61 protein-coding genes (1 of these 61 running past the window's edge) are annotated in these 57,671 nt (G+C 47.3%); 3 read left to right on the forward strand and 58 right to left on the reverse strand.

Annotated elements, in window-relative coordinates:
• Window positions 1-122 precede the first annotated feature (122 nt).
• The 49 genes from OCV62_RS18665 to OCV62_RS08935 form a co-directional block, all read right to left on the reverse strand.
• Window positions 123-683, reverse strand: a complete 561-nt coding sequence (locus tag OCV62_RS18665) for an accessory gene regulator B family protein (RefSeq protein ID WP_021915586.1) — start codon at window positions 681-683, stop codon at window positions 123-125.
• Window positions 684-686: 3 nt separating this feature from the next.
• A complete protein-coding gene (locus tag OCV62_RS08700; protein WP_262586077.1) occupies window positions 687-824 on the reverse strand; it encodes a hypothetical protein in 138 nt (45 codons plus the stop codon).
• Between the two features lie 100 nt (window positions 825-924).
• Entirely contained in the window at window positions 925-2,217 is a 1,293-nt protein-coding gene (locus OCV62_RS08705) for a sensor histidine kinase (RefSeq protein ID WP_262586079.1), read from the reverse strand.
• Window positions 2,201-2,965, reverse strand: coding sequence for a LytR/AlgR family response regulator transcription factor (locus OCV62_RS08710; RefSeq protein ID WP_262586081.1), 765 nt, complete (start codon window positions 2,963-2,965; stop codon window positions 2,201-2,203). The genes OCV62_RS08705 and OCV62_RS08710 overlap by 17 nt, the downstream gene beginning before the upstream one ends.
• 13 nt (window positions 2,966-2,978) lie before the next feature.
• On the reverse strand, window positions 2,979-3,227 hold the full coding sequence (locus tag OCV62_RS08715; RefSeq protein ID WP_330667330.1) for a helix-turn-helix domain-containing protein: 249 nt from the start codon (window positions 3,225-3,227) through the stop codon (window positions 2,979-2,981).
• A 210-nt stretch (window positions 3,228-3,437) separates the two neighbouring features.
• Window positions 3,438-3,908: a phage holin family protein gene (locus OCV62_RS08720; RefSeq protein ID WP_021914494.1), complete on the reverse strand. Its 471-nt coding sequence runs from the start codon at window positions 3,906-3,908 to the stop codon at window positions 3,438-3,440.
• A gap of 13 nt (window positions 3,909-3,921) precedes the next feature.
• Complete coding sequence (locus tag OCV62_RS08725; protein ID WP_021914493.1) at window positions 3,922-4,464, reverse strand: sigma-70 family RNA polymerase sigma factor; 543 nt, start codon at window positions 4,462-4,464, stop codon at window positions 3,922-3,924.
• A gap of 329 nt (window positions 4,465-4,793) precedes the next feature.
• Entirely contained in the window at window positions 4,794-5,189 is a 396-nt protein-coding gene (locus tag OCV62_RS08730) for an SH3 domain-containing protein (protein WP_262586083.1), read from the reverse strand.
• Between the two features lie 44 nt (window positions 5,190-5,233).
• Complete coding sequence (locus tag OCV62_RS08735) at window positions 5,234-6,301, reverse strand: hypothetical protein (protein WP_262586085.1); 1,068 nt, start codon at window positions 6,299-6,301, stop codon at window positions 5,234-5,236.
• A 262-nt stretch (window positions 6,302-6,563) separates the two neighbouring features.
• The gene (locus OCV62_RS08740) at window positions 6,564-6,818 is read right to left on the reverse strand and encodes a helix-turn-helix domain-containing protein (protein ID WP_262586087.1); all 255 of its coding nucleotides are present in this window, start codon (window positions 6,816-6,818) and stop codon (window positions 6,564-6,566) included.
• A 12-nt stretch (window positions 6,819-6,830) separates the two neighbouring features.
• Window positions 6,831-8,603, reverse strand: coding sequence for a type IV secretory system conjugative DNA transfer family protein (locus tag OCV62_RS08745; RefSeq protein ID WP_262586089.1), 1,773 nt, complete (start codon window positions 8,601-8,603; stop codon window positions 6,831-6,833).
• A gap of 8 nt (window positions 8,604-8,611) precedes the next feature.
• Window positions 8,612-9,541: a DUF3991 and toprim domain-containing protein gene (locus OCV62_RS08750; RefSeq protein WP_262586091.1), complete on the reverse strand. Its 930-nt coding sequence runs from the start codon at window positions 9,539-9,541 to the stop codon at window positions 8,612-8,614.
• Window positions 9,542-9,552: 11 nt separating this feature from the next.
• The gene (gene mobP3 / locus OCV62_RS08755) at window positions 9,553-11,964 is read right to left on the reverse strand and encodes a MobP3 family relaxase (RefSeq protein ID WP_262586093.1); all 2,412 of its coding nucleotides are present in this window, start codon (window positions 11,962-11,964) and stop codon (window positions 9,553-9,555) included.
• A 6-nt stretch (window positions 11,965-11,970) separates the two neighbouring features.
• Window positions 11,971-12,378, reverse strand: coding sequence for a ribbon-helix-helix domain-containing protein (locus tag OCV62_RS08760; protein ID WP_178713003.1), 408 nt, complete (start codon window positions 12,376-12,378; stop codon window positions 11,971-11,973).
• A gap of 346 nt (window positions 12,379-12,724) precedes the next feature.
• On the reverse strand, window positions 12,725-12,967 hold the full coding sequence (locus tag OCV62_RS08765) for a DUF6103 family protein (protein ID WP_021915703.1): 243 nt from the start codon (window positions 12,965-12,967) through the stop codon (window positions 12,725-12,727).
• 29 nt (window positions 12,968-12,996) lie between these two features.
• Window positions 12,997-13,797, reverse strand: a complete 801-nt coding sequence (locus OCV62_RS08770; protein ID WP_262586096.1) for a C40 family peptidase — start codon at window positions 13,795-13,797, stop codon at window positions 12,997-12,999.
• 242 nt (window positions 13,798-14,039) lie between these two features.
• On the reverse strand, window positions 14,040-14,543 hold the full coding sequence (locus OCV62_RS08775; protein ID WP_021915701.1) for a gamma-glutamylcyclotransferase family protein: 504 nt from the start codon (window positions 14,541-14,543) through the stop codon (window positions 14,040-14,042).
• A 13-nt stretch (window positions 14,544-14,556) separates the two neighbouring features.
• Window positions 14,557-15,564 carry an amidoligase family protein gene (locus OCV62_RS08780; RefSeq protein WP_021915700.1) on the reverse strand — a complete coding sequence of 336 codons (1,008 nt, stop codon included), beginning with the start codon at window positions 15,562-15,564 and terminating at the stop codon, window positions 14,557-14,559.
• A 9-nt stretch (window positions 15,565-15,573) separates the two neighbouring features.
• Window positions 15,574-17,448, reverse strand: a complete 1,875-nt coding sequence (locus OCV62_RS08785; RefSeq protein WP_416822289.1) for a VirB4 family type IV secretion system protein — start codon at window positions 17,446-17,448, stop codon at window positions 15,574-15,576.
• Between the two features lie 41 nt (window positions 17,449-17,489).
• Entirely contained in the window at window positions 17,490-18,089 is a 600-nt protein-coding gene (locus OCV62_RS08790) for a hypothetical protein (protein WP_330667332.1), read from the reverse strand.
• Window positions 18,086-18,352, reverse strand: a complete 267-nt coding sequence (locus OCV62_RS08795) for a hypothetical protein (protein ID WP_021915697.1) — start codon at window positions 18,350-18,352, stop codon at window positions 18,086-18,088. Before OCV62_RS08795 ends, OCV62_RS08790 begins: the two co-directional genes overlap by 4 nt.
• A gap of 12 nt (window positions 18,353-18,364) precedes the next feature.
• On the reverse strand, window positions 18,365-19,579 hold the full coding sequence (locus tag OCV62_RS08800; RefSeq protein ID WP_465245353.1) for a DNA cytosine methyltransferase: 1,215 nt from the start codon (window positions 19,577-19,579) through the stop codon (window positions 18,365-18,367).
• A gap of 20 nt (window positions 19,580-19,599) precedes the next feature.
• Entirely contained in the window at window positions 19,600-20,139 is a 540-nt protein-coding gene (locus tag OCV62_RS08805) for a DUF4259 domain-containing protein (protein ID WP_021915694.1), read from the reverse strand.
• Between the two features lie 23 nt (window positions 20,140-20,162).
• Window positions 20,163-21,068, reverse strand: a complete 906-nt coding sequence (locus tag OCV62_RS08810; RefSeq protein WP_021915693.1) for a conjugal transfer protein TrbL family protein — start codon at window positions 21,066-21,068, stop codon at window positions 20,163-20,165.
• A gap of 24 nt (window positions 21,069-21,092) precedes the next feature.
• Window positions 21,093-21,431, reverse strand: a complete 339-nt coding sequence (locus tag OCV62_RS08815; protein ID WP_021915692.1) for a DUF3852 domain-containing protein — start codon at window positions 21,429-21,431, stop codon at window positions 21,093-21,095.
• Window positions 21,432-21,450: 19 nt separating this feature from the next.
• Complete coding sequence (locus tag OCV62_RS08820; RefSeq protein ID WP_330667333.1) at window positions 21,451-23,157, reverse strand: DUF8193 domain-containing protein; 1,707 nt, start codon at window positions 23,155-23,157, stop codon at window positions 21,451-21,453.
• A gap of 59 nt (window positions 23,158-23,216) precedes the next feature.
• Window positions 23,217-23,795: a DUF6550 family protein gene (locus OCV62_RS08825; protein WP_021915690.1), complete on the reverse strand. Its 579-nt coding sequence runs from the start codon at window positions 23,793-23,795 to the stop codon at window positions 23,217-23,219.
• A gap of 75 nt (window positions 23,796-23,870) precedes the next feature.
• On the reverse strand, window positions 23,871-24,425 hold the full coding sequence (locus OCV62_RS08830) for a hypothetical protein (protein ID WP_412271412.1): 555 nt from the start codon (window positions 24,423-24,425) through the stop codon (window positions 23,871-23,873).
• A gap of 32 nt (window positions 24,426-24,457) precedes the next feature.
• Window positions 24,458-24,865 carry a DUF4320 family protein gene (locus OCV62_RS08835; protein ID WP_021915688.1) on the reverse strand — a complete coding sequence of 136 codons (408 nt, stop codon included), beginning with the start codon at window positions 24,863-24,865 and terminating at the stop codon, window positions 24,458-24,460.
• A 16-nt stretch (window positions 24,866-24,881) separates the two neighbouring features.
• Window positions 24,882-25,754: a secretion protein F gene (locus tag OCV62_RS08840; RefSeq protein ID WP_262586105.1), complete on the reverse strand. Its 873-nt coding sequence runs from the start codon at window positions 25,752-25,754 to the stop codon at window positions 24,882-24,884.
• Window positions 25,755-25,759: 5 nt separating this feature from the next.
• A complete protein-coding gene (locus tag OCV62_RS08845) occupies window positions 25,760-26,689 on the reverse strand; it encodes a type II secretion system F family protein (RefSeq protein WP_021915686.1) in 930 nt (309 codons plus the stop codon).
• Window positions 26,686-28,212 carry a CpaF/VirB11 family protein gene (locus OCV62_RS08850; protein ID WP_262586107.1) on the reverse strand — a complete coding sequence of 509 codons (1,527 nt, stop codon included), beginning with the start codon at window positions 28,210-28,212 and terminating at the stop codon, window positions 26,686-26,688. The genes OCV62_RS08845 and OCV62_RS08850 overlap by 4 nt, the downstream gene beginning before the upstream one ends.
• Window positions 28,206-29,015, reverse strand: coding sequence for a P-loop domain-containing protein (locus OCV62_RS08855; RefSeq protein WP_021915684.1), 810 nt, complete (start codon window positions 29,013-29,015; stop codon window positions 28,206-28,208). The genes OCV62_RS08850 and OCV62_RS08855 overlap by 7 nt, the downstream gene beginning before the upstream one ends.
• The gene (cpaB, locus tag OCV62_RS08860) at window positions 29,012-29,911 is read right to left on the reverse strand and encodes a Flp pilus assembly protein CpaB (protein WP_021915683.1); all 900 of its coding nucleotides are present in this window, start codon (window positions 29,909-29,911) and stop codon (window positions 29,012-29,014) included. The genes OCV62_RS08855 and cpaB overlap by 4 nt, the downstream gene beginning before the upstream one ends.
• 56 nt (window positions 29,912-29,967) lie before the next feature.
• Window positions 29,968-30,057 (reverse strand): LPXTG cell wall anchor domain-containing protein, encoded by a 90-nt coding sequence (locus OCV62_RS08865; protein WP_021915682.1) that lies wholly within the window; start codon window positions 30,055-30,057, stop codon window positions 29,968-29,970.
• Complete coding sequence (locus OCV62_RS08870; protein WP_262586110.1) at window positions 30,054-30,533, reverse strand: prepilin peptidase; 480 nt, start codon at window positions 30,531-30,533, stop codon at window positions 30,054-30,056. Before OCV62_RS08870 ends, OCV62_RS08865 begins: the two co-directional genes overlap by 4 nt.
• Window positions 30,523-30,714 carry a DUF6133 family protein gene (locus OCV62_RS08875; protein ID WP_262586241.1) on the reverse strand — a complete coding sequence of 64 codons (192 nt, stop codon included), beginning with the start codon at window positions 30,712-30,714 and terminating at the stop codon, window positions 30,523-30,525. The genes OCV62_RS08870 and OCV62_RS08875 overlap by 11 nt, the downstream gene beginning before the upstream one ends.
• A 68-nt stretch (window positions 30,715-30,782) precedes the next feature.
• Entirely contained in the window at window positions 30,783-31,130 is a 348-nt protein-coding gene (locus OCV62_RS08880) for a SpoVG family protein (protein ID WP_262586112.1), read from the reverse strand.
• Window positions 31,131-31,185: 55 nt separating this feature from the next.
• On the reverse strand, window positions 31,186-31,743 hold the full coding sequence (locus OCV62_RS08885) for a YodL domain-containing protein (RefSeq protein ID WP_262586114.1): 558 nt from the start codon (window positions 31,741-31,743) through the stop codon (window positions 31,186-31,188).
• A gap of 20 nt (window positions 31,744-31,763) precedes the next feature.
• A complete protein-coding gene (locus OCV62_RS08890) occupies window positions 31,764-32,261 on the reverse strand; it encodes a hypothetical protein (RefSeq protein ID WP_021915678.1) in 498 nt (165 codons plus the stop codon).
• A gap of 11 nt (window positions 32,262-32,272) precedes the next feature.
• Window positions 32,273-34,999 (reverse strand): coiled-coil domain-containing protein, encoded by a 2,727-nt coding sequence (locus tag OCV62_RS08895; RefSeq protein WP_262586116.1) that lies wholly within the window; start codon window positions 34,997-34,999, stop codon window positions 32,273-32,275.
• A gap of 75 nt (window positions 35,000-35,074) precedes the next feature.
• Window positions 35,075-35,356, reverse strand: coding sequence for an AbrB/MazE/SpoVT family DNA-binding domain-containing protein (locus OCV62_RS08900; RefSeq protein ID WP_021915675.1), 282 nt, complete (start codon window positions 35,354-35,356; stop codon window positions 35,075-35,077).
• Window positions 35,337-35,723, reverse strand: coding sequence for a hypothetical protein (locus OCV62_RS08905; protein ID WP_262586119.1), 387 nt, complete (start codon window positions 35,721-35,723; stop codon window positions 35,337-35,339). Before OCV62_RS08905 ends, OCV62_RS08900 begins: the two co-directional genes overlap by 20 nt.
• On the reverse strand, window positions 35,720-36,652 hold the full coding sequence (locus tag OCV62_RS08910; protein WP_262586243.1) for a DNA adenine methylase: 933 nt from the start codon (window positions 36,650-36,652) through the stop codon (window positions 35,720-35,722). Before OCV62_RS08910 ends, OCV62_RS08905 begins: the two co-directional genes overlap by 4 nt.
• Before the next feature lie 52 nt (window positions 36,653-36,704).
• Window positions 36,705-37,046, reverse strand: coding sequence for an LPD28 domain-containing protein (locus tag OCV62_RS08915; RefSeq protein ID WP_021915672.1), 342 nt, complete (start codon window positions 37,044-37,046; stop codon window positions 36,705-36,707).
• Window positions 37,047-37,102: 56 nt separating this feature from the next.
• Window positions 37,103-38,506 carry a DUF6329 domain-containing protein gene (locus OCV62_RS08920; RefSeq protein WP_262586121.1) on the reverse strand — a complete coding sequence of 468 codons (1,404 nt, stop codon included), beginning with the start codon at window positions 38,504-38,506 and terminating at the stop codon, window positions 37,103-37,105.
• A gap of 460 nt (window positions 38,507-38,966) precedes the next feature.
• The gene (gene rlmD / locus OCV62_RS08925) at window positions 38,967-40,376 is read right to left on the reverse strand and encodes a 23S rRNA (uracil(1939)-C(5))-methyltransferase RlmD (RefSeq protein WP_334308291.1); all 1,410 of its coding nucleotides are present in this window, start codon (window positions 40,374-40,376) and stop codon (window positions 38,967-38,969) included.
• 144 nt (window positions 40,377-40,520) lie between these two features.
• Window positions 40,521-41,465 carry a 3'-5' exoribonuclease YhaM family protein gene (locus tag OCV62_RS08930; RefSeq protein WP_021915669.1) on the reverse strand — a complete coding sequence of 315 codons (945 nt, stop codon included), beginning with the start codon at window positions 41,463-41,465 and terminating at the stop codon, window positions 40,521-40,523.
• Between the two features lie 101 nt (window positions 41,466-41,566).
• Complete coding sequence (locus OCV62_RS08935) at window positions 41,567-42,865, reverse strand: S1C family serine protease (protein ID WP_021915668.1); 1,299 nt, start codon at window positions 42,863-42,865, stop codon at window positions 41,567-41,569.
• A gap of 257 nt (window positions 42,866-43,122) precedes the next feature.
• Here OCV62_RS08935 and OCV62_RS08940 point away from each other — a divergent pair, with 257 nt between their 5' ends.
• From OCV62_RS08940 to OCV62_RS08950, 3 genes are read left to right on the forward strand one after another with little or no spacing between them, the layout of a single operon-like run.
• Window positions 43,123-45,501: an endonuclease MutS2 gene (locus OCV62_RS08940; protein ID WP_021915667.1), complete on the forward strand. Its 2,379-nt coding sequence runs from the start codon at window positions 43,123-43,125 to the stop codon at window positions 45,499-45,501.
• A gap of 55 nt (window positions 45,502-45,556) precedes the next feature.
• On the forward strand, window positions 45,557-46,255 hold the full coding sequence (locus tag OCV62_RS08945; RefSeq protein WP_021915666.1) for a response regulator transcription factor: 699 nt from the start codon (window positions 45,557-45,559) through the stop codon (window positions 46,253-46,255).
• A 1-nt stretch (window position 46,256) separates the two neighbouring features.
• A complete protein-coding gene (locus OCV62_RS08950; protein ID WP_021915665.1) occupies window positions 46,257-47,675 on the forward strand; it encodes a HAMP domain-containing sensor histidine kinase in 1,419 nt (472 codons plus the stop codon).
• An 11-nt stretch (window positions 47,676-47,686) separates the two neighbouring features.
• On the opposite strand, the gene OCV62_RS08955 is transcribed toward OCV62_RS08950, so the two are convergent.
• The 9 genes from OCV62_RS08955 to galT form a co-directional block, all read right to left on the reverse strand.
• On the reverse strand, window positions 47,687-48,208 hold the full coding sequence (locus tag OCV62_RS08955) for a tRNA (cytidine(34)-2'-O)-methyltransferase (protein ID WP_021915664.1): 522 nt from the start codon (window positions 48,206-48,208) through the stop codon (window positions 47,687-47,689).
• Entirely contained in the window at window positions 48,202-49,386 is a 1,185-nt protein-coding gene (locus OCV62_RS08960) for an aminotransferase class I/II-fold pyridoxal phosphate-dependent enzyme (RefSeq protein ID WP_262586130.1), read from the reverse strand. The genes OCV62_RS08955 and OCV62_RS08960 overlap by 7 nt, the downstream gene beginning before the upstream one ends.
• Entirely contained in the window at window positions 49,383-49,865 is a 483-nt protein-coding gene (locus tag OCV62_RS08965; protein ID WP_021915662.1) for an Lrp/AsnC family transcriptional regulator, read from the reverse strand. The genes OCV62_RS08960 and OCV62_RS08965 overlap by 4 nt, the downstream gene beginning before the upstream one ends.
• Window positions 49,866-49,906: 41 nt before the next feature.
• The gene (locus tag OCV62_RS08970; protein WP_021915661.1) at window positions 49,907-50,926 is read right to left on the reverse strand and encodes an AIR synthase-related protein; all 1,020 of its coding nucleotides are present in this window, start codon (window positions 50,924-50,926) and stop codon (window positions 49,907-49,909) included.
• Window positions 50,927-51,022: 96 nt separating this feature from the next.
• Window positions 51,023-52,576: a VanW family protein gene (locus OCV62_RS08975; protein ID WP_262586134.1), complete on the reverse strand. Its 1,554-nt coding sequence runs from the start codon at window positions 52,574-52,576 to the stop codon at window positions 51,023-51,025.
• A 226-nt stretch (window positions 52,577-52,802) separates the two neighbouring features.
• The gene (locus tag OCV62_RS08980; protein ID WP_262586136.1) at window positions 52,803-53,516 is read right to left on the reverse strand and encodes a 3'-5' exonuclease; all 714 of its coding nucleotides are present in this window, start codon (window positions 53,514-53,516) and stop codon (window positions 52,803-52,805) included.
• Window positions 53,513-54,169, reverse strand: a complete 657-nt coding sequence (nth, locus tag OCV62_RS08985) for an endonuclease III (RefSeq protein ID WP_262586138.1) — start codon at window positions 54,167-54,169, stop codon at window positions 53,513-53,515. Before nth ends, OCV62_RS08980 begins: the two co-directional genes overlap by 4 nt.
• Window positions 54,166-56,097, reverse strand: a complete 1,932-nt coding sequence (locus OCV62_RS08990; RefSeq protein WP_262586140.1) for a B12-binding domain-containing radical SAM protein — start codon at window positions 56,095-56,097, stop codon at window positions 54,166-54,168. The genes nth and OCV62_RS08990 overlap by 4 nt, the downstream gene beginning before the upstream one ends.
• 444 nt (window positions 56,098-56,541) lie before the next feature.
• Window positions 56,542-57,671 carry the 3' portion of a UDP-glucose--hexose-1-phosphate uridylyltransferase gene (gene galT / locus OCV62_RS08995; protein ID WP_262586142.1) on the reverse strand. It continues 391 nt past the right edge of the window, so only the last 1,130 of its 1,521 coding nucleotides appear in the window; the start codon falls outside the window, past its right edge; its stop codon occupies window positions 56,542-56,544.

Here is a 57,671-nt window from a genome sequence, read left to right on the forward strand (position 1 = left end):
AACAAAATGAGGTGGCTCCGTTAGTCCGGACAGGTGGCTCTCGCCACACCGGACTGGCGGCTCTGCCGCACCGTAATATTCATTTCTCTCTAAAATAATAAAAAATCATTTCTGTCCAGTTCTTAGTCTTTCAAAAATGATTTTCTATTTTGTAGTACTGACGAAATCACTATCAACAAAAGTGTCTCCATATAAACATTTAACACTTGTTGTTCGCAAAATTCAAATAGCACTACCCCAATTCCAATATTAAGCATTAAATATAATCTCAATCTCTTTTTACAGTATATTTCCAAATCACTATTCTCATTTTCCTTAATATTTCCAATAAAAATCAAACCAAGCAAAAAAAAAGAATTACATAATTGTAGCCCTCTCGGCATAATAATAATCCTTGACAAATATATAATTATCAGAAAAGTCGTACAGGAAAATGGTAAACATACACTAAATTTTCTGAAATGGAATCCTCCAGCATAGGAACGTATGGGGAAAAATATTATAAAAAAAATACACAGTTCTATCAACGAACATGTCAATGCTGCTATAATAGTACAGCATAATACCCATAAAAATATTTCAATAAGAATCTGAAATCCATATTCATATATGGGCCTGTCCTCTTCTTGAACAAGCCCTTTTTTGATTAGATAGTCTGTTAAAAAAGCAAATACTCTTTTCATATTTTAGAATTTTCTAAATTTTTTTGCTTTTTCTGGAGCATCAATTTCGTGATAAACAGCAACGCACTTCCTATTTATCCCAATCTTCACACCCTTTTCTGCAACCGTCTTTAAAGTTTTTGCAAAAAGATTCTTTTTCATTTTTGTACCTCCTAATAAATTCAAGATACCTATAAAATAGCATTTTTTATCCAAATATTTCTCCATCTGTCAAAAAAACCCCATTTACTGTCAAAAATGCCTACACATAGTCTATACAAGTCATAAATGCAACTGCCCTAAATATATTTCCTCTAATTTCCACCACCAATTCTCCATCATATTTTTCAACTGTTTTTCGTATAGATTTCAAACCATATCCATGATGTTCTTTATTTTCCTTTATTGAAATAATATTTCCATGTATATTTTTCTTGATAATACCATCAAAAGAATTTTCCACAACTATAACCAAGCCATTTTTTCTTAATCCAATAGAAACATTTATCCATCTATCCGTAACTTTTTCACTAGCTTCTATTGCATTATCTAACATATTTCCTAATACAACACACAAATCTTCATCTAAAATAGGTAGTTTCTGCATTGCAAATCCATCTATTTTAACCACTATATTTTTCTGAATTGCTTTCGCATACTTAAACCGAAGGATTGTATCGATAATATCATTACCTATCTTTTCTAGTTCTGCTTTATCTACCATATTCCCATGTTCTAATATCCCATCAATCATACGAATTGCATCTTGTACATTTTGCTTTTCCATACTACTTCTAATACCTAATAACTTATTTTTTAAATCATGCTGTTCTCTTTGAAATAAAGCCGTTGAATTCATTTGATCTTGTGTACAGTTTCTCAATAATTTTAATTGCTGCTCATATATCATATTTTCCTTTTCTAATTTCAAGCTATAAATTGATTTCTTATATATTTCAAAAATTGACACATTCATCAACAATAATAATGTATAAAAACTAATAATCCAGATTTGATTCTTGCCATTATATAATTCATAAAATATAAAAGCCATACAAATACTTTCTATTGATATTAGAAATAAAATTACCCATAATTTTCTATCTATCCCTTCCGCCTCTTTATGTAATTTTTTTAAAATCACATAAAATAGTAAAACCAACAATAATACCTTTGATAATATCGTACCAATCAGCATTTCTCTATCTTCTTCAAAATTATATATATTTAAAATAAAATATACAAAAAACTCCGACAATATCCAGATTGATATAAACAAGGAAGTAAATAATAATTTCCTTTGAAACGTCCCCTTATATCCTATAATAATAATTCCCAAAATAACAAAAAAACTTATTATTCCTTTTTGAATAGAAACATTTCCCTTTTCTGTCTCCATAACTATTTGTATTAAAATAAAGAGTCCCCAGATTATTCTCGTAAAAATCTTTTTTGACTCTTTCTTTTCAAATGAATTATTTACAAATTTATTTACTATCCAAACGGAACAAAGTGGCATAAGTAAATTAGAAATACTATCAATTATCCCGTTCACTTATATCCTCCCCTAAACATTTAACATATTGCTTTCTAACATTATCTTTTCTATCATCACTAATTGGTAATACTAATTCATTAATCAATCTAGCCTTTTTCCCACTAATTGCTCTAATGTATGATAAATTTACCAAATATGACTTATGTATCCTCAAAAACAAAGAGGGACTATTGCTTAGTTTAATTTCCATATTATCCAATTTTCCATTAAATATTTCCATTTTGTTATCTTTCAAATGTATATTGATTTTTCTTCCACTGCTTTCAAAATATACAATATCCTTAATCGGAATTCTTATCCAATAATTTTTATATTTACAATCAAAAAAATACTGTTTTCGATCAAGTCTATTTAATGCTCGTTTTAAAGTCAACATAAATTTCTCATTACTAATTGGCTTTCTAATAAATTCAAATGCCTCAACTTCAAAAACAGATTCAATATATTCAATATACTCTGATATATACACAATAATCGAATCCAACTCCATTTTACGTATATATTTTCCTACAGCTAAACCATCTAATCCTCCCATTTGAATATCTAGATAGATAATATCATACATTTTTCCTTGAGAAATTGCTTCCGCAAGCTTTTCTCCACTATAATATACATCTATCTCCATTTCTACGCCATGTTTTTCATACGTACTTTCTATCAATTCTTCTATTTGAAATGTTGCGCCTTCATCATTATCACAAATTGCCACTAAAATCAATGTTCTATCCCCTTTTTCATATGTCAAAATTCATTACATACTAATCTGCGTCTTTCTGATCCGGAGGGATATATTCTAACAGATCATTAATTTCACAGTTTAAAGCATAACATAACCTTGCCAGCACATCAATGTCTAATCGACTAATTGTGTTATTGCAGTATCCATTTATTTGTGTCCTCTGCATTTCAGCTCTGTGACATAACTTATTTTTGCTTAACCCTGACTTTTCTAATAAATCAGCTAAATGAATCTCAATTCTTCCATATTGTGCCATATTCATTACCATGCCCCTTTATATAGTATTAGGTTTTCATGGTTAGTTTATAATCTCTTTCTCATTTATATCAGATGTGATATATCTACTCAGACTTCTTGCACCCCGTTATTTTGTAAATTGCACAATACAAATTATTCTTTCCCTCAATATGGATTAAGATATCTAATCAAGTTTACCTCAAAAATCTTGTCACTCCCCCAAGACTTTTTTTCAAGCGCTTTAGCTCTTTTTACCGTCTATATCTTTTTGTAATTCAGATATTATTTTTCTAAAAAATCTAGGCACTTTTACCCCCATTCTGCTTGCATTTTCTAATATAGAAATCGCTTCTCCTAATATAAACCATACCGTTATCAACAAACAAAAGCTACCTTTTATAGTAGATTTAATGCCAATATATTCCATCATTGTATCCATTAAAATATCCACCATTGTTGCCACCACTATTGTCAATATGTATCCTGCTTTTTTAAATATTCCTAATACCATACGTTTACTAGATATGCCATACTTCTTTTCTCCTGGATGTTCTAAGGCTTCTCTTTTTGCTGCCAATATTCCTGATACTTGATCTATGACCATCATTAACAGTAAAATAGATATACTCTGTGGAATTTCTCCCATTTTTCCCATAAACAGTGCCCATATTCCTAAAATTACTATTCTTAATTTTGAGATTTTTAATTCCATAAATTCCCTTCTATTATTCAAACAATTTTTCTTTAAGTTTCTTTTTATATTTTCTGCGTATACAATTTATATATTGTCTCGATATCTTATATATATCCGCAATTTCCACATCTGTCATTTCTTCTATAAACATTTTATGTACTATATCATACTCTTTTTTAGAATTTAAATTTAATATTTGATGCACACTCTCCACACAAATAATGTATGAATATTGATTTTCAGATGACTCAAGAAAATCCCAAAATAATTCTCCTACATTTTTCACTTCATTATCTCTATGTATCTTTTGTTTCCTATATAATTCATGAAATTTATTCTTTATTGATGTATGCAAATACTTTAAACATTCCCCATCGCTATTTACGTATTGGATTTTATTAACAGCTTCCCATAAAGCCAATATATATTCTTCCCTAATATCTTCTTTATCACCATCATAAATTGCACGTACATATTTCGTAATAATCGGATTTAGTTTATCTATAATTTTTTCAAATTCCTCCTTTTCTCCTTCTTTAATGCTCTTGATAGTTTTAGCTAACTCATCTTTCATATTGCATTCCTCCTTTCTTATCAAAAAGAGAAATGCATCTTTTTTGTAAACCTTATATTAAATAATTATAGCTTTATCAAATACTTATTCTAATATCAAATACTCTTTTAAAATTGCACATTTAAACACTATTTATATTTATAAAAACCAACAAAAACTTTTTTTGAAAATTTCTAGATTATTTTATTATTTTAGAATTTCTACGAATTGTTCTTCATTAGCATCAATATTTGAATATATTATAATAGGAGGTTACCAACTCAATGATAACCCCCCCCTAAAATCAAATCTGAAAAAAGAATGCAAATTTTTAAACTTTATATTATTAATTATCCAACATCTGCTGAAAAACTATTTATCTGATTATTTTTAGGTTCCACACCTGTTAAATAATCATCTACAACCCATCCCCAAATCTCCACTCCATTTATATCAGGAGCAGTTACGTGTGTCCATGAATATCCATCTGCCTCTTTTCCGAAAACACTCCATCCACTAATACGAGTTCCATTTTTGAGTTTTCCAACTATTTTTGCAGATAGAGAAGCATCCTCTCGAACGTTTAAATTTCCGCCATCCGTTTTAACCCATAAAGTCATATATTCTCTTTTATGTATGATAGAGTTTGAACTTGAAGCAGCAAACACAGGAATACTACTTGAAATACCTAATACAAAAACTCCCATAGCAAACAAGTATGCAAATTTCTTTTTTATAATATTCATAGAGACCTCCTTCTTAGGCATCCTTTTTTCAGATAGTTTTTATATTACAAATTACTTACTAATTTGGCTATTCCGTTTTCTGTATCAATAGAATAAATTTTTTGCATTGTATTATCATAATACAAAATTTTATTATCTAAAACACTAATACACAAACGTGCTGGAAATACAACATTCTCAAAATTGTAGATATGTTTAGATGTACCATCCGAATTTATGCAAACAAGCTCTTCTACATTATTTTGCTTTGTAAGAAGCACATAATAACAATTATCTGAATAATTTACTAGCACAAAATCAGCTTCTATTTTACTAATTTTTTCAATATCCCCACTTAATCCATCTAATAAATATAGATACTTATTATGACTAAACACAATCCCTTCTTCAGTCAGCAATTCAATATTATCAACTCTATTAATATATTGATACGAACATTCAAAAGGATTAAATCGGTAAACTTCATGATAATCATTATTATCAACATAATATATTTGTTTATAATCAGCTGAAATTCGATATTCTCCTTCTGTAAACTCATTGCTTATCATACTTTCAAATATCGTATATTCCTGAGACACTCTATTATTTTCATCTATTTCAAATACAATTCCATTTGAAAGATCATTTCCAGAATAAACTATTAACAAATTTGAATATATAGCAATATTATCAAAAGATAATATACTACTCGTACATAGCACCTCTTTTTTCAATGACTCAACATCAATCCGTTCCATTAATATTTTATTATTTTCAAAATCAGCTGACAAAAAATATAAATAATTATCAAAAATTGGTCCTAAAATACAAGTTCCCTCACAACACAATTTCCAAATATCCGCATTATTGTCTTTATAATAGATTCCTAATTTATCATCTATTGGTCCACATAAGAAAAAACCGTCTGTAGTTTCTCTTACCAAAAAATTATTTTTATTGTTAAAAATTTGAGTTTTTGTCATATCATCATCCATACATTCTGTATAAGCTGGATTATATATTTCGCTTTCTATGTGGGAAATATCATCTACTTCAACATCAGGAAAAAATGTACATCCTGATATTAGTGAAATAATAATTGAATTAAGTAGTAAAACATTTACTTTCATTTTTTCCTCCTATCAAAATCTAGTATTACTAACCTTCTCCTATTTTTGTTTAAAATTTCGTTGTTTCCTTCCCTAAGACTATTATGTATTTTACTCTTTAATTGACCAGTTTCTTCTTTCCTGTCAAAACTATTGCATTTCGTGACATTTTTCCCTTCTGCCCCTATTACTTTCTTCCCCTGTTTCCTTCCTGTCGGTTCATCCTGCCCCTATCCCCGGTTCACTGTCAGGGCACACTTCTCCCCAGGTGTGCCCTTTTAAATTACAAAATGGTATAGCGGTTTGAAGTAAACCCCCCATTTTCCCTGTGACGGATTTCCCTCTTCAAATATCCCTTTTCCTCCAGATCCTTCAACGCCCTCTTTACCGTGCTGCGCGACAGTCCTAAGTCGCGTGCAATAGTTCCGATGGCGGGCCAACAGGTTCCTTTCCTGCCTGTCCGGTCTTTCAGATACATATATACCGTCACACACCGGTGCGGTATCTCCGCCTGATATATTTCTTGAAAATATCCCACTGCATTCTCCTTTCAGTCTGTCCGTAACGGGGATTTTCGCCTCTCTTCCCAAAACGAATCTTCCTCACACTCTTCATCTACATCTTCTTCCTCCTCATCTTCCCAAAAACCATTCCGAAGCATTATTTCCTCTTCCAGCTCAAACCTGTCTGCATAAAACACTGGACGGGCTGCTTTTTCCGGCATCTCATATGGCTCTTCAAAGTGAATCCCCCACTTTAAAAATAACGGTAGCTGCGTCCTCATCGGGCAGCATCCCGTTTTTGCCAAAATGAAGTTCCCTTTGGGCAGCGTCTTTAATTCATCCGGGGACATCAGGGGACGTCCCATCATCTGAAGGCTCTGACTCGGGTCATGCTTCCCTCTCGAAACAGACCCGCCCAGGACTGTCCTGTTCCCCAGCGCTTTGGAGAGGATTTCCGCGCTTTCCGAATTAGGGGCAAAGCCACCGAACAGAATATCCTGACAGTTGTCTATGATAATGCTGGAGCCTTCTTTTCCATAATTTTTTTCCAGCTGGGCGAAGCTCTGGATGATCGGTACCATACTGATCCGACGGGAACGTCCTGCGGAAAACATCATTTCCATCGATTCGACTTTCGGGATCGTTCCAATCTCGTCCGCAAACAGCATGACCCTGTTCGGGAGTTTTCCCCCGTGCTCATCCGCTATCATCAGCATTTCTCTGTAAAGCTGCTGTAAAAACAGGGATACCATAAAATATTTCGTATTATCCTCTTCCGGCAGCACAAGGAAAATCGCAGACTTTTTGGTGCAGAAGCTTTCCGTATCCATCGTACTGTCAAAACAGAGTATCTGCTCCATCTCACTGTCCAGGAATGCATTCAGACGGCTCATTGCCGTAGAAAGGACAGACGCCATCGCCTGATCGCCGCTATTTAGGGCTGCTCCCGCAAACCATTTCGCTTTGTGGTTCTCCGGCAGCTTGTCCATCAATATCTGGAACAGGCTGCGGTTTTTTACCGGTGACGGAGCCATCATATCCTGAATCAGCTTAAACACAGAAACGATATGTCTTTTCGGCGGTGGACAATATTCCGCAACAAGCAGGATTACAGAAGTCAAAAGCCCTTCTGCAGCATCATAGAAATATGCATTCTGGCCATAGTTTCCTGCAGATGAGCCATCTGAACAGATAATCGTTCTCGCAGTGATCTTGGCATATTTTTCCGCTTTTGCTTTCGCCTGCAGATTCTCCGGTTCCTCCAGATAAATATCCATATATTTATTAACCAGCGTCAGGATATTATTTCCTTCAGAGCGGGTCGGATTTCTCAAATCCAGTATCGAAGTCTGATATCCATAATACTTCTCTGCAATCCCCGCATAGTTCCGGAACAGATCGCCTTTTGTATCAGTTGTCAAAAAGCTCATGCCGGATGCACAGGCATACTCGATATTGGGATACAGAAAATGGGCCGTCTTTCCGACGCCCGCAGCCCCGATCATCAGGCAATGGATATCCCCGCTGTCTATCAATGCGTCAATTTTCCCTCCGGTCCTCCGCCACCCTACAACCAATCCCTGAGCTTTTGGCAGATTTTCCCCCCGCCTCCACTTTTCCGGTTCATAAGCCACTCTCACATACGTTTCCCGAATTTCCTTTTCTGTTGCAAAACGGGCTGTCCCATACTGTCCGTCGCCCACCGTCTTTGATTTAATCCCATTCAGGCTATATTGATTTGATAAAAACATCAAACCTCCAAGAAGCGCCATCATCCCTATCCCTGCGACAATAAAAAGAATAATCTGATAATTTCCCATACTTTTCCCTACTGCATCTGCAGGTTTTCTCTCCTCCCTTTAGCCATCAGCTCCTGCAAGTCTTCATTCCAGTCTTTTCCTGACGGAAAAAGCGGGAACACCTCCCGGTATCCCCGCCCTTCCAGATTTTTTTGTATTCTTTCTTCTGCCTGAAGCCCCGCTCTGTCCCTGTCCAGGCATAATGCAACCTGTCTGATGTACGGCACATCTTCCAACATCTGGAACAGTCCCTGTTCCGACAATCCGCAAAGTGCCACATAGCTGTGCTGCTCCCATTCTTTTTGATATAGGGTCAGAAAGGAGAGCAAGTCTATCGGTGCCTCAAACACATAAAGCCTGCCGCTCTTACCTGTCCAGTGAAAACTGTATTTCGGATCGCTGCTCTCTTCATTGCCCTTAAATGCCTTCCCCCCCGTAAATGTCCCATGCTTGTGGGCATGACGTGCCACACCGCTCTTATCATATCCAACAAACACTGCATTATGATATTTCCGGTCCTCATAGATCATCCTGCGTTTTATAAATTCAGCCAGGACCGTCCTGCTGATTCCTCTGGTTGTTGTAAGGTAGGCAAACGCCCTCCGCATTTCTGTATTTTTCTCCGGCAGGGCAAATGGCTTTCCTTCTTCCCTGCTTTTTCCCTTTTCACAGATATCCGAATAACAGACTTCTCCCTGCTCTCCATCCAAAAGCATTGTCACCGCATCCGGAAAATCTTTCCCATAAAACATTTTTACAAAATCGATAGCTCCTCCGCCCTTCTCGATCGCATGGTCATACCACTGGTTTCCCCTCACCGTGATGCTATGGTCGCTGGCAAGACGTTTTTCCCTGCCTGATTTTAAAAGCCGCTCCCCCTGCCGTAAAAGGAAACTTTCCAGATTTACCTCATTGGCACGCCGCTTCTGTTCTTCTGTAAAATAAATAAAACCTGCCATTTCCCAGCCCCCTATCCTTCTATCTGCTGTTCCGGTTCATGGTCATCTGTCCGATGCCCCTGCGCACGCCGTCTCTCAGTCAGCTTTTTTCTCCGTTTCCTGTCAATATGATATCTTCCCGTCCTGTTTTCTTTTCGGAACTCTTCCTGAAATATTTTTTGCAGACCAGCCATCAGCCTTACTGTAGCAAAAAATACAGAAGGTTCCCTGACCGGTTCAAGATACTCCAATAAAAACAGGGCATACTTATTTCCCTGTTCTGCCGAAAGCTTCAGGTACTCTACAGCCCTTTCTTTATCCTCCGGGACACCTTTCCCCTGCAGATAAACTTTTCCCAATGCATATTGCGCGGCATCATTCCCTGATTCGGCAAGCTCTTCCAACCAGCCGAGCGCTTTCTCTGTGTCCCCCGTTCCATTTTCCAGCCACATCATTGCCAGAGAATAACGGGCACGGATATTTCCCGTTTTCTCAGCTTTAACCCAATAAGACTCTGCCATCCCGTCATCTCTTTCAATTCCCGTCCCGGTATGGAACATCCATCCCAGCCGGTACTGTAGATTATCTTCATGGCTCTCTCTTTCTAACGCTGAAAATCCATAAAATGCACTTTTAAAGCATTTCTGTGCGCGTTCTTCATCCGCTTCTGTCCCTATCCCATCCCGGTACATTTTTCCCGCTTCATATCCAGCATATGGATTCCCCTGCTTTTTTGCACATTCATACAGCTGCAACGCTTTTCTTTCATCCTTCTCCACCCCCTGTCCGTTCAGATATTGCCCCGCCAATGCATACTGAGCAAAGTTATGCTTCTTTTCCACTGCCCTTTCAAACCAGGCTGCCGCCTCCTCATAATTCTTTTCAGTTCCCTGTCCGGCGGCATACATCTTTCCGATCCGATACCACATATATGGCAGCCACTTTTCCTTTGCAGTTTCTGATACCTTTAAAAAACCATTCAATGCTTTCCCGTACCATTCCTGTGCGACAGCTTCCTCTTTTTCACACCCCATTCCCTTTTCATACATCCATGCCAGCTCATACATTGCCAATGCGTTCCCCGAGCCAGCCTCCTTGAAAAAAATCCCCATCGCTTTTGAAAAGTCCTGCCGGATTTCATCTGAACCATAGAGGTACTGCTTTGCCAGTTTATATTTTTTTGTCCACCGTACAAATACTTTCCCCACGTTTGGAAGCTTATCTTTCCGGTACAGCTCTGCTTCTTCCTGACCATTCTCCGGCTGCATCCCTTCTTCCGGAAAATCCTGTTCTACAGCCTCCCCCTGAATCCACTCAGGACTCCGCACATCATGACTTATTTGCATTGCCTCACTGATAATCAGGTTTTTAAGGCTTTTAAATGCAGCGCACTGCGACAGCGGCACCTGTTTTTCCGGGCTGTTTTCATAAAATTTCCGGATTTCTCCCTGCCATTTATTCCATTCCTTGTATAACGCATCCACACGCTCATCTTCCGCAATCTCATCTATGATCCGGTCCACCAGATTTTTTACGTCCCGCTTCAAATATCCATAAACTTTTTTCCCTTTTGTATGGCTCAGTTTCCCCGATAAAGCAAGAAGCATTTTTTCCAGCTCCATGTTTTTTACCATCCCGCTTTTCATCTCTTCCATCAGCTGTTTTATGACATCCGCACTTTCCTCCTTCATTTCCGTTCGTGCCTGATTTTGCTTATCATAGATGTTTGCAAAATCCTGCCGGAAAATGTCATGTGCCAGTTCCGACCGCATCGCCTCAATCGACATTTTGGTCAGATAGCCATCATTGTCCCTTGCAGAATACACCATTAGATGTACATGGGGGTGATGTCCCTCATTATGAAAGGCTGCATACCACCTTAAGTCTGCGCTGTCGATTTTCATATGTTTACAGAGCATCGCCCGCTTTGACCTTAATAGCGCCATCCACTGTTCTGCCCGGTCATATCCCAGCCGCGCGGCATCCTCCCTCTTCAAAGAAATGACATGCGTCCATATCACGCCCTTATGTTCCGCTGCCTCTTTCTGCACCTGCCGCAGCATGACAGGCTTCCCTGCGTCAGTAAACAGACCATGCTCCCCGACCCGCTCCACTCTCGGACGGTTTGCTATATAATCCACATAATTTTCCATACTCCCTGAAAAATCCACATAACGCTCCAACGCACAGGATATCAGCTCCGATGCATTCCCCATTGTCGGATGCTCTGAAAAATCCATGTATTCCAACAGCTCCCTTGCCTCCGGGATTTTCCGGACCATCTCCTCGATATATTGTTTCTGGTTTTTGGTCGCCGGAAGGTTATCCCGTCCCCCTGCCATTTTTTCAACGCCTTCCCGTGTTCCTATATAACGGACATAATGTTCTATCCGCGGCGCAGGGACATCCCGCAGATAGCGGGATGTAAAAATCAGCTTTGCCATATACTTTTATTCCCGTCCCCTCTGATACCGGTATGCATCCTCAAACAGGACTGTTCCGTTGATACGGCTGACTTCCTCCACACATTTTGCATGGAGCTTCTGCAAATCCCCTTCATCCACCTCATGACTGTATGCAATCACATGGCAGAGCTTTGCCAGCTCCACTGCCATTTTAAAATCCATCCGCGCCAGACGGTTTTCGCTGTCCTTCACAGTCCCTCCCAGCATAGACGAGAGGGACTGCAAAAGATAATCCTCCGATTTTTCAGCAGAAAGGAATCCCAGATAAAACCGTAAAGCGTCCTCTATCATCTCTGTGCGGCTCAACGCCATCCCCTCCTGCACATAAGCATCTGCTGTCCTGACAAGCTCTTCATCCATCCGGATTGAAAATTTTATTTTTTCCGTGTCCATCCCCCTTTCTCCTTTTATCCCTTTCCCTTTTTGCAGAGCCACCCAAAAAACTGCTTCCTTTCCCGGTTTTCGCCGTTTCTGCCACCTGAACCCTGCAAAAAATGTTTCATGGGTGGCATCCTGTTTTCCCGCACGGCTTTGCCGGGCGGTGTATTACGGGCGAGGAGGCTTTTTTAAGCCACCCGCCCTTTAACCCGCACACATTTCGACCTTGTCCCATCCTCTTTTTCTCCGGAATCCTGCCCTTTCCCAAACTTCGCCAAACGCGCGCTTGACTGGCACTCATGCACATTTCCCCGCCCCTGCTCCCAAAAGCCCACACAGCGGCTCACAGACGCTTACAGGGCTATTCCTCTTCCCCTCTGGCTGCCGCCCTGCTCTGCCTTCTGCCAGTATTTCTTGCCTCTTCCACCCGGCTTACCCTGTCGTCGATGTATTCCCGGGTCGCCAGCGGCACATATTTTTCATAAAGCTTCTGGATGATGTCGTTTAATTCTTCCTGAAGGTTTGCATCCTTTTTCCCCATATGGAAGAAAAGCGCATCCAGTTTCTCCGTATTAAATGTGATTGTTAATGTCGTATTTTTCATTTGTTCCCTTTCTCTGCTTTCATCCGCAGCTAAAACAACCGTCCATACCCATACAGATGCCTCCGCCAATAAGCAGCGTTTAAGTCCGCATACCCGATCGGGTCACCTGCATGGAGCATCCTTCCCCCACCTACATAAATCCCCACATGGCTTACAGCGCTTCCTGAAGCATATGTCCCTGTAAAAAACACCAAATCTCCGGGCTGTGCCTCCCCCTGTGATACGGAGGCACACTGGTCATAAATCCCCTGCGCTGTTGTCCGGGGCAGATAACATACCCCCGACTGTGTATAGACCCAGCAAATATAACCGCTGCAATCAAATCCGGTCGCCGGGGAGCTTCCTCCCCACACATAATCCATCCCGATATATTTCCGTGCTTCCTCCATCAATGCGGCAAAACTTCCATCTCCCATCGCCTCCCCCGCTTCTCCGTTCATTCCTCCTCCGATACCTCCTCCTTGTTTTACAAGACTGTAAATTCTGCGGGCATTGGTTTTATCCTCCACACGGATCTCTTTTCCAAGCAACTGCGACAGGCTTTGGCATATCTGGTTCTGGTCAGAAACAGGAACCGTTACCGTAACGATATTTCCTTTCTCATCCTCTATTTCTTCAAAAGAAACAAAGCATTCCGCAAATTTCCTGTAATCGGCTCTCCTCATATGTTCCTGTTCTGTCCCGAAAAACAGTGTATAGAAATATGACTTGACCAGATCTGCATCAACTGCCCCGTCCCTGACATCCTTATTTATTTTACCAATCTCCCTGTCCAGATCTTGAAAGCTTTCCTGCATATCCCGGATATAACTTCTATACTCCTCCGGCATTTTTAAAGATATCCCACTGCCATAAAAAGACAAAAATACAGCCTGCCTGTTATGATCAGCAGTACCTGATAAGGAACATAACATTACTGAAATGATAAGAAAAAACGGGATACAAATGGCTGCTGTCACGGACAAAACTGCCGTCCTGACACGTTCATCAGTCATTGCTGTAAGCGCTCCTTTTACGGCAAACACTGCCCCTGATACCGACATAAGCCCTCCCCCTTCCATGTTGATATCTGTTAATATCCCATCCGGACACCGCCTGTGCCCTGCTGGTTTTCCTGCAGACTTTTTTCTGCCAGTCCATATGCCCTCTGGATGGCCTCCTCCAAAATCTCTGCATCAAAACCTGCTGACTGGTATCCCTCCCGGATGATTTCTGCGTAATGTTCCGATGGAATCCCAAATTCCCGTCCGGGAGTCATGACATATGCCATGACCCGCTGGCATTTCCCATCCACTTCCACCTCCATCATCTGCTTCCTATACAATCTCGGATACCCTTCATAACAGTCTAACGCCACCTCATCCCGGGCACCGATCTCCCAAAGCACCACCGGAACACTGCTTCCTTCCCGCGGCTCTACCGTCGCAACCGCTCCGTGCCTTGCGCCCCTGAACAGCAGCTCATAATTTTTCAATATCCCCTTCCCTACTACTTCTGCGGTCCGGCACCGGTCAGCCATCTGCTCCAGATTCATGTTGCTCCCGTATGCCATATACAATCTTGTCCTTCTGCCCATTTTTCTTCTCTCCTCATCCTCTTATCATCATCGTTCCTGTTTCCGTTTCCTCATCAGCTGCCTGCTCCTGCAGCCTGCAGCTTTCTGCCCGTTTTCGCCGCAGCCGCTCCTGCTGTGCGATTGCCTGAGCCGGGTCTCTCCACGCGATACACCCCGGCAGATTTTTCAGCAGATGATACCGTGCTGTTTCAAATTCTTTTCCATTTAATCCCAACCGCAAAAGCCACGTCCGGAAGGTATACTTCTCATTCGTTGTCTCCGTCCTGATTCTGCTCGCACAGGTCTGATTTAATGCCTGCGCCGTAACTGCAAGACAAAATTGGATATACGCCTTGATCTTCCCTGCATGGAGCGTCCCGTTGAACAGCCGGAATTCAACCGTCCCTTTCTGGAAAACCGAATGGAGGTTCAGACAATGATACCTGCTCTGGTCATAATGTTGTCCCCTCCTGCTCCTGCCGTTGTACCAGATTTCCTCTACCGCCTCCATACTGGTCGGACGCCGTCTGTTTAATTCTTCCAGAAAACGTTCCTCCACAGGCCTGCACCATCGATGCTGTCTCTCCACTGACACCCCAAGCGCCTTATAGATCAGGTCCTCCTTTGCCGCCATGATATTTGTAAGGTTTCTCAGTTTCCCTGCGTCAAAGGGAGAAGCATCGATATGCACATGGATGCCGCAGCTCTCATTTACGATCGCACCTTTCTTTTTCAACTCACGGATTAATTCCTGAATTTTTTCAATATCTTCATATCTGCAGATTGGGCTGACCATTTCTGTCCGATATACTGCACCCGCCGCTCTTTTCTCCCCGTTAACCTTCTTTTCCGCCCGGATGCTGCCGTCACTCATGAATTTCCACTGTCGTCCCTCCTGATCCACGGCTGCATATGTCTGGTAATAGGTGCCCACATATTCCGACCTTGTCCCAAAATATGTGGCGGCTACCTTGGCCGCCCCTGCCCTTGTGATCCCTGTCATTTCGATCTCTATCCCAAACCTCTGCTCCCTAAGTTCCATTCTCCCCCTCTATCTCCCGCCGGCATCCCCAAACAACTTTGCCTTGTGCTCCGGCGCATGCACCATCAGGTTATACCGTTCATTCCCGCATTTATAAAGGCATACGCCCCTCTGGGGATACCGGATCAGCTGATATTCACACTCCTCCAGCTGCAGGGTATCCGTATAGAATTTTGCATCGATGCTCCCGGCATTGAACAAAAACTGATGGGTCGGGATTGAAAACAACGGCTTTGTATATTCCCGTATGCCGTCCAAATTAAAATCTTCCAGATTCTGGCTCGCAATGATCACGGCAGAATCCTTTTTCCTTACCCTCTTTGAAAAATTACGCACATATTCCACGGCGGTCAGGTTCGACAGAAACAGATAAAATTCATCCAGACTTGCCGCCGCATTTCCCTGTGTCAGCAGTTCATTGCTCATAAAGGAAAGCACATTAAAAAGCAGCGCATCCTTTAAGCTCCTGCTTGCCTGCAAAAGTCCCTTTACCCCAAAGGTAATAAACCCGGAGTCTGTGATATTGGTATGCCCGTTAAAAAACTTACTTTCTGCCCCTATGCATATGGAATGCAGCCCCAACAGGATTCCCTGCAGCATTGCTGCCGTATAAATCTGTTTACCATTTTCATCAAACCTTTTATATTCCTCTTCCATAAAACCATACAGGTCTGATAAAACAGGATAATCATAAGAGTTCATGCGGTCAAAATGGCTTCTGTCACTGATTCCCCACTTGGCATAAAGCTTCTGTACCATGATCTCTATCACATCGAGCTCCCTGTCCGTAAAATCCTTATAGCTCCTAAAAAAATCCTTCAGGAAGCTGATATGCTGTGACAGGCGCGACCGGATGCGGAACGTCTGAGGTGCATCCGCATCCTCTAGCCCGCTGCTGTCATCCCATATTTTAGGCTCCAGCGGATTGATCAAAAACTCGCCGCCCATCAGGTCGATAAAACATCCACCCAGATTTTTCGTAAGCTCTTCATATTCCATTTCAGGGTCAAGGGCGCATATCCGCATGCCCGCCTCCCGTAAATTTGTTAAGATGAGCTTCAGCAGATAACTTTTCCCTTGTCCGCTGTTTCCCAAAATCAGGATGTTTGCATTGGTCTTATCATCCGTGCGTCTGTTAAAATCCACGATCACATTGCTTCCAAACTTATCCTTCCCGACATAAAATCCATTCGGGTCCGTTTTTCCGGAATAATGGAACGGATAAAGGTTTGCCACACTGCTGGCGGGCAATACACGTTCAAACTGATCCCCGAATAGATTCCTCCCTGTCGGCATCACACACCGAAATCCCTGTTGCTGCCGCAAAAGCAGACGGTCCACATTTAACTTCGCACGTATCAGTTCTGTCAGTACCTCTGTCTGTAAAAGCCTAAAACGCTCCAGGTCATGGGCACACAGCTCCAGATAGACCGCCGTATGCAAAAGCGGCTCCCTGTTTCTGTGCATCTGCGCCACAATCGCCGTTACGTCCTGAAGGTTACTTTCTGCCAGCACAGTCTGCTGTAGATCGTTCGTGCTGCTCCGGTCCAACCGGTTTTTATTTACCGCGTTGCTGATGATCCTTTTTTCTTCCATCGCCGTAACATGACGGGTATAGATGTGGAGCGTTACGCCATCCTTTTCCCCGAGATGGGACAGGATTGCCTGCTCATCCGTCGCAGTCGGGTATTCCCTGATCGCCCATACACAGCGATAAGTATTCCCGCATATAAAATGGTCTGTTTCAAACCGGATCACTGACGGCGCAATCATATCCAGAAATTCCCGGATATGAGAATCTTCCCTGTTTTCCTCAAAATCTTTCTGATGTTTTTTCAACTTTCTGCCTCCATGACTGAAAAAATCCCGTCTGCCTTCCGGCATCCGGGATTCGATTTTTTCCTGTTATATAAGTTCCTGCCCTTTTAATCCTCCTGAATGATCCAACGCTCTCCGTCAAAATCTTCAAACTTTTCCGTTGTCACATTTTGCTCATAATATACGGCAAGAAGGCGCTTGATGTCCTCCCTTCCCGCCCTGCTGACAGAAAAGCCCTGTTCTTTCAGGGATTTTTCAATTCGTGACAGATAAGCCAGAGCCTCCCGCTCTTCTTCCTCCTTCAACCGGACGATGATTAAAAATTCCCTCGCTGTTGCCATCTGAACCTGTATCCGGTCAAGATGCTTCTGGTCTTTTTCCAGCAGGCTGCGCACCACAGGGTTTTGTTCCTCCTCCATCCTCCTGCGTAAGAACAGTTTATTCTCTTCAAAGCTCTCCCTGCTGTTTAAGCATAACATCTCAACTTCCGCTACCCCTTTCAGCACCGTCATCAATGCATATATCCGTCTCCCGATGCTCGCTTCTGACAGCACGGATAAATTTGCCGGTTTTATCAGAAAATACACCAGCGTCTCCTGACCGTATGTCACAAGTCCATATTCCGTAAGTGCCTGTACACCGATCAGATGGCGCGTATCTGTCTCCTGCCTCCGCTTTCTTTCCCTTTTCCCTATATATCCGCTCACTCTGAACACCTCCTCCATTCAAAGCTCTGCTGACGGATAAAGAAGAACTCACATGCATATCTGATAAAATCCAGAATGCTGGCATCCTCAAAACGGATCGTCAGAAACGCATAAACTGCCGTCAGCACTGCCGGGAAAAAGATTCCCGCCTGTGTCAGCGCCAGCACCGACGCCACCGCGCAGACCCCTGTAATCCCAAGGTCTTTTAATTGCCAAAGCCACAGGGTAGCCCTTGACTTTAAATTATCAGGGTAAATATACATATTTTTTTCTCCTCACACGCCTTCAAAATCTCCGTTTTCATCCAATTCTCTGTTTTTCTGCAAAAAGCAAGCGATCCGCCGCAGGACAAAGTCCACACAGGGAATCGCCACGCTATTTCCAAGGGCACGGTATCTCGCATTGTCAGATGCCCCCGGAATATCCGTCCATCCATCCGGAAACCCCTGCAGCCGTTCGCACTCCAATGGTGTCAGGCGGCGCACCTGTTCTTTATTTTCTACAACGCACTTATCCCCATTGATATACTGGTTTCCTGCTCCCTTATAATCTGAATAAGTGAGCGTCCCGACTGTTTTCTGATAAGTTTCCTTCTCACAAAATACCGCATGACGGTCCATACACGTCAGACTGTAGCTCACATCCGGCAGACACCCCAAGCCATTTCCCCCATTCTGCAACTGTCTGCCGATAATATTTCCCGTAATACAATAGCTTCTGGGATTCATGGCACACTTCCTGTTTTCTTCTCCTGTCATCCTTCTATCCCCGCCTGTTTCTTCAGCGCCCAAAGAAGCTGCTCCGGGAGCTTCTTCCCCCTTGCTTTTACCCTTTCCAGTATCCCCCGGCACGCTTTCTGGCTCAAATAATATCTTTGGGGCGGTGAGTCCTCCAAAATCTGCCACAAGAAAGATTCGACGGCGACGCTGGGGGACTCCCCAGTATTGAGCGTCCAGCACTCGCCAAGCCACGCTGCATCGTTTTCCCAAAATGGCAGCCCCAGCAGATTCCCAGCGCCCGGTGTCAGGTCGAGGCACATCACAGGAACAGTCTGCGATCCGGATGATTTCCTGCAGGACCGCCCTGAAATCCTCCCCCGCCGCACTGCTGAATGCTCCCGGCACATTTTCCCAGACCATATACCGAGGTCGTCTAAGGTCATCTGATATCCCTCTTGTACCATCTGCATCCCTCATCTCCTTTACGATCCGCACCTGTTCCATAAATAATCCTGACCGTTCTCCCGACAGCCCTTTTCTTTTCCCGGCTACGGACAAATCCTGACAGGGGCTGCCGCCGCAGATAATATCCACAGGAGGGATATTTTTCCCGTCGACTCTCGTGATATCCCCTAAATGTTCTATTTCCGGGAAATGGATTTTTGTTACCCGGATTGGGAATGCCTCTACCTCGCTTGCCCAAACTGGCTTTATCCCATTATGGACAGCTGCCAGCGGAAATCCCCCGATCCCATCGAACAGACTCCCCAATGTCCACATTCAGCTCCCCCTTATTCCAATTTCATCATCTGCTTTTTCTCAGCCCTCTGCATTCCTGCATTCCAAAACTGGATAGTATCCCCTTCCTTTTCCAAAAGCTCCTCCAGCCGCTTTATCAGATTTTCAACATGCCCCTGCCAGCCAATCCAGTTTTCTTCCTTCAGCCAGCCGTTCCACTGATATTCTTTGCTCCTTTCCCTGCTCCGTCTCAGCATATCTTTCAAATAGTTTCGGATTACCATGACCGTTTTCCGCTTTCCTTCAAACTGCGTTATTTTTGCAAAATTCATTTCTTTGCTTTTTTTATCGGAACCTCCATATAATCTATACTGCTCCCCATCCAGATACGCCATAATGACCTCTGCCAACACCATTGGCTTTGTATGCACTTTCCCATCTTCGCACACATCCCCATAAGCATCCCAGCATTTGCTTCCCCCACTCAACTTCTCCAACTGCAAATGCCCGTCCTTTGGAAGTATCTTTTCCAGCTCGATTATAATATCCAGCCCTTCATCCGACTCTAAGGCTTTGATTCCCCAGCATCCCATTTCCAAACCTCCTGATATCGTTTTTATTTTACCGTGATTGCCTGCACCACAGACCGGGTCAGGTTTATCGCCCCCTGCGCCGCATAAAATGCCCCCGTTACATTAGCCCTCGTTGTTGTATCCAGCCCAAACTGCCCTGCGATCCGGGGGACTTCCCCTGCCGATAACATCAGCCCCATCCCCAACAGCGCATGGTCCTTTACTGCCATCAGCCCTGCCGTCAGGATCACTGCCTGCAAAAAAGCTGTCAGGCACAGCCCTACCACCTGCTTGCACCAGCTGATAAATCCATCTGTATATCCCCGCGGGACACTGAACAGATAAAGGCTTCCAACAGAAATCTGGATGAGAAGGATGCCTCCCCTTTTTAAATTTGCAAAAAACACCTTTATGACCGCATATCCCATCAAGATCAAAAGGAATATCATTAAAATCGGGCTGTCTACTGCAGATATCCCGCCAAACACGCCCGACACAGCTGCTTCCTGCCAGGTCCCGGCATCCTTTAGCGAGGAAAGTATCCGCTGCGCCGCCTCCCCAAATGTCTCCCCGGAACCGCTCAGGCCACGCGTCAGACTTGCCTGCAGCGATACACACAGGCGGTACAGCTCCACCGGCACGGTCGAAAACAAGCTTGCCGCAAAAAAGCCCTTCAACGCATTTACCCCAGTTTCCCGTATGCTCCCTCTTCCATTTTGATACTCTATCCCACACTCAAACCCTGCTACCACAAGACCTGTCACATACAAAGCCCATGCCAGACAGGAAAAAAACATTACGATTGCCTGTACCCATTCCATTTCAAACAGGTCTGCCCCCATATTTCCCATCTGAGCAAAAAAGCTTCCCAAAAATCCTACGATCTGTCCATAGACCCAGTCCGTAATCTGCCCCAGGACCGTGTCCGCAACAAAATCCCATATAAACATCTGCCGCTCCCCTGTCCCTTTTTATCAGATTCCGAGTATCTTCCATACATACATCGGCGCAGTCAGCATCAGCACAAGACACACAAATAAGATAGCGGGCGGCGCCCAGTCAAACTGCCCGTGTTTGCGGTAATCAAAATATGCTGTCCCCAGCTTCCCGAAAAAGAAAACTGCCAGGATCATATCTATCGCCGGGAACACCACGTTGTCCACCACAGTTTTTATCTGCCCTGCCGCACTGCTCCATGTTTCCTCGATCACGCCCGCCACATTTGCTTCCTTTGCACACACGGGGAACGCCATCATCCCTGCCGCCAGCATGACAGCCCCCAGTAAACACACGACTTTTTTTGTTTTCTGCATTTAAAATCTCCCTTCTTTTTCATCTCCACGGATTCTGGGGCGCGATATGCCAGTCTTCCCATAGGTTCCCCTGTATCTGCAAGGTATCCGTCAGATTCCTGGCAAGCATCCCCGCCGGAGTCCAACAATCCATCAGCCATGTATATGGCGTATAACTTCCATCCGGATACCAGATTGGAGTAAAATGGGTCCTCCCCCTGTAAGTGCTGTAGCTGTTTTCAAAAAATTCATGGGTCATGCCATAGCCATCCCCCATGCGCTCTAATAATCTCCAGAAGGTTTTATATCCGAATTCCGGGAAATAGGTGACTGCATTCTGCGCAGGGGTTACCGCATCCGGCTGGTCTGTCTGCACAGAAGTCATGACCCTTTCATGAAACCCGTATCCTGATTTCATCGTTTTCCCATTTGCAGTCGGGGATTTTTCATCCCCCCAAAGCTCCATAGATGCACTCAGGCTGGCAGAATGACGTTCCAGCAAAAACTCCCACCAGCCTTCGTCAACCCAATATCCCTCTTCCTCTGCCTCCGGTGTCTCATGCCAGACCCATTCTGCCTTCCACCACGGCTTCCACACACTCCATCCTGTCGTTGTTGCTTCACTCCGATAAGGTATCTGCACAGCCTGAAAGCTATCGTTTCTATCGTCCGCATTCGGGTCCGGAGGGGGATTTTTCCCAAGCTCTGTAATCCTTGCCGTAATGATCCCTTTTTCTGCAGTTCCGCCTCCCTCTACCGTTACAGGGATTTCCATGACCTGCTCCTCTTTTGGCGTTGTCCATCGTACCCATGCCAGCTGTTCCTCCCCTTCCGGATAATAGACATTTTCTACCCTGTAATCACGCCCACCTATCTGAAATGTCACAGTTACCGGATGCTCCGGGTCGCTCTGTCCCCCCTTGATCCGGACAGACGTGATGACTTCTGTATTTGTCCGGTATTCATAGTCATAGCTCGCTACTTCCGGTCCTTCCGGCAGGATATCCTGAAACCGGACAATCCCAAGCCCAAGGCTGCTTTTTATTTCTTCATCCGATACCGTCTGGTCCGTGCTCTTTCCCCACGCCGGATATCCTAAATCCCCTGTTTCCAAAAACATGGACAGCGGAAGGTTTTTATGCGTAAAAGATACCATCCGCTTCCGCAGCCCGCCGCTTAGTTTCTCATCATAAAGCGCAGCTTCCGTAGCGGTCGTTGCGATCATGCTCCCCTGAAAACGGTAATAACCGACCGGCTCTAAAAGCAGCTTATATCCCCCGCTTACCAACACTTCAAAGTCCATCCCGGTCAAACCTGCGATACTCCTGATGACCTGTTCATCCGTAAAATAATTTTTGATCGCTTCGATATTGGCAGCACCATTGCTTTGAGAACTGATAATCTTAGGCAGTGCCTGCGCAGGGTTCACATATTCATAAGTGCCTGTATCCACTGACAGGGCAGTTCCTCCAGAATAAGAAAGTTTACATACCTTCCCGAAAGAGTAATCTATTTTCGGTTTTTTGTTTGTCAGGTCGACCGGCCTTGTGACCGGCTCCCTGCCCTCTGCCCGGACCACCGTCACACGCACCCCGTCATTGCCCGGCGACCACACATTCTGGCTGCTCCCCTGCCCCATGCTTCCCCCGCCGCCGTCCACATTTCCATCCCCCACTGCCTTCACTGGAATGGCACACAGCCAGCAACAAAGGAACACAGCACATAAAATCCTCCATTTTCCTTTCACCGCTTTCCTCCCATATACGAAAAAAACACCGCTCTATGCGGTGCTTTTCCCCATGATGTTTAATCCATCACGCCTATCTTATTTCCGTTTTCATACATATCCTGCGCGACAGTTCCCGAGCTGCCGCCGCCCTCATTTTCCACCCAGCCAAAGCCCGGTATAAAAATCTGTCCACCATCCGTGTCGCCCGCCTGAGGTTCCTCCTGCCCCGTTGTTTCCCCCGGTGCATTTTCTCCCGGCTGCTGATCCGGGTTTTTTAACGCCTCCTCCGGCACCTCCGGTTTTTTCACATCCAGCTGGATGCTTTGCACAGTGTCCTTCTCCTGTCCGTCATCCGCCCCATTCTCCAAGCCATCCTGTGCTGTCTCTCCCGATTCGGTTTCCGATTCTGTTTCAGCCTGCAGGCTCTCCGGTTCTGTCTCCACTATCCCATCCCCGTTTTGCGCCCCTTGCCCTTTTTCTTCCTCCTGTTCCATATCCACCGTTATCTCTGTAACTTCCCCGGTTTCTGCCTCAAACCGTTCCTCCGGCACAGCTTCCGGCTTTAGCTGGAACCAGATTGCCACCAAAAGCCCTGCACACAATAAAATGCCTCCTAAAACCAGAAGATACCTTTTTGCCTTTTCTGTCAGTTTCATCTCTCTTCCTCCATATTTATCCATTGTTCCCCTGACCACAACATACTATAAACGGTCCGCAAAGTCTATCACTACCTAAAAAACCTCCGTATATCCTGCCTGAACTTTCAACTCCATCTCAAGCGGTAATAACATTTTCCCTAAAAAACGCACCGGGGCTTCCATCCGGATTATTCCCTCCGCTTCAAAACGCTGTGTCCCCGACGGGTCTGATGGCGCAAACGGTGCATTCCGTATCGTAACTTCCAGCCCATCCAGCGCAAATTCTTCTGTCTGTCCATCCCCCATATATTTGAAACGCCTGCCGCCATCCAGCTGTGTCCCAAGTATTCTGTCCAGCTGTCCGTACACATCCCCCGTATCCAACGTTTCTTCCCAGGCATCCTCCCCAAAGGGCTGATAACTTCCGGAATATCCCTCCCGCACACCATGATAGACCCCTGCATAATTATCATTTACCACGGAGATGATCGCATCTTCCAATGCATCCCTTACTCCGACTGCAATAATCTGGAGCCGGAAATACTCGCTGATTCCGCAAAAAATGACCAATAACGCCAACGTTACCGCTGCCGCCATCGGAACTCCTGAACCGCCCTTCCCCTTAAGGCATTCTATCGTCCTGCACACCAGTCCTCTTATCTTTTCTTTCCGTCCGCCTTTTATTTCCAATACACCTCCGATTTCCCTGACGCCTCTGCCCGCAATGTGACCGGGAACGAACCAAATTTTCCAAACAGACCGATATTTGTTTCATAGGTGAGCGTTACGGACACATCCTTATTTAGCTGTATCCGCCCCTCCTGCGACCATGAGATATCCGGTTCCAGACCTGTTTTTTCAATCAGGCTTTCCTCCCGACGGTCGGTTTCTGCCCCCACCCGACCTGATATTTCCGCTTCCCGCACCAGCTCTGTAGCAAACACATCCAGCTGCTGTTTTTTTACAAACACCGGGAGTACCTGCACACACAGCGCCAGCACCAGCATCCCGCACAGGACCAGAACGACCATATCCACATATCCTTCCCCGCTCCGGTCCCGCCACAGCCGTTTCCACCGTTTTCCCATCTTTCCCCTTCTTTCTTTAAAACATCCCGCCCAGATTCTCTATTGCCACATAACAGATGATCGTAAGATATGTGAGCAAAAAACACATCAGCATCACAAAGGAAAACACCCTTATCTTAGGCGGTATCTTCTGCGCCTCTGCCTTTAACCTCTGCAGTTCGATCTGCTTAAAATCATGGGACAGCATCTGAAAATACACAGCACTGTCATCCCCGCGCAGCACCCCTATCAGCCCCCTTACCACATCCGACAGCATCGGGGAGTTGATTCTTGATTCAAAACGTGTTAATGCAGCTTCATAGTTAGAGGACCTCATATCCGCTATCAGGATATCCAGCTCACCTGAAAGGCTCTCTCCCGCATTCATGCGAAACCGCTCCAGCATCCCGACCACATTCCTGCCTGATTTTAATTCCTGTTCGATCGTTGCGACCAGCCGCGGAAGCTGCGCTTCAATCTCATCCCGCTTTGCTTTCAACCGTTCGTCGGCCTTTTGCATCTCCTGAAAGTATAGCAGCACCGCCAAAATGACGATTACCGGGGTTAAGAGCGGAACAAAAAGCACACAGGGGATGGTACCCAATAATACTGCCCCTGTCTTTACAAGGGCATACGCCTGATAGACTTCCGGGGAAAGGTTCATTCCCCCTGCCTTTAATATCCGGTCCAGCCTCCCTCTCCGGTATGCTTCCATATGGATATATTTTGACAGATACACTGCCGCTGACATCAGACAGGCTTCTATGGTCTTTACCGTCTTTTTTTCCTGCCGGACCGTCCCCAGCATCGCCCGCGCCGTCCTGAGCGTCGGGAGCCTTAAAAAAGAGCTTGCCAGAAAAAACAGCCCCATCGCCAGAAATACACCAAATAAAAAAAGAAGAACTGTCACTGGTATTACCTCCTGTACTCGATCGGACGGGTCAGTTTCACTACAAAACCCGCTGAAATAAAAATTGCTGCCGCTGTCCCTGCAAGGATGACCTGCCCCAGGACAGTATGCATCAGCACTCCGTACCACTCTTTATTTAACAGATACATCAGCGGGATATTCCCAACCACAAAGATGACCATGATCAGAAACTCCTTTCTCGGCTCTGCGATGAGGTATTCCAGCTCTGCGTTTACATTACGCATATCGGATAATTTTGACACGATCGGTACAAGCGTCGTTTTCAGGCTGCGGTCTCTCTGACAGTCGCTGAGAGCATCACACCATTCCCCGAACACCTCATTATCAATCCGTCTTTTCATCGTATGCAGTGCTGCGTCAATATCCGGGTCCACCATCCGCACCTGCATCAGAAACGCTCCAAACACTTCTGATACCGGCGGGTTCAGATACGAAATATTTTCTTCTACTGCCGTCACGATGTCCTCCGTCCTAAGGTATGCCGTCGTTATCACGGACAACGCTGTTTCCAGCTCCGCCGATACATCCCTTTTGTAATGGTGCGCGGTCAGCTTCACATACCAGAACGGGAGAAACAAAAATCCTGACGCCAAAACCGGGGCTAAGAGCAAACTCCCCAAAAGCCCTGCCAAGACCGCCCCGATCAAAAACAGTATGAGCGAAACGGCGCACACCATTGAAAACCGTTCCCCCCGCCCGGTCAATTCAAGCACTTCCTGTGCTTCCAGAATCTCCCGGCGCAGGATTCCCTTCTTTCGTTTCCCTGTCGATTCCCTGATTTTTTCCCTGATCCCCTGTCTGGGATGGATAAACGAATCAAACAGCCCCTCTGTAAATTCTGATATATTGAGATTCAGAAGCAAAAAAAGCCCTGTTACCAGCCCTGCACAGGCAAGCGTTTCTATTGCGATCATTTTTTCTGTCCCTTCCTTCCATTCAACGGTGCAGCAAGCCGCACCAACATCTCCTGCGGCATCCCATTCTCCATCAGCCGCCTCCTAAGGCTATCCGAAATGGCATTGACCCTCCGGTGGCTGCCTTTTACAATAAATTTCCCGTTTTCGATCCGGTTCTCCTCAATCTGATACTCAAATAATGGCCGGAAGCTCCGTGTCCCGTCCGGAAGTATCTCGCATTCCATGATCTCCATTAAACGCCTTTCCTTGTTTTCCAGCTGCTTACAGAACGCAACGATCGGATACGCTTCCGTCACAAAACCCATCAACGTTTCATCCCGCATCTCCACTGCACGCTTACACAGGGAAACCATCCGGCGGTATGTCGCATCACAGCTCATGGAATGGATCGTCGTCACGACCGCCACTCCCGTCCGTGCCGCTTCCTGCGCCGCATTTGCCTCCGGTCCCCTCATTTCCCCGACTACGATAATATCCGGATTAAACCGAAGGGCCATATCGAGCAGCGCCGTCTGGTCAATCCTCTGCCTCTCATTTTCACTGTCACGGGTCAGGGTATGGATTACGGAATTTACCACCCGTCCCTCTTTTCTGCGTACCAAAGCCAGCTCCCTCGAACCGTTCTCGATGCTGTAAATACGCTTATTGTCCGGTATGGTTGTCAAAAGCCACCCCAGAAGTGTTGTTTTTCCCGAGCTGGTTGCCCCCGCCACACACACGGAAATGCCATATCGGATACACTCCGCCAGAAAATCCAGCATTTCCTCCGTGGCAGTCCCGCCATCTATAAAATCCTCTTTTTTCATATTCTGCGGGTTTACGATACGGATTGACGCTGCGACACCCACATCTTCATCCACCACCGGGGTTTTTAGCACAGCAATGCGGATATTTTTAGCCAGATGTCCCAGCACGCTCGGGCTGGCATCATCCAGCACCATACCGGATACATGCAGCATCCGACGGACCACATTGACCGCATGCTCCGGGCTTTCAAAATGTTCCTCCAGCTTTCTCGTCTCCCCGCCCGAAAACTGTACCTCCACATCGTCCCATGCGTTGATGTCAATCTCCTCGATCCCTTCTCCGTAAACATATTTTGTCAGGAAGCCAAATTCCGCCATCTCGGAATAAATAGCATCGATCAGCTCCTCCGTCCCCATCCCTGCCACACATATCCTGTGGTCCTGGATATACTTTCCTGCAAACCGCCTGATCTGTGCTTTGACCTCATCGCTTCCCCCCGCCGTTACAAGACCGCTGTACTCCTTTGACAGATACCCCTGCACTTCCCGAAGCACGGAAGAAAAATCCCGGCTCTCTCCTGAGGCAAAAAACAGGTCGCTGCTTTTCATCCTGCCCGGTTCTTTTCCTGTGCAGGGTCTGTTTTCAGGTAAACGTCCCTTTTCTTCTTTCTGCTCCCTTTCCGTCGCCGCCTCTGTTTCCTCTACATCTGGATTTTTAAAAGCTTCAGATAGGTCTGCGCACCATCCGGCCCGGCTTCGCCTTTCGCCTAACATCCAAACACCTCCCCGGTTACCGCCTCTATCGCCCTCCGAAAGCCTCTGCTCTCCTTTAATCCCAGCTCTTTAAACAGGTTTCCTTGCAGCACCTGCTCTTCCACTTCTCGGGAATATGGAATCTGGAATACGGTATTCCCCAACACCTGCTCCATATGTGCGCTCGCTTCATTCGGCCGAACATTACTCGCAGCCTTATACTGCTTGTCCGCATCCCATTTACTTTCTTTCAAAAGCGGCAGCTGGCTGGAAAAATAGCTGACAGATTTCAGGTCGCACCCTGTCAGCCTCAACACAGAATCAGCCTCCATCAGGGAAACTGCGGAAAGGATGTCGTTGGCGATATAGCTGCTGCAGTCAATGATGATACATGGTGCGATCTTCCTCAAACACTCCAGCAGTTCCTCTGCCTGCACCCTTTCATATTGCGGATAAGTGTATTCATTCTCCCCTTTCCGCATTCCAAGGATTGTCAGATGCCGGAGTTTCTTATGGGTAATACAATGATGCCGCACAAGATTCTCCGTCACATGGGCTGCTGCGAGGATACTTCCTAAAGAATGCTCTTCTTCCAGCTCCCCCGGAGGACAGATACAGGGCAGCATTGGCGTATTCATATCGCACAGAAGCAGTGCTACGTCCTGCTTCTGCATTGCCAGCCGCATGGCAAGCTTGGATGCGACTGTCGTTTTTCCGCACCCCGGACTCCCCCACACCGCAAGCATCTGGTTTTCCGGTTCCTCCCGATACGCTTCCTCTTCCTCTGGCTGATGGCAGAAAATGCTGTTTTTTATAAAATTCAAGGCTCCTGCACCTCCTGCGGCTCTTCTGTACTTTCTTCGCTTTCCTGTATTTCATCTGCAGACAGGCTTTCCTCTGCTGTATCTTCTGCTTCAGCATCATTTTCAGGCAATTTATCGGTTACATGCACTTCCATATCTTCTGTCTGTCCGTTGTCCTTCCCGTCCTTTTCTTTTTCCAATCCCTTTAAAATGGAATCCTGAGCAGCCACAAATTTTTCAGCATTTTCCCGTTCTCCACGATAGACCAGGGATAAATGGATTTTCCCTTCCGCCTCCAGCTCTGCCAAAAGCTTTGATTGCTCCGGGGCTGCCAAAAGCGTTACGGTTCCCGGAAGCTCTTTTTCTTCCCCTTCTTCCTGCGCTTCTGTATTCGCATCATTTCCGCTGGATGCCGTTACCGCGATCACTTCCATGTATTTTAATTCCGGCAGTATTTCTGTCGTCCCCTGCTTTTTGTAATCCGGCGCGATCACTGAAACAATATCCCCGCTCTTTAACTTTCCGGACAAGCCATTGGCAAAGGCTTTTACAGAAATGGAGATTGCCTGTTTTTTTCCATCCAGATGATACAGATAAGCATTTTCTGCAGCCGGTTCCACTTCCACCTTGGAAGTCAGGATATAGTCCCCTTCCACAAAATCTGCCACCGCATACTTCCCGATCACCGCATAAGGGTTTCGCGCTACATTTTCAGGAAGATTAAAGCTTCCTACTTCCACTGTCTTTACCATATCCGCCGTAATCTTTTCCCCGCTTTTAATCTGCTTTACGACCCGCACGATCTCCGCCTTATTTGCAAGACTTTTGTTAAAAAGCGGCGTGATGCCGAAACAGATCAGCAGTGCCGCTGCAATACACATTACCCCCAAAACTGTCCGATTCTTAAAAAACTGCATTGATATTCTCCTTTTTCTCTACAAGAGAGGGGCGGTCTGGATACCGCCCCTCCCTGTTACGCCTGTTTTCTTCTGCGCCCAAAATAAATCCCTATTGCCGTGGCAGCGGCCATGATCCCTAACACAAGCATTCCTTTTTTTCTCATCTCATCCATCCTCCTGTCTGTAAACAATAAATAACAGCTGCTCCAAAGCACAAAAAAGGGCACAATGGAAAACCCTTTTCCTTTCCATCCGCCCTTTTTTGCAAATAGACATATCCTAAAAACAATACCAGGCCGATCAACGATGCGCTGACCGCCCCCTGCAGACCGAGGACCATTCCACTGCTCCCTGCCAGCTTAATATCCCCGCCGCCAATCCCTTTTCCCTCTTTTCCGCATAATGCCGCAACCAAATACGGCACTAAAATGAATCCTCCCAGAATATAACACGGGGAAACATTCAAAAATAACACCCTCAGGCATGCCGTCATCACAATCCCTGCCTGCAGCCGGTCTGAAACCTCCCGATACCAGATGTCCCTGACCGAAACGGCTGCAAGCAAAGAAAAAAAAGCTGTAGAAACCAGCATTTCCATCCAAAACACCTCTGCAGCCTGAAATGCCGGCTCAGCCTGCATAATCAAACATCTCCTTGACCCGGTTCGTCAGCGTGGGCAGTACCGTATCATTAAACAATGCATACAGCCCGGCAAGAAGCAGCGCCCCCAATACCACTGCGATCAGGATTTTTACTGCGGTATCCACATATCCTTCTCCCGACGTTTCTGCCAGCTTTGTCTTTGCCTCCCATACTTTCATGACTACAGCCGTGTGGGCTTTCCTTACCTGATTTCTCCATTTTCCCATCTTCCCATTCCTCCATTTTTTCATTGCATCTGCACATACCCTGCTTCTTCTCCCGGTCCCGGCGGTGGGCTTCCATATCCCTGCACTGCCGCTGTCTGTACCTCCCTCATCACCTGCCGGTATGCCCCCAGAACCTTTCCATAAAGCTGTTCCCTGAATTCTGCAGTTACAGGAAAACATACTTCCGAATAACCATCCACTGTTTTACGGCTTGGCATTGACACGAACAGACCGTCCCTGCCTCCTTCTACAATTTTGATTCCCCGCACTCCAAAGCATCCTCCGATCGTTGCAGATGCGTAAGCTCTGATCCCACCCTGTCCTCCGGGCGGGCACACGGATGTAATCCGTACCTCTACCTCCTGCATAATGTGCTCTCCTTTTTCTTTTGTTCTGTTTTTTCATGACCTCCCCTTCCTCGTGCTACATTTCTAAACATGACTCCATCTCCGGCTCTGCTCCCTCAAACGGTATCTGTACAAACCCGATCTGATCCACATAATAAAATGTGCTTCCGTGTCCATCATACAGTTCTAGGACATCGCTGACAGACAGGACATGCCCCTTGTATCCTTCCGGAAGCTTTGCCTGAAACGCATAATAGAGGCTTTCAAGGTCATCCGTCTTGGCGATCCCGTCATAGACTATCCGATACTTTACCCTGTCCGGTTCCCCAAACAGCCTCTTTGTCTCCGCATAGCTGATAAATTTCATCTCAATATCCACTCCCGGGTCTAACTGCCATACTCTTACCCGCTTCACACCTCCGGGGGCTTCCTTAATATCTTTTCGGCTTTCCAGCAGTTCAAACGTCCTTTCTTCCCAAACGATATCCCTGATCTGCCCCTGCTTTTTCAGAAACCCCTCCAGCTCCGACGTGTGGAATACAGGGTCTGCCACCGCATATCCCTCCCTCACATATCCGGCACGGTTCCCATAGAACACGATGATCCCGTTTTCAATCCATACCTGCTTTGCCATCTGTTCCTCCCAAAATCCTTTTATTCAAGCAGGTCGCCCGAAGGCTCTACCCTTTTCCCCTGTCTTTCCTCCAGTATTACCTGTCCGTCCAGACTACAGATTTTGATCCGGTACTGGTATCTTTTCTGCATCAGTACATATCGGTGCGCTTCCTCCATACTTCTTAAGGCAACCCCATCCGACAATCTGCCATCCTCTAAAAAACAATACCCCCAGTACCGCCCATTCCCCTCCGGCTTTCTTCCACCCGGACAAATCTGTGACAGATGCAGCCTTTCCTTTTCCCCGAGAAGTTCCGGCCGCAATATACCGAGCATATTTTCACGCCACCCGATATGTCGTTCCCCGTTTTCCAAACAGATCAGCCGAAGCGCCCCCCTTTCTGCTAAAATCCCGGAACCTTCTCCCCCGAGGCACAGAAAAATCTGGCCGCTTTTCTCCTCCTGCCTTAACACGACCACCCTGTCTATAAGGCACTGGGAGCCATCACATGGTTCGCAATCTTTCTCTGTATACATCTTTATATACCTCACATTTCTCCTGCACCTTCCTCTGCCGTCATGTCCTCTACTGTCCCGTGTGTCTCTCCAGACGTCTCTTCCTGTCCAAGCTCAGTCTCTTCTACACCTCCGTCCTCGGATGGAACGCCCGTCTGGATTTCTTCTGTTTCTGCAGGTTTCTCTATGACCTCTTCTGTTTCCGGAAGCGTCCCGGCCTCTTCCGTACTTTCCTCTGTACTCTCCCCTTCTGTCTCTGCTTCGGTCGGGCTGTCTGTATCTACAGTTTCCTCTTCCGTTTCGGGTACATCCCCATTCTCCGGTTTTGGCATCGGCGGCGGAGGCGCTGTATCTGCCTGCGGTCTTACGATCAGCTCCAGGCCTATTTCCGGCACTTCCATCACACGCGGGCTTGTATCCATTTTTCCGGCTTCCGGATACACGATGTGCGCTCCGGTAATCTGACCATCGCTGAGTCCACAGCCCAGCTCATAATAAATCGGCTTCCCATCCTCTGATGTGGGCAGCTTACATTTTAAACTTCCGCGCTTATTTGCCGGCTGGTCACCGCAATCATAAGCAACTCCCCAATACGGGTCGCCGCCAGCCCAGTCCACCCAGATCGGATGGGATTTGCAATGGCTGTTATGCTCATGCGTCCAGTTATAGCAAGCGTTCTGATGGGTATGGTAAACTGCCTTTGTATAGCAGCCACCCTCCACATCCTGATGTGCAACCTCCCCCACATGCGTCCCCTCTGCGTCTGTGTGGTAATGGTAATCATAGGAAATTTCCCCCGGTACCTCCTGCACGCCGATCACAAGCTTCTGGGGAATCTGCAGGATAGCTTCCCTAAATTGTGAAAATGTGGCATCCTGACTTACTTCCATCCCTTTTGTGAGCAATGCGGATGCCAATCCCTGCTTTCCATTACTCACAAATGTAAAAACCGATTTTAACTGGTCGTTTAATTCCGTTTTAAGCTGCGTAAGAAATTCCTGCATACTGGTCTGATACGCGCCAACAGCATTGCCGACCCCTTCCAGCCCTGCATTCATGCTGGCGTTATGCTGCGTAATGCTTTCTTTGATACCGGAATGCCCTTCCTGTACCTTCGCACCATGGGCAGAAATACTATCTAAAATAATCTGCTGGTTCCCCTTCAAATCTATTCCCAGCTCCCCGATAGCATCCTGACCGGCACCCTGCGCCTCCTGCAATTTCTCAAAATAAACTTCCAAAGCACTATTCAAGGAAGAAAAAGACGCATTCAGCTGATCCAGGTTTTGCTGCATTGATGTCCCGAGGCTTGCCCGCATCCCGTCAAGCACCTTTAACGTTTCTGCATGATCGGCTTCTGTATCCGCTGAAAGCTGTGTGATCAGTACCTCCAGCTGCAGATATGCAGCTTCCAGTTCACCGTCTATCTTTTTTGTGGCTTCCTCGATAGCATGCATCAGCTCCTGACAGTTTTCCTCCTGTTTCTGGTCCATCGTTTTCAGCGCAGCACCGATCTGTTCTTTTGTATCAGAAATCTGCACATGGATTTCCGACAGCCGTTCCTGAAGCCCGGCTGCAGACAGATTGATGTTTTCAGACAATTCTTCTAATGATGCCTTTGTCAAAAGCTCCATCGAAGAGAAACGGCTTTCTATATATTCCATATTTTCTTTTGCCGTTCCCTGCAGATTCTTCTCCAGCTCTTCCAGTATCCCTTCCAGCTCACTCTTCTTGTCAGCCATCTCTCCCTTTAAATCTGTACCGAGCTCTGCAAGCGCTTTCTGTCCGCTCTCCCCGATTTCCGTTAACTGCTCCTGTGTCTTTTTGACCGCATCGTCCAATTCCTGAAACTGCTTTAACAGCTCCTCCTGATGCAGCTGCCCTTTCTGAGCCATCTCTTTTAATGTATCCGAAAGGGTTTCCTGTGCATCTGCCAGCTGCTCCCTGACGCCCGAAATCTGCTTTTGCAGCTCTTTTGAGCTTTCCCGTAGCGTTTCTTCATGTGCTGCATGATATTGCTCCAGCTTTTCCTGTGTCTGTCCGACTGCCTGATCGACCCGTGAAAGCCCTTCCCCAATCTCTTTCATGGACTCCGAAACCTGTTCCCTGATCAGTTCCGTTTTTTCCTTCAGATTTTCAACAGATGTCCCAAGAGACTCCCCTTGAGAAAAAACCTGCTCCAGCGTATTCTGGTTATCCTGTATCTGAAGGTCCAACTGCGTCAGATGCTCCGAAACGGACGACAGGTTTTCTTCCATCTGCGCTGTCACACTGCTTTCCAGATGTTTGACCGTCGTCTGCGTCTTTTGCTCCGATGTGTACACTTCCTGATAGGCATTCACATATAAATCCGTAAGAGCTTCCGCCAACTGATGGATTTCCTCTCCGGAAAGCCCTAAATTTAATTCCAGAATCGCCTGTTCCAGCGCTTTCACCGCAGATTCACGGTCAAAGGAGCTTCCATCCCCGAACAGTCCCTCCAGCATCCGGATTGCGGTATCGATCACTTTTTCCTTTTCGCTCTCCCCCAGTCCCGAAAGCATCTCCAGCCCATTGTCCTCTCCCTCCAGATATGCTTCAAAAACTTCCTGCATGGTCGGGATTTTTTCCCTGCATCCATGCATAAGTCCTCCTGTCAAAAGTGCCGCTGCCACAATTCCTGCCCCTGCCAGCAAAACGATACGATTCCTTTTTCCAGTTTCCTTCTTCTGTCTATTACGGCTGGTTTCACAGCCATCCTTTTTTCTTTTTTCCATCATCTTTTCCTTTCTTCTCATTAATCGTTTTCTCTTCTGGACCGGTTGGGTCCCTGCACCTGCCTGTACCTTTTTTGTTCATCCCGTTTTTTCCTCATTTAAAAGCCCTGATAGGTCTGATATCAGGCTCAGCCTTAAACGGTCCGGCATTGTACGGAACGCTGCCCTCACAAATGCTTCTACCGTCTCCGGGGACTGGTCACCCGGTTCGATCACTGTCACTTTACGCAGTGTTACCTTCCCGTCCGCTATCTCCAACGCCACGATATCCCCATATCCAATCCCGGTTTCCACACGCAGCTCCTTTGGAATCAATACCCTACCTTTTGCATCCATCAGCTTATATATCCTCTTCTCCACTACTCCCCTCCCTGTTTTCTATTTCCGCAAGATTTTGGCAAAATGCTTCTGCCTCCTCTTTTGTCACACTGATTTCCATTTTTTCCAAATCCAGCACGAGGGAAGCAATCTGTGCACATTCTTCCGTCAGGTCTTTCATCCTCGCCCCCGGCCTGTATCCGCCGCACGTCCGGATGTATCCCTTTACCCGGCTGTCATACATCCCTGTCAGCATATTTTTTATCAGTGCAAAATAAACGCCGACCATGCAGGAATCCTCTATCCTTACCGCCGGCATACCATCCCAGCCTAAAGCCAGCTGCTGTCTGCCCCCGGTGCGCGATTCGATCAGTTCCCGTGCCCGGTAAAGTTTTTCCAGATTTGTCATCCCCCACCTCCCAGAAATTCCGGGGCAAAAAGAGTCATCTGACCGCTGCTGCGACGCTTCTCCTCCGGATCATAGTTCGTAATGATCAGCTCCCTGTACTCGCTCCCTTTCTCATAGCGCTGTGCCATGTTATTCAGGCGGGTTGCTTCGGTCAGATAATACCCTGCGTACAAATCCCTGATATAGCTGCAGTCGTTATAGCTGACCATCCACTTTCCCTGACATCCTGCCAGCGTGTTTTTTAACCGTATATGGTCCTGCTCCGGGAAACTCACTTCGTAATAATCTTCCGTCATATAATAGGGCGGGTCACAATAGAAAAAAGCGCCTTCCCGGTCATACTGCCGGATCAGCGCCTCAAAATCCTTATTTTCAATCACGGTATCCGCAAGCCGTTCCGCCGCCTCCCTGATCAGAGAAAAAACCTTCCTCACATCAAAAGGCTGGCAACTGTAGGACGTGCAGCCGCTCCCATAGCTGTAGCGGATTATCTTATAAAATGCGGCTGCCCTCCGCACATCCTCTGCCACTGCTTTCCCCTGCAAAAGCCCCTGCATCTCCTCAAATTCTGCCGGCGGAAGATTGTGAAATGCCAGCTCCAGTTCTTCTGCTACCTGCTTTCTGCCACACTCCCCCATTTCCAGAAAGCTTTTAATCTCCATAAACTCATCCCGGCTGTTCAGCGGCAAAAACCCCAACACCTGCAAAAGCTCCCATGTCCTGTTTTTTACACACCGGTAAAGGTTGATCAGGTCTGCATTGTAGTCATTAAACACTTCCATCACACCCTTGTCCGGTTCTTTTCCAAACAATACCCAGCCGCCACCACCAAAAACCTCAATATAGCGGTCATATTTTGCGGGCATCATCCCATAAATGGTTTTCCGCAGCGCTTTTTTACCGCCTACCCATGAAATAAAACTGTTCAGCTTTCCCCCTGTCCTTTCCTCTTTTCATACAATATCCACTCCTGCCCGGATTTTATTTTCTCCCGAGCCACTGCTTTAATTCTGTCTCAGAAATCTCCTGAAATTCTCCCAGCGAAATATATTCTCCTGCCATTTTTACAGGATTTTCCGGATGATACTCCCCATCCGCCCCAATTGGCAGCTTTTCCCTGCAAAGGATACTTCCCATCCGCCTGTGTTCCACACGCTCTTTTATTTTTCCAAAACTGCAGTCCTCCCTCTCCGAGTCCTCCACCTCATAGCAAAAAATCCCTTCCGGCACACTATTCCGGTCCAGCCTCATATAAGAAAACAGGCAAACCCTTCCGTCTACCTCGACCAGATCATATCCTTCCATCTTTGCATCAAATCCCATTGTTTTCTTCTCTCCTTATCTTTTGATTTTTCCTCTTCCAAGCTCCCCTGCTTCCTTCATCCCATCCGCATCCCTATCCCTCCCCTCCCGACATCTGAATGCCGCAATGATGCATCCTTTAACTTTTCTTCTGTCGTAATGAAATAGTCGCTGCCCGAATTCCAAAAACTGACATACAAGTCCCCCTCTTCTGTCCGGATCGGGCGCTGCTCAAATCCCTCTCCCCATCCGTCGCTTGCCTGACCGCTCCATTCAGCTATTACCGCATTCAGCTCTGTATCTGAAAGCTTCCCATAGCTTTCTATCTCCAATACTCCCCACAGCTCCCCCTGCCACACTTCCACATCGGGGAACATCCGGAATACTTTCTGTCTAAGAATCCGGTTTCTTATATATTCCGCTAACCCACGGTCGCCTTCTGTATCCAGCTGCTCTTTTATGAGCTGCTTTTTGATCGCACTGACATACCTGCACAGCTGCGTTGGCGTGATTTCCTCAGGCTCATCTGATTCATACCCTTCCTGTCCATACATGAGCGCCGTTAAGGGGCTAAACAGTCGTATCCCCTCAAATTCCTTCGGCAGCATCTGTATTGGCTTATCTTTCCGGAATATCAAGCCATGTTCCGTTTGTACGATTCCATTCTTTTCCATTTGGGAGAATCCATAGCCTTCTATGTCAATAAATGGCGCGATTTTCTCATCCAAAACAATCTGTGCCTCCTCCAGCAGATATTCTCCATAATCCTCCGCTGTCACAATTTTTTCCGGGAGGAACTCATACTGTTCCAGCCGCATGGCAATTTCCACCACTTCCTGCATATTTTCCGGACGTTCTGCTTCCAAAGCAGAAAACAATTTTTCCATCCCTTCTTTCGAGCACAGGAACTTCTCCTGTTTTAAACACCCCGCAAATGCATTCATCCCCCTGATTCCATAGGACAACGGAAGGACCTCTTCTATCCCCTGATACCGGCTTCCATAAAAACAAATCCTTCCTTCTTCTATATCAGACACCCCCAGCACTTCCGCGACCCTCTCCAGCTTTTCCTCATCCGCAGGAAGGGACAGGGGATACCATCTGCCATAGTCCCTTTTATAAAATGGAGAATCCAGCCGCAGCCAAAATACCGAATCCTTTTCATATCCTACATCCGGTAACGGCTCCGAATCATACACTGTATCCAGCACTTCTCCCGTCCTGATAACCTTTCCATCTTCCAATAATTCAAATTTATCCAGGTTACAGGACAGGTTTACCATTTCTTCCAGCGTCTCAGGATGTTCCATCTCCAGTGCCTCCTGAAAGACCTGCTGTTCTTTTCTGGTCAGGCACTCCATGCGCCGCTCCAAAAAATCGACTTCTTTATATCCTTTTTCTGGTGGTACTTCTTTCCCGATCAGATATGGGGCAAATACGCTGCCGCCTGATTCTACTTCTACAATTTTCGCTGCATTCATTCCCAGCTGCCCTGACATTTCCCTTATCGTCTGCCTTGGCGCAGGGAATCTGGACCATATCTTCTGACCTGTAGTTATGGCTTGAAAACATACTTTTAACATGATGTACTCCTTTCTGCTATCCTGTGTTTTTTACGAAAAAAAGCCGCAGCTCTCATAAAAGAGAAACTACGGCTTTCTTATGATGAAAAAATCAATAATACTTTATTCCCCCAAATAACACCAATGCGCTCAGTATTTAACTCTTGTTGACTTCTTTTTACTTTCCCTTCTATCTCCCCCCACTAAATAATTTGCTTATAAATTCACAAGTTACTCCATTGTCATCTATTTTCTCCCTTCCTTTCTCCGATGTCATCTGTCAAAAGCTCAAAAAATCGAGGTCGAAAACCGTCCATTTCCGCCTCGATTTTTGTTCATTTTTCAGTTTCGAACCACAATATCTTGTGGTTATACAACCCTATTTCCCCTTATCACCACAATACGTCATCATTATCACTGTCTCCACATGTCCCCCCATCGGGAAGTTGTCAAACGCCCTGCCGCATTTTAACTCATAGCCCTGGCTGCAGAGATATTTTAAGTCCCGGGCGAGGGTCGCGGAATCGCAGCTGACGTAAACCAGGCGTTTCGGGCGCATTTTTAAAATGGTATTGAGGCACTCTTCGTCACAGCCCTTGCGCGGAGGATCAACAACGATAACATCCGCAAAAATTCCTTCTGTTTCGTATAAGTGCGGCAGCACTTCCTCCGCTTTTCCGACATAAAATTTCGCATTGTCGATGCCGTTGCGCACTGCATTCTGGCGCGCATCATCGATTGCCTGCGGGACAATTTCCACGCCGTAGACCTGTTTCGCCTGGCGCGCCAGGAACAGGGAAATCGTGCCGATTCCACAGTAAAGATCCCAGACTGTCTCATTTCCGGTCAGTCCTGCATAAGAAAGCGCCTGACTGTAAATATTTTCCGTCTGAACCGGATTGACCTGATAAAAGGACTGGGGTGAAATTGTGAAAACAAGCCCGCCGATCGTGTCCTCAATGCGGTCTTTTCCGCGGATCGTCCGGGTTTTCCTGCCCATAATCACATTTGTCCGCTCTGTATTGGAATTGACCGAAAAGCTGGTCATTCCGGGCACCTTTTCAAACAGCCTGTCCGCAAGCTCCTGCTCTGCCGCAAACGAACTGCCGTTGAGAATCAGGCAAACCATAATCTGTCCTGTTGAAAAGCCTTTACGGATCAGGACATGGCGCAGCAATCCCTTTCCTGTCGTTTCATCGTATGCTGGAATTTTCTTTTCCGTACAAAAATCCAGCACAATATCCAAAACGATTTTGTTTTCCGCAACGCCGAGCGCACAGTCCCTGTTTTCAATAATCGTGTGTGTCCGTCCGGCATAAAAGCCCGCAATCAAACGACCATTTTTGTCCATTCCGACCGGAAACTGCGCCTTGTTGCGATAATGGAACGGATGCTCCATCCCGACCGGCGCTTCCATAATTTCCTCTACAAAATCCGGGGCAAAGCCGCCGATCCGGATCAGGTTGTTTTTGACCTTGCGGTCCTTAAAGGCGAGCTGCTTTTCATAGGAAACCGCCTGCAGCTGACAGCCGCCACACTGTCTCGCATACGCACAGACCGGCTCCACGCGGTCGGGCGACGGTTCCAGCACTTCTTCCAGACGCGCAAAGGCATATCCCTTTTTCGGTTTTACGACTTTTGCACGCACCGTATCGCCCAGAACCGCGTCCTTGACAAACAGCGTATAACCATTGCCTGAAAGGGCATCGGAATCCTCCAGATGTCCGATGCCCTCTCCGTCAGTTCCCATATCTGTAATTTTCACTGTAAAAATCTGATTTTTCTGTATATTCACGTCATCCTCCATGCTTCGGCAGCTGCGCTGTATTTTTACCGCTGCAGCTGCGTAGAATGCACGCCGGTCGTACTTTCTACGTCCGGCTATGCAAAACCTGCGCAGCTGCACTGCGTCCATTCCTTCGGCTGAGCCGTCTTAGTCCATCCGCGTCATGCGCAGATTGGATTCAAAGAGCCGGTTGTAACCCAGCCATCCGGTTTCAGAAGTTCCCTCCAGAATCTCCGTAAAGGTTTCCAGCTTCGCATCTGCATTATCCGCCAGATTCAGTGCCATCGCTTCCATGAGCGCAGGCTTTTTGGGAGAACCGTATTCATATTCTCCGTGGTGCGCCAAAATGCAGTGTTTCAATTCCGAAGCAAGCACAGTCGGAAAGCCCGGGATCATCCGAATTTTGTCGCTGACCATCTCCGTTCCGATTACGATATGACCAAGCAGCTGTCCATCGTCCGTGTAATCGTTCTGTGGGAAAAGGGAAATTTCTTTTGTCTTGCCGATATCATGACACATCGCGGCAGCCAAAAGCAGATCCCTTTTTAACATCGGGTAGGATTTTGCAAAATAATCGCACAGCTTCACAACGCCAAGCGTGTGCTCCAGCAGACCGCCTACAAATCCATGATGTACGCTTTTCGCTGCGGAAGATTTTTTGAAGTTTGTAAGAAACGCCTCGTCTTTTACAAAGAACGCCTCCATCAGCTTTTTGAGCCATTCATTTTCCATGCTGTTGATATAGGAAAGCAGCTCCTGATACATCACGGAAATGTCCTTTTTGCTGACCGGAAGATAGTTGGCAGGCTCGTATTCGCCCTCGCGGCACAGGCGGATTCGTTTGATATTGATCTGGTTTGCGCCCTGAAAACAGGTCACATCGCCATAGACCTCAATATAATCCAGGCTGTCGAAATCATCGATGCCCGCACTGTTGGGATCCCAGATTTTGCCGTCTACCGTGCCGGTCTTATCCTGCAGGATGACGGTTTCATACGGCTTACCATTCTTCGTCACAGCAGACTGTTTATGCTTGCACAGATAAATATCGAATACTCTGTCGCCTTCTTTATAATCCTTAATAAATTTCATTTTCTTTTCCTCTTTTCCAAAAATCTCTATTCTGTTGACAATGCTGCGCAAAACCGAAAACGGCAGCCCTGCATCAAAAGCCTTTCGCTATCCTCTACGCCTTACTCCTGCAAAAGCACCTCAATCTCCATTTCCTGATATTCTTCCTGTCCCTGCCGCATCACAGTGACTGTCACCGTCGTGTCCGGCTCACAGGAAAGAAGCGCCGCATGATAGTCTGCAAACGAAGTGATCTCTTCTCCTTCCATGCCAACGATTACGTCGCCGCTCTGGATTCCCGCTTTCATCGCGGGAGAATCCATTATGATTCCCGTCACATATGCACCGACCGGCACATGTTTTTCCAGATGGATTTCGTCCGGTACATCCGTCCCGGTAATGCCCATATGGGCGATTTTCTGACCATTCGACAGCTTGCCAACCGTCGTCAGCAGATCGGAAATGCCATATGCGCTGAGCACATCGGAGCTCTCTGCTTCCCCGGCGTGCACGATGCCGAGTACCTTTCCGGAAAGATTGATTAAAACGCCTCCGGTTCCCTGCAACCCCGTCATATCTGTCTTCAACAGGCGGACATTATGATCCGTAAGATTTTGATAATAATCTGCAGAAGTTACCATTCCGAAAATTATCGTTTCCGCACCCTGCGGACGTCCGATTGCAATCACCGGTACAGCCTGTACACTACTGCCGGAGCTTCCCATCGTCGCCGATCCGACATTTTTCCGGATATCCTCCGGAATATCCTCCAGCGCCACACTCAAAATGGCGAGTCCCGTTTCCTCATCCTTTCCTTTCAGTGAAGCGGACACACTCCGTCCGCTGTAAAAGGAAACCTCCAGTTCCTCCGCCTGACGGATGGCTGCATCGTCCACAAGAATCAACAGCTCCTTACCGTTATCCGCAACGATCAGCCCTGCCGTCTGTCCCTGGTTTTCATAAGTGTTATCAAACCAGTCCACATCCGACACCACACCGGTCACTGTTACCATCGAATGATCTGCAAATGTCTTCGCCACCGCATACATATTCCGGTACAGCTTCTGATAATCCCCGATTTCCAGCGCAACTTTTTCCACAACGGTCTGCAGCTCTGTCGTTGTCTCCGTTTCCGTCTCTTCTTCCAGAATCATATCCTCCGGACGCATCTCATCCTCGATATTTTCTTCCTTCAGTTCCACCTGCTGCGGCTCCTCCTCCGGGTACAGCAGATTGGAAAATACCGGTTCCAGCACAAGGAAGGTCACACAGGCGATCAGCCCAAAAATCGCTGCCATGCTCGCCGTCAGCAACGTTTTTTTGAACAGCTTTCGGCGGTTCAGCGGTCGTTCTTTTACCTTTTCTTTGATAAACTCGATATCCTGATTCGTCAGATCCTGATTCGGTCTGTTATCCTCCATAAGTATCGGTTCCTTTCTGCCCGTTTGGGTACTTTTCAGTATACCTCATCTGCCCGCCTGCACACAAGTGCCGGAAAGACTTTTTCCGGGCGCAAAATTTTTCCCCGGTTTCTCTCTCTATATGGTATGATAGGAGTAGCCGCCTGTACCACAAGACAGCAGCATCAATCCTGTGTAATGATTCTGCTGTGCAGCATTTTATGGAACGAATATATGTGCCTTTTGGCACTGTGTTTTGAAAAACGAAAGGAACTACTATGAACGCGAAAGTTTTACGCGTATTGGAATATGATAAAGTCATTCATATGCTGGAGCAAAAAGCAACCTCGGACCCCGGACGACAGCTTTGCCGGGATCTCGTGCCCATGACCGATCTTGCGCAGATCGAACAGGCTCAGACCGAAACTGCAGATGCCCTGACCCGGATTTTCCAGAAGGGCAGCCTGAATTTCGGCAGCAATAAGCCCCTCGGCATGTGCCTGCGCTCCCTCGAAATCGGCAGCACCCTCTCCTCTGAAGAGCTGCTGCGCATCGCCGGTCTTTTGGAAAACACCGCCCGTGTCAAAAACTTCGGGCGCTCCGACAAGGACGAAGAACAGCAGGATTCCCTGACAGAATATTTTCACTGTCTCGAACCCCTCGCACCCCTTTCCAAAGAAATTCGCCGCTGCATCATCGATGTGGATGAAATTGCGGACGATGCCAGCCCTGCCCTCAAAAAAATCCGGCGGAGCATGGTATTAACCGGGGAAAAGATTCATAACCAATTAAACAGCATGGTAAACGGTTCCGTCAGGAACTATCTGCAGGATGCCGTGATTACCACCCGCGACGGACGCTACTGTATCCCCGTCAAGGCGGAATATAAAGGTCAGGTGCCCGGCATGGTGCACGACCAGTCCTCCACCGGCTCCACCTTTTTCATCGAACCCGCAGCCGTTGTCAGCTTAAACAATCAGCTGCGTGAGCTGGAAATCGAGGAGCAAAAGGAAATCGCCGTTATTCTGGCAAATTTGAGTGCCGAAGCAGGTGCACACACCCTTGAAATCGCAGAAAACCAGCGGATTATGACGCAGCTCGATTTCATCTTTGCAAAGGCTTCCCTTGCGATGGATCAGAATGCTTCCCGTCCGCTTTTCAATGACGAGCATATCGTTCGTATCCGTCAGGGACGACATCCGTTGCTTGACCGCAAAAAAGTCGTTCCGATCGACGTCGAGCTTGGTAAAAATTTCGATCTTCTCGTCATCACCGGTCCCAACACCGGCGGTAAAACCGTATGTTTAAAAACAGTCGGACTGTTCACGCTGATGGGGCAGGCAGGTCTGCACATTCCTGCCCTGGACCGCTCGCAGCTGTCCGTTTTTACAGAGGTTTTCGCAGATATCGGTGACGAACAGAGCATTGAACAGAGCTTGAGTACCTTTTCCTCCCACATGACCTCCATCGTCTCCATTCTGGCAAAGGCAGACGCAGATTCCCTGTGCCTGTTCGACGAGCTGGGGGCCGGAACCGACCCGACCGAAGGTGCGGCGCTGGCGATCGCAATCCTGAACTATCTGCATGACCGCGGCATCCGCACAATGGCGACCACACATTACAGCGAGCTGAAAATCTACGCTCTTTCCACAAATTTTGTAGAAAATGCCTGCTGTGAATTCGATGTGGAAACGCTGCGTCCGACCTACCGACTGCTGATCGGCATTCCCGGAAAGAGCAACGCCTTTGCAATTTCCAAAAAGCTCGGTCTTTCCGACGAAATCATCGAAGCTGCCAAGGAGCAGATCGACGAACAGGACGTCAGCTTTGAAGACGTTATTTCCGATCTGGAAAAGAGCCGCGTTACAATTGAAAAAGAACGCCGCGAAATCGAAGATTACAAAAAAGAAATCGAAGCCCTCCGGCATAAGCTGCAGGAGAAAAACGATAAAATCGACCAGACGCGGGACCGTATCCTGCGCGAAGCGAATGAAAAAGCGCGGGATATTCTGCGTGAAGCAAAGGACACCGCAGACGAAACGATCCGCATTTTCCAGAAAGCCGGTCCCGGCGCTTCCATGAAAGATCTGGAACAGGCGCGTCAGAAGCTGCGCAGCAACATCGACGACAAAAACAGCAAGCTTTCCGTCGCTGCAAAGGACAAGCCCAAAGCTCCGGCGTTAAAGCCCGAACAGCTCAAAAAAGGCGATGCCGTGCGCATTGTTTCCATGGGGCTCAAGGGTACGGTCAGCAGCCTGCCTGATGCAAAGGGCAATCTCTTCGTGCAGTGCGGCATCATGCGCACCTCCACGAACATAAAAGACCTTGTCCGCATCGAGGAAGCGACAATTACCACACCTACGATGTCCAAAACAAATACCGGCAAGCTCCGGATGTCCAAGTCCTTCTCCGTTTCCCCTGAGATCAATCTGCTGGGCAAAACGGTAGACGAAGCCCTCGCCGCCCTCGATAAATATCTGGACGACGCTTATCTGGCACATCTGGAAAACGTCCGCGTCGTACATGGCAAGGGGACCGGTGCCCTGCGCAAGGCCATCCAGCAGCATTTAAAGCGCATCAAATATGTCAAATCCTTCCGACAGGGCGAATACGGCGAAGGCGATGCCGGCGTAACGATTGTAGAATTTAAAAAATAATCCGCAGGACGGCAATCATCTGCCGCCTTTGCAAAAACAAATAACGAGGTTCATTATGGTAAATAAACAGAAAATTCTGATTGTTGACGACGATGCCAATATCGCCGAACTCATTTCGCTGTACTTGACCAAGGAATGCTTTGATACGATGATCGTGGAGGACGGGGAATCCGCCCTCCGCGCTGTGGATACCTTCGCACCGAACCTGATTCTGCTCGATCTGATGCTTCCCGGCATCGACGGCTATCAGGTCTGCCGTGAAGTCCGCAGCAGTTCCTCTGTTCCCATCATCATGCTGTCCGCCAAAGGCGAAATTTTTGACAAGGTGCTCGGCCTGGAGCTTGGTGCGGATGATTACATGGAAAAGCCCTTCGACTCCAAGGAGCTTGTCGCAAGAGTCAAAGCGGTGCTGCGCCGCTACAAGCCAGCTGCTGCCGTTCCGGCAAAGCCTGCTGTGGAATGTGTCGAATATCCCGATCTGACAATCAATAAAACCAATTATTCCGTTATGTATATGGGGAAAAATGTCGATATGCCGCCAAAGGAGCTAGAGCTTCTCTATTTTCTGGCAGCTTCGCCCAACCACGTTTTTTCCAGAGAACAGCTTCTGGATCAAATCTGGGGCTATGAATACATTGGCGACACCCGCACGGTAGACGTACACATCAAGCGTCTGCGCGAAAAGATCAAGGATCATGCAAACTGGAAAATCGCCACGATCTGGGGAATCGGCTACAAATTCGAGGTAAGATGACATGCGCAAAACCCTGTATCTGAAATTTGTACTCGGCTACCTGATCTTCGGATTTTTCGGATTTTTAGTCGTAGCAACGTTCGTTTCCAGTATGACGCTGGAGCATCTGAAACGGGAAAAGGCGGACTCCCTTTATAAAGAAGCTACTCTGATCGCAAATACCTACGCTTCCGACTTATACAGCAGCAATGTTTCCCTCGAGGAGGTCAAAAAACAGCTGGATGCGCTCAGCACCTACCTGTCCTCCCAAATCTGGATCATTAATCCATCCGGACGTATTATCATGACAACTGAAACACCGCTGGATGTGAATCATGAATCTCGCGTGGAAAATTTTGACTCGACCATCACTGCCGGTTCCTTTTATACGGTTGGTGACTTTTTCGGCTGCTTCCAGGAGGAAATGCTCAGTGTATTTGCGCCCATCACTTCCAATTTTAAAGTGCAGGGCTATGTTGTCATCCATATCCCCATGGCAAATATTCGGGCTTCCAGCGAAAGCCTGCTGAATATTTCCTATATTATGCTCGTGATTTTTTTCCTGCTGTCGCTGATCATTCTGATTTTCTTTACAGAAATGGTCTATCTGCCGCTGCGCAAGATCACAGCAGCCACCGAGCAGTACGCGGCAGGCAATCTGCATTATGAATTTCAGGTAGACAGTGAGGATGAGATCGGTTATCTGGCTGCCTCCCTGTCTCTCATGGCAAGTGAGATCGCACGCGCCGAGGATAACCAGAAAAAATTCATCGCCAACGTTTCTCACGATTTCCGCTCTCCGCTGACTTCAATCAAAGGGTATCTGGAGGCGATGCTGGATGGAACGATCCCGCCAGAGCTCCACGAAAAATATCTCGGCATCGTCTTAAACGAAACGGAACGCCTGACAAAGCTGACCAACAGCCTGCTGACCTTAAACAACCTGAATATGAAGGGCATGATCCTGGAAAAATCTGTTTTCGATTTAAATTCGGTCATTCGCTCTACTGCCGCTTCCTTCGAAGGAACCTGCCAGCAGAAGCATATCGGCATCGAGCTGCTTTTAACCGGCGACCGTATGCCCGTTCTCGCCGACAAAAGCAAAATCGAGCAGGTCTTATACAACCTGCTCGACAACGCGATTAAATTTTCCCACCCAGACTCTGCGATTCGCATCGAGACAAACGAAAAGCATGGAAAGGTTTTTGTCTCCGTCAAGGACAGTGGTATCGGAATCCCGAAGGACAGCCTGCGGCTGATCTTCGATCGTTTCTATAAGACCGACCTTTCCCGTGGCAAAGACAAAAAGGGAACCGGGCTGGGACTTTCCATTACAAAAGAAATTATCCAGGCGCACAACGAAAATATCAACGTCATCAGCACCGAGGGCGTCGGGAGCGAGTTTATCTTCTCCCTGCCCGTGCAGGACAACGAAGCGTAGGGCGGGATGCCTTACGCTTTCCAGTGCAGCCGGTGAAGTTCTCCATTTTCCTGTAACCCTACGAAATGATTCTGGCGCAGCGCTTCATACAAAACGATCGCTACGGAGTTGGACAGGTTCAGGGAACGGATATCCTGTCCCATCGGAATGCGGATACAGCTCTTTTCATACTCCACAAGGATTTCCTCCGGGATTCCGGCACTCTCCTTGCCGAACATAATATAATCGTCCGGTCCGATCTTTACATCGCTGTAAACCTGATGCGCTTTCGTCGTCGCCATCCAGAGCTTCGGCGCATCCGGCTCGCCGCTTACAAGCGTCGGATTTTTTTCCAGAAAATCCGCAAAATTGATGTAGCGGCGCACATCCAGCAGATTCCAGTAATCCATGCCTGCGCGCTTTAACTGCTTTTCACTCAAAGAAAAGCCCAGCGGTTCAATCAGATGCAGAACCGTCCCGGTCGCGACGCAGGTTCTTCCGATATTTCCCGTATTCGCCGGGATTTCCGGCTGATGCAATACGATGTTTAACATATCTTTATCATTCCTTTTCCGCTTTCAGTTTTTATAAAATGCGACAGCCGTCCGATCGCAACTTTCAGATTTTCCAGGGAATAAGCGTAGGAAATACGGATGTAGCCCTCGCCGCTGTCCCCAAACGCCGTGCCCGGCACGACTGCAACCTTTTCTTCCTGCAGAAAACGCGTCGCAAACTCATCACTGGTCATGCCGAATTCCTTGATACAGGGGAACACATAAAACGCGCCGTAAGGCTCGAAGCAGGGCAACCCCATTTCTGCAAAGGCATGCAGCAGATAGCGTCTGCGCTGATTGTACTGTTCGCGCATTTCCGCTACATCGTCATCGCCGTTTTTCAGCGCCTCTACCGCCGCATACTGGCTCGTCGTAGGAGCACACATGATCGCAAACTGATGGATTTTGAGCATCTGTTTTAAAATCACTTCCGGTCCGCAGGCATAGCCCAGACGCCATCCGGTCATTGCATATGCCTTGGAAAATCCGTTGATCAGAACCGTCCGCTCCCGCAGCCCCGGAATCTGTGTGATGGAAACCGGATTGCCTTTATAGGTCAGCTCACTGTAAATTTCATCCGATATCACAAACAGATCTTTTTCTTCCACGATCTTTGCGATCGCTTCCAGATCTTCCCGTTCCATGATCGCACCGGTCGGGTTATTCGGATAGGGCAAAATCAGGATTTTCGTCTTTTCCGTGATTGCATCCAGAAGCTCCTGTGCCGTCAGGCGGAACTCGTTTTCCGCTTTCAACGGGATGATAACCGGCTTCGCACCTGCAAGCACGGCGCACGGCTCATAGGAAACATAGGACGGCTGTGGAATCAGCACCTCGTCTCCCGGATTTACCATCGCACGCAGCGCAATATCGATGGCCTCGGAGCCGCCGACTGTAATCATGATTTCATGCAGCGGATCATAGGACACCTGATAGCGGCGTCTCAAATAATGCGCAATTTCCTCCCTCAGCTGCTTCAAGCCGGCATTGGAGGTGTAAAAGGTACGTCCCTTTTCCAGAGAATAAATGCCCTCGTCGCGGATGTGCCACGGAGTATCGAAGTCCGGCTCGCCGACACCCAGAGAAATCGCATCCTCCATTTCGCTGACGATATCGAAAAATTTCCGGATTCCGGACGGTTTAATCGTAACGATTGTATCAGAAAGGGGATTTCTCATGGCGTAATCATCTCCCTCTGATCCTCGCATTTGCGGGTCAGGATCGTTCCGTGATCCTTATATTTTTTCAGGATAAAATGGGTCGCTGTGCTCAAAATGCTGTCCAGCGTGGAAAGCTTATCCGAAACGAACGCGGAAACTTCTTTCAGGGATTTGCCCTCCAGTGTTACGAGCAGATCGAAACCGCCGGAGATCAGGTACACTGCATGTACCTCCGGGTACTTGTAAATCCGCTCCGCGATGCTGTCAAAGCCCTGACCGCGCTGGGGTGTTACGCGAACCTCAATCAGCGCGGAAACCTTTTCGATGCTTGTTTTTTCCCAATCAATCAGTGTATGATAGCCGCAGATAATGCCCTCTGCTTCCATCGCTGCCATTTCGTTTACCACGTCAATTTCCTCTACGCCGAGGATGACTGCCAGCTCTTTTAAATCGATCCGGCTGTTTTTCTCAATAATTTTTAATAATTCTTCTCTCATTTTTTTCTTCCGTTCCTGCCGGATATCCGGCAACTGTTCTACTACTCCATCCGATAAATCGCATCCGTATTCGCCGGTTCTAAAAATCTTCGTTCCTCTCCGTTGACAATCACGCGATCGTTGTCCGCAGACAAAAATCCGATCACCGCCGCCGGGATTTTCTGCTGCTGCAGCTGCTCTGCCAGCATCTCGCCCTGATCAGTCACAAACAGCAGACTGCCGTTTCCGGACAGTTCATAGGGATTGACGTCCAGTTCATTACAGATTTCTACCGTTTCCTGTCGGATGGGAAGCTTCTTTAAAGATACCTCCAGTCCGGTCCCGGCCTGCTCTGCCAGTGTCCAGAGTGCATGGAATACACCGCCTTCCGATACTGCACAGGCAAGTCCGACGCCGGACTTACCGGCGACTGCAGCCTCCGGTAAAATCGAAAAGTGCTGCTCCAGCTGTGCTACGTCGTCCAGAAGCTGCGCAGGATAGCGCTTCAAAAGGGCTTCCCGGTATGTTTTTTCCAGGCGGACAGTTCCTGCCAGTCCCGCCCATTTCGTCATTACAATCTGCTGACCGGCGCGCGCCGACAGCGCAGCGCCTGCAGGCGCAGTCCACACTTCTGCAAGCGCCTCTGCTGTCGCAACAGGCGCAATGACTGCACCGGACACATGCACTTTCACATCCGCGAGCGTAACCTGCAGCTTCTGCGCTGCTTCCTGCGCTGCGACAGTCATCTTCTGCAGCTCCTGCTCTTGACAGTCTGCCGGAAGCATCAGCTGCATGGACACCATGCGTACCTTTGCTTCTCCTCTTCCCACTGCTGCCGCTGCTGCGCGGTTTACTGCCTCATAAACGCAAAGTTTGGCTCCCTCTGCTCCGGACCAAACAGACAGACTCTGCGCCGTAATCCACAGCTGCTTCGCTTTTTCCGGCGCTTTATCCACATTTTCAGACGTGAGAAAGGCGCAGCCTTCCCCATACTCTGCGCCTTTCACCCCTATGCCGTTTGTTTCTATTTTTCGATGAACGCTGCGTTTATAAACGTTTCCCGTTACGTTCCCTGTTTTCATAAGCTTTTCTCCATTCCGAATACCATCGTATCAAAGCATTGCAGAGCCGGACCTCCAGCCCGGCTCTGCAATCCGCTCTGCTTTAGGATCCGGTGCTTAGTTTCCCGCCGCTGCGTCCTGCTGCGCCTGTGCAGCCTGCGCCTGAGCCTCTGCGATCGCCTGCAGCTGCTCCGGTGTCAATGCCGCCGCTGCTGCCTGCTGCGCTTTGATATTGGAAATGGTCGCTTTGACCGTATCAATGCTGCTGGTCGCAATGGCCGCCTGCATCTGGCTGGTCGCATTCGGATCCGGAGAAGCAATTCCAACGGTTGCCGTTCTGGGGCTCATCTTGTAGTTGCTGCTGTTGACCTGCTCCCGGCTGACTTCCACACCGTTTTCCTTTACAATCTTCCAGAGTCTTGCCTTGTAGCCGATATGTGCGCTGCTGACGCTGATGACGCCGATAGGCTGGGAAGCGTCAGCTATGATCTGATCCGCTTCCGGAACCTTTTTCTCAATCACTTCACTCTCATAATCTACGACGCGGTTTTTTGCTCTCGTCTCTACACCATAGATCGTAAATGTAATCTTTTTATCAGCCGTATGTCCATCGATATAAATCGGATAATCCGTATTATTCACAAATACAAAATCCTTGCCGGAGGATTCTGCAATCGCCGCATCCGCAGACGGATCTACATAGGTTACGATCATAGAATGATTGTGACGTTCTGTCACTTCCAGCTCTGCCCGCAGAACCGCATTGTACAGCGTTGTGGATACCTGACAGATACCACCGCCGATGCTGTCTACCACCTTGCCATTCAGATAAGAACCCGCCATCTCGTAACCGTTTTCGGTAGAGAAGGGCTTCACTGTATTATAGGTAGAAAACGTATCGCCGGGATACAAAGTTGTTCCGTTGATCAGTCTGCAGCCATTTGCAACGTTTTTGCTGCGGGACGCACCGGAGGTCGAATAGCTTGTCGTAAATGTTCCGAGCACATCTTTTACCTTTGCAAGCTCTTCTGTTTTTCCCTTGGGCTCATCCACTGCCATTACGAGGGCAACGTTTCCGTTTTCCCCTTTGACCCAGGAGCCCGTAAGATAATCGTAGATCGCAGCTACGGACGCATTTTCATCTACCACATATCCGGTCTGTCCATCTTCGATTTGAAAGGATCCGTCAACCCGTGTCAGGTGCGCATCGATCGCTTCCACATTAAATTTACTGCAGCGCTCCGTCACAGCCTGACGAATCGCTTCTTTATCAAAATCCAGAACAACGGGGTAATTCTTTCCTTTATTCTGCAGATCCTTTTCCGCCTTATAGCGCGCTACAATATTTCCCTTTTTTCCAAGGGACACTGCTTCCGAAACAAGCTCCGGGTTTTTCCAGGAAATTCCCAGCTCAGAAAGGCTGATAGATACACTCTGTCCATCCTGCGCCTGCAGCTGCACCTGCGCCTGCCCAAGTTCGTTCACATAGCTCTGAACCGCCCCCTGCGCCTGTTCCTGTGTCATCCCGGAAAGATCCATGCCATCTGCCGAAATCCCGGTCTGGATGGTATCGTTCGGCGCTGCGTATACAGTCTTTCCTGCCACCGCCATGCACGCAAACACGCACACCAGCATGGCTGCCGTCATCAGTACGGTTTTCATTCGATTCATTTTAAAATTCCTTTCTATGCCGCTTATAAAAACGACAGCAATGTAGGAACAATCATCGCCAGCACCAGAATAAGGATGATGATCGATGATATAATTTTTTGTGTCTTTTTCTTTCTGAAATTCATGCTCTGCTCCTTTATCCGCAAACTGCCTTATAACATCTGACAAATAGCATTAAAGCACCATCTTCCATGGCTGCGCTTCCACACATTATAAAGCACTTCCCTCACTTTTGCAAGCTTCCATATGCCGCAAGAATCCGGTCGATCTGACGGCTTGCCTCGTTTTTCGTCAGCATGGAAACGTCGTAATCCGGCGTCAGCTGATGCAGCGCAAGAAGCTTTGTCAGACGTTCCTTCTGTGCCTTCGTCGCAGGCGATTCGCGTTTTACCTTGCAAATCAACGGAACCGGCTCAAAATCCTTTGCCCGGTCCGGGTCTGTTCCATAAAGCTCCAGCAGTTTTTCATATAAAATATGCGTTGCCCTCGCGTCCTCCAGCGCCCGATGCGCCTGAATCGGAATTTCGAAATGTTCGCACAGGGCGGATAGTCTTCTGCTCGGGAGCTCTGACAAAAACTGTCTGGAAAGCTTCAGGGTATCCACGCCGCTCCGTTCAAAATCCAGCCGCATATTCACCGCCGCACGCTTCAAAAACCCATAATCGAACAAAATCCGATGTCCCACAAGGGGCAGATCTCCGGCAAACTCCAAAAAGGCAGGCAAAACGCTTTCCATCGTCTCCGCCTCATCTACCTGCTCCTGTAAAATCCCGGTCAGCTCTGTGATATGCGCAGGCAATATGCGCCCCGGATTGACAAAGGATGTAAAGCTTCCGACAATCTGTCCGTCCCGGACGCGCACTGCCCCGATTTCTATAATTTTATCCTGCTTCGGCGCAAGCCCGGTCGTTTCCACATCTACGCTCACATATTCTTTCACTTCTTTTTCCTGCTCTCCTTTTTTTGACGGCTCTGATAATCCTTACACCATTCCGTCAGAAAACATTCCCCGCATTTCGGAGTCGGCGCCTTGCAGATGGTCCGCCCCAGCGTGATGATCTGAATATTGTACAAAATCCAATGGTCCTTCGGCAATACCTTCATCAGCTCATATTCCACTTTTTCCGGGTCGTCCTCTTTTGTCAGCCCCAGCTTTTTGGAAATCCGCTTCACATGGGTATCCACCACAACGCTTGGCTCATGAAAAATATTGCCGCGGATAACATTTGCCGTCTTGCGTCCGACTCCCGGCAGCGCCGTCAGCTCCTCCAGCCCGGAGGGGACCTCGCCGCCATGCAGTGCCATCAGCCTCTGACAGCAGGCAATGATATTTTTCGCTTTATTATGATAAAAACCGGTCGGACGGATATCCTGCTCCAGCTCTTTTAAATCCGCCTCCGCAAAGGCTTCAACCGACGGATATTTCACAAACAGATCTTTCGTGACAATGTTGACCCGTGCGTCGGTGCACTGCGCGCTCAGCATCGTCGCGATCAAAAGCTGCCACGCGTTTTCATGGTTGAGGTAGCAGATATATTCTCTCCCGTAGTGGGCGTCGAGCTGATCCAAAATGGCTTTCGTGTGTGCGTTCAATCAGCTGCCCCCTTTCCTGTCGCGGCGACTGCTTCTGCATCCGCGGCGGTCGCCTGTCCGGCTGTCGATTTTGCGTCCGCAGCGGTCGGCAGCTCTACCACCGCTGTTCTCGCATTGTCCGTCAGGCGATCCCGGTTCTGATAATCGAATAAAATTGCCGTTTTCGTCTCCGGATCCTCGCCTCTTTTCAACATACTGATCAGCTCCCACGCCTTTTTCTGTACCGGCCAGGAAAATACCTCCAGATGGGTCATGCGCTGCAGCTGCTTTGCGTGATATTCCTCATACCCCGGCAGATATGTGCGGTTTTTCTCTTCTTCCTGATAAAACTCGACGATCTGATCATGATACGGTTTTTCGTCCAATGCAAATGCCGGTCGGCTCTTCGCATTTTCCCGCAGATACAGATCATACACCGCCAACTCCCGGTATAACTCCATCCCATCCGGGTCTTCCTGCTGTGCAAACTCCAAAAGCACCTGGTAGCGGTAAGCTCTGGCAGGCGTATGGACAAAATATCCTTTTTCATGATAAAAATCAGCCAATTTGTCATACATTGCAAAGGGATTTTCAAAGCGGCTCTGCAGAACCGGAATCAAATGTGTGAACTGATTGCTGTTATAATACAGCTCCACCATTTCCTCCACCCGCTTTAACCGAATGATATCCCCATAGCTCAGCCATTTTGTATACAAGACCTCATAGGGCGGGCAGTTCTGGTACACGATCCCATAGGTCTGTGCCATTTCTTCCAGATAGGAGCCTTTTAATACCTTCAGAAATCCGAGCTGCAGCTGCTGCGGTCTCATGCTGTATACATCATTAAAGGACCGGATAAAGCTTCCCATATCTTCATAAGGAAGTCCTGCGATCAGATCCAGGTGCACATGAATATTATATTCGGAATGGATCCGTACCACTGCATGCCGCAGCTTATCCAGATTTGTATGCCGTCTGACCGCTTCAAGGGTTTGCAGATTCGTGGATTGCACACCGATCTCCAGCTGAACCAGACCGGGGCGCATTTTTGCCAGAAGTGCCAGCTCTTCTCCGTTCAGCAGATCTGCCGAGATCTCAAAATGGAAATTCGTAATTCCATTATCGTGCTCTTGAATATATTTCCAGATTTCCATTGCGTGCTGATGATTACAGTTAAAGGTTCTGTCAATAAATTTCACCTGCGGAACCTTTTGATCAAGGAAAAACTGTAGCTCCTCCTTCACCAGTGCCAGATCTCTCAGGCGTACCCGTTTGTCAATCGAGGACAGACAGTAACCGCACCGAAACGGACATCCGCGGCTGGATTCATAATAAACGATCCGATTGGCAAAATCCTTCATATCCTTATAAAAAAACGGGATCTCACTGATATTGGTCAGGGAGCGCTCCTTTGTCCGTACAAGCTCCCCGGTGATCGGATCTCGATAAACAATACCTGCAATACTGTCCAGTCCGGCCTGTTTGATTGCGCCCGGCCAGAATGCCACAATCTGCAGCTGCTGCTGTTCCGAATACCGTCCGCTGCTCTTTTTTTCATAAAAGGTCAAAAGCTCTGAAAACGTCACCTCGCCCTCGCCGACCATAATGCCGGTCAAAAACGGGAATTGCTCCAGAACCTCCTCCGCATGATAGGATACCTCCGGACCGCCCAGCCAGATGGGCAGCTCGGGACGCACCTGATGCAGCTCGGAAATTACCTCCTGCATCATTTTCCAATTCCAGATATAACAGGAAAAAGCCACTGCCTCCGGCTTTCTCTCATAAAGATCGGCAAGGATTTCCTCCACCGTCTGATTGATCGTATACTCGGCAAGCTCCACCTGTGCCGCTGCCTCCGGATGGTATTTTTCCGCATAAGCCCGCAGACTGTAAAGCGCCGGATTGGAATGAATATATTTTGCGTTCAGTGCCGCCAGTAAAAACTTCATCTATAAAACCTTCTTTCGTCAAATACCTGTTTGATTTCGGTAAACATAATACCACAAATCCGTTTGCTGTGCATCAACATCCACAACAAAATGCACGCGCTGCAAGCATTCTGTTCCCATGAAAAAAGGGCTTGCCGCACGTTAGTACGACAGCCCTTTCCTTTCGCTTGTGTTTATTATACCTGCTGCAGGTCTTTCTATATAGTGCACAGCAATATATCGTGAGCATAGCTCACTCAATAGCTTCGCCGTTCGCGATGAGCAGGCTTCGCCTGTTCCCGCTCTCTTGCGCTCATTATATCACGAGTCCGCGCTGACGCGCTTTATCGCCTGCTACGCAGGCTGCTCGTTCTCTAATGGCACAAGAAAAACAAATGCCGCCTTCGGCGTCGCTTGTTTTTCTTTTGTGCTCATTATATCACATTTGCAGACTTGTGCACAAAGTCATGCATTTAAGCGGTCAATAAACCGTTCGAATCCTTTTCTTCCGTCCTCCGTGCATTTATAAACGCCTGCGTCCTCCAGAACCTGCATGAACACCAGTCCAATCTCCTGCTGCACAATTTCATGGATATTTTCGGCATTTACCTCGCTGTGTCTGGTCAAAAATTCCTCCGCCCAGTCCGCGTGAGCTGCAAGCACCTCGTTTTGCCGAAGATCAGTCCCGCAAAGGATCGCTTCTTCCAGTTCTGCCATCTCTTTTTTCAGACGGGCAGGAAGCACTGCAAGTCCCATTACTTCGATCAAACCGATGTTTTCCTTTTTGATGTGGTGCAGGTTTGCATGGGGATGGAACACACCAAGGGGATGCTCTTTCGTGGTGATATTATTGCGCAGAACCAGATCCAGCTCATAATGATCGCCACGTTTTCTGGCGATAGGCGTGATCGTGTTGTGCTTCTCCCCCTCTGTCTCTGCAAAGATAAAGGAGGCCTCATCACTGTAGCTGCGCCATGCATCCAGGATCACATCCGCCAGAGCGATCAGCCGCTCTGTATCCGGACCGGAAATGCGGATTACGGACATCGGCCAGTTTACAATTCCTGCCTGTACATCTTCAAAGCCTTTGACGGTAAAGCTTTTTTCGACCGGTGCTTTTGCCATCGGGAACTCATATCTGCCGCCCTGAAAATGATCATGGCTCAAAATCGAACCGCCGACGATCGGCAGATCCGCATTGGAGCCGAGCATATAATGAGGAAACTGTTTTACAAAGTCAAACAGCTTCACAAAGGTATTGTGCTCGATTTTCATCGGCGTGTGCTGGCCGTTAAACACGATGCAGTGCTCATTATAATACACATAGGGAGAATACTGAAATCCCCATCTGCTGCCGTTGATCGTCAACGGAATGATCCGGTGATTCTGACGCGCCGGATGGTTGATACGACCTGCATAACCCTCGTTTTCCACACAAAGCAGACATTTCGGATAGCCGCCCTGCTTTGCCAGCCTTGCCGCCGCAATCGCTTTGGGGTCTTTTTCCGGCTTGGACAGATTGATCGTAATATCCAGATCGCCGTATTTCGTTGGCGTTACCCACTTTTCATCCCTGCAAACACGGTATCTTCGAA

This window comes from Gallintestinimicrobium propionicum (assembly GCF_025567525.1).
GTDB classification, from domain to species: Bacteria; Bacillota; Clostridia; order Lachnospirales; family Lachnospiraceae; genus Gallintestinimicrobium; species Gallintestinimicrobium propionicum.

Excerpts from the sequence above, each read along its gene's own strand:
- OCV62_RS18665 (WP_021915586.1), bottom strand. The coding sequence starts at position 683 with ATGAAAAGAGTATTTGCTTTTTTAACAGACTATCTAATCAAAAAAGGG.
- OCV62_RS08700 (WP_262586077.1), bottom strand. The coding sequence starts at position 824 with ATGAAAAAGAATCTTTTTGCAAAAACTTTAAAGACGGTTGCAGAAAAG.
- OCV62_RS08715 (WP_330667330.1), bottom strand. The coding sequence starts at position 3,227 with ATGGTAATGAATATGGCACAATATGGAAGAATTGAGATTCATTTAGCT.
- OCV62_RS08720 (WP_021914494.1), bottom strand. The coding sequence starts at position 3,908 with ATGGAATTAAAAATCTCAAAATTAAGAATAGTAATTTTAGGAATATGG.
- OCV62_RS08725 (WP_021914493.1), bottom strand. The coding sequence starts at position 4,464 with ATGAAAGATGAGTTAGCTAAAACTATCAAGAGCATTAAAGAAGGAGAA.
- OCV62_RS08730 (WP_262586083.1), bottom strand. The coding sequence starts at position 5,189 with ATGAATATTATAAAAAAGAAATTTGCATACTTGTTTGCTATGGGAGTT.
- OCV62_RS08735 (WP_262586085.1), bottom strand. The coding sequence starts at position 6,301 with ATGAAAGTAAATGTTTTACTACTTAATTCAATTATTATTTCACTAATA.
- OCV62_RS08745 (WP_262586089.1), bottom strand. The coding sequence starts at position 8,603 with ATGGGAAATTATCAGATTATTCTTTTTATTGTCGCAGGGATAGGGATG.
- OCV62_RS08750 (WP_262586091.1), bottom strand. The coding sequence starts at position 9,541 with ATGGCAGGTTTTATTTATTTTACAGAAGAACAGAAGCGGCGTGCCAAT.
- mobP3 (WP_262586093.1), bottom strand. The coding sequence starts at position 11,964 with ATGGCAAAGCTGATTTTTACATCCCGCTATCTGCGGGATGTCCCTGCG.
- OCV62_RS08760 (WP_178713003.1), bottom strand. The coding sequence starts at position 12,378 with ATGGACACGGAAAAAATAAAATTTTCAATCCGGATGGATGAAGAGCTT.
- OCV62_RS08765 (WP_021915703.1), bottom strand. The coding sequence starts at position 12,967 with ATGAAAAATACGACATTAACAATCACATTTAATACGGAGAAACTGGAT.
- OCV62_RS08770 (WP_262586096.1), bottom strand. The coding sequence starts at position 13,797 with ATGCCGGAGGAGTATAGAAGTTATATCCGGGATATGCAGGAAAGCTTT.
- OCV62_RS08775 (WP_021915701.1), bottom strand. The coding sequence starts at position 14,543 with ATGGGCAGAAGGACAAGATTGTATATGGCATACGGGAGCAACATGAAT.
- OCV62_RS08780 (WP_021915700.1), bottom strand. The coding sequence starts at position 15,564 with ATGGAACTTAGGGAGCAGAGGTTTGGGATAGAGATCGAAATGACAGGG.
- OCV62_RS08785 (WP_416822289.1), bottom strand. The coding sequence starts at position 17,448 with ATGCCGGAAGGCAGACGGGATTTTTTCAGTCATGGAGGCAGAAAGTTG.
- OCV62_RS08795 (WP_021915697.1), bottom strand. The coding sequence starts at position 18,352 with ATGTATATTTACCCTGATAATTTAAAGTCAAGGGCTACCCTGTGGCTT.
- OCV62_RS08805 (WP_021915694.1), bottom strand. The coding sequence starts at position 20,139 with ATGGGATGCTGGGGAATCAAAGCCTTAGAGTCGGATGAAGGGCTGGAT.
- OCV62_RS08810 (WP_021915693.1), bottom strand. The coding sequence starts at position 21,068 with ATGTTTATATGGGATTTTGTTGCGGACACGGTCCTGGGGCAGATTACG.
- OCV62_RS08815 (WP_021915692.1), bottom strand. The coding sequence starts at position 21,431 with ATGCAGAAAACAAAAAAAGTCGTGTGTTTACTGGGGGCTGTCATGCTG.
- OCV62_RS08825 (WP_021915690.1), bottom strand. The coding sequence starts at position 23,795 with ATGAAACTGACAGAAAAGGCAAAAAGGTATCTTCTGGTTTTAGGAGGC.
- OCV62_RS08835 (WP_021915688.1), bottom strand. The coding sequence starts at position 24,865 with ATGGGAAAACGGTGGAAACGGCTGTGGCGGGACCGGAGCGGGGAAGGA.
- OCV62_RS08845 (WP_021915686.1), bottom strand. The coding sequence starts at position 26,689 with ATGATCGCAATAGAAACGCTTGCCTGTGCAGGGCTGGTAACAGGGCTT.
- OCV62_RS08850 (WP_262586107.1), bottom strand. The coding sequence starts at position 28,212 with ATGTTAGGCGAAAGGCGAAGCCGGGCCGGATGGTGCGCAGACCTATCT.
- cpaB (WP_021915683.1), bottom strand. The coding sequence starts at position 29,911 with ATGCAGTTTTTTAAGAATCGGACAGTTTTGGGGGTAATGTGTATTGCA.
- OCV62_RS08865 (WP_021915682.1), bottom strand. The coding sequence starts at position 30,057 with ATGAGAAAAAAAGGAATGCTTGTGTTAGGGATCATGGCCGCTGCCACG.
- OCV62_RS08870 (WP_262586110.1), bottom strand. The coding sequence starts at position 30,533 with ATGCAGGCTGAGCCGGCATTTCAGGCTGCAGAGGTGTTTTGGATGGAA.
- OCV62_RS08875 (WP_262586241.1), bottom strand. The coding sequence starts at position 30,714 with ATGAAAGTATGGGAGGCAAAGACAAAGCTGGCAGAAACGTCGGGAGAA.
- OCV62_RS08880 (WP_262586112.1), bottom strand. The coding sequence starts at position 31,130 with ATGCAGGAGGTAGAGGTACGGATTACATCCGTGTGCCCGCCCGGAGGA.
- OCV62_RS08885 (WP_262586114.1), bottom strand. The coding sequence starts at position 31,743 with ATGGCAAAGCAGGTATGGATTGAAAACGGGATCATCGTGTTCTATGGG.
- OCV62_RS08890 (WP_021915678.1), bottom strand. The coding sequence starts at position 32,261 with ATGTATACAGAGAAAGATTGCGAACCATGTGATGGCTCCCAGTGCCTT.
- OCV62_RS08895 (WP_262586116.1), bottom strand. The coding sequence starts at position 34,999 with ATGATGGAAAAAAGAAAAAAGGATGGCTGTGAAACCAGCCGTAATAGA.
- OCV62_RS08905 (WP_262586119.1), bottom strand. The coding sequence starts at position 35,723 with ATGACAAATCTGGAAAAACTTTACCGGGCACGGGAACTGATCGAATCG.
- OCV62_RS08915 (WP_021915672.1), bottom strand. The coding sequence starts at position 37,046 with ATGGGATTTGATGCAAAGATGGAAGGATATGATCTGGTCGAGGTAGAC.
- OCV62_RS08920 (WP_262586121.1), bottom strand. The coding sequence starts at position 38,506 with ATGAATGCAGCGAAAATTGTAGAAGTAGAATCAGGCGGCAGCGTATTT.
- OCV62_RS08930 (WP_021915669.1), bottom strand. The coding sequence starts at position 41,465 with ATGAAATTTATTAAGGATTATAAAGAAGGCGACAGAGTATTCGATATT.
- OCV62_RS08935 (WP_021915668.1), bottom strand. The coding sequence starts at position 42,865 with ATGGAGGATAACAGACCGAATCAGGATCTGACGAATCAGGATATCGAG.
- OCV62_RS08940 (WP_021915667.1), top strand. The coding sequence starts at position 43,123 with ATGAACGCGAAAGTTTTACGCGTATTGGAATATGATAAAGTCATTCAT.
- OCV62_RS08945 (WP_021915666.1), top strand. The coding sequence starts at position 45,557 with ATGGTAAATAAACAGAAAATTCTGATTGTTGACGACGATGCCAATATC.
- OCV62_RS08950 (WP_021915665.1), top strand. The coding sequence starts at position 46,257 with ATGCGCAAAACCCTGTATCTGAAATTTGTACTCGGCTACCTGATCTTC.
- OCV62_RS08955 (WP_021915664.1), bottom strand. The coding sequence starts at position 48,208 with ATGTTAAACATCGTATTGCATCAGCCGGAAATCCCGGCGAATACGGGA.
- OCV62_RS08960 (WP_262586130.1), bottom strand. The coding sequence starts at position 49,386 with ATGAGAAATCCCCTTTCTGATACAATCGTTACGATTAAACCGTCCGGA.
- OCV62_RS08965 (WP_021915662.1), bottom strand. The coding sequence starts at position 49,865 with ATGAGAGAAGAATTATTAAAAATTATTGAGAAAAACAGCCGGATCGAT.
- OCV62_RS08970 (WP_021915661.1), bottom strand. The coding sequence starts at position 50,926 with ATGAAAACAGGGAACGTAACGGGAAACGTTTATAAACGCAGCGTTCAT.
- OCV62_RS08975 (WP_262586134.1), bottom strand. The coding sequence starts at position 52,576 with ATGAATCGAATGAAAACCGTACTGATGACGGCAGCCATGCTGGTGTGC.
- OCV62_RS08990 (WP_262586140.1), bottom strand. The coding sequence starts at position 56,097 with ATGAAGTTTTTACTGGCGGCACTGAACGCAAAATATATTCATTCCAAT.